Source organism: Pseudomonas pharyngis, from assembly GCF_021602345.1.
GTDB classification, from domain to species: Bacteria; Pseudomonadota; Gammaproteobacteria; order Pseudomonadales; family Pseudomonadaceae; genus Aquipseudomonas; species Aquipseudomonas pharyngis.
On sequence record NZ_BQID01000006.1, the window covers coordinates 110,476 to 168,146 of the forward strand.

Here is a 57,671-nt window from a genome sequence, read left to right on the forward strand (position 1 = left end):
ACCGACGGCGCCCGGGAGCGCTTCGAGCAAGCCCGCTGGCAGGACACGCAAACCGCGTCGGCGGCGCGGATCAACCTCTACGAAGAAAAGGTCGGTGAAACCGTCGCCCGCCTGCGCGAGTATTTCGAGCCGGACACCTTGATGGACGTCACCTGCTGGCCACTGGTGAAAAGCGCCTACATCAGCATCATCGACCTGCGCTTCGACGATGAACTGTCCGAGACCTGGTACAACTCGATTTTCTGCAGCCTGTTCAGCCACGACCTGATCAGTGACGGCTGCATGTTCATCCACACCACGCGCCCGAGCCTGCGCCGCGCCCGGGCCGCACAGACCCGCACCTACAAGCCGCAAGGGCAGATTTCGGCCATGCTCGCGAGCATCTTTGCCGATTACCGCTTCAGCGAGGCCTACGCCGATTTGCCCGGCGACTTGCTGCGTCTGGAGGCGCAACTGCGCGAGAACCTGCCGGACTGGGTGTGCAAGGACCCGGAGCTGAGCGTCGAGCTGTTTTCCTCGGTGCTGTACCGCAACAAGGGCGCGTACCTGGTGGGGCGCATCTACACCAACGACGATCAGTGGCCGTTGGTGATTCCGTTGCTGCACCGCGAAGGGCGCGGGATTCAGATCGACGCATTGATCACCGACGAAGCGGAGGTGTCGATCATCTTCTCCTTCACCCGTTCGTATTTCATGGTGGATGTGCCGGTGCCGGCGGAGTTCATCGGTTTCCTCAAACGCATCCTGCCGGGCAAGCACATCGCCGAGCTGTACACCTCGATCGGTTTCTACAAGCACGGTAAATCGGAGTTCTACCGCGCCCTGATCAATCACCTGGCCAACACCGATGACCAGTTCATCATGGCGCCGGGCGTGCGCGGCATGGTCATGAGCGTGTTCACGCTGCCGGGCTTCAACACCGTGTTCAAGATCATCAAGGATCGTTTCTCTCCATCGAAAAACGTCGACCGCGCCACGGTGATCGAGAAGTACCGACTGGTGAAAAGCGTCGACCGGGTCGGGCGCATGGCCGATACCCAGGAATTCGCCGACTTCCGTTTTCCCCTGAGCAAATTCGAGCCGGCGTGCCTGGCGGAGCTGCTGGAAGTCGCGCCGTCCACGGTGTCGCTGGAAGGCGAAACCGTGCTGATCCGCCACTGCTGGACCGAGCGCCGAATGACGCCGCTTAATCTCTATCTGGATAACGCCAACGAAGCCCAGGTGCGCGAAGCGCTGGAGGATTACGGCCTGGCGATCAAGCAACTGGCGGCGGCCAACATCTTTCCCGGCGACATGCTGCTGAAGAACTTCGGCGTCACCCGTCATGGCCGGGTGGTGTTCTACGACTACGACGAGATCTGTTTCCTCACTGAAGCGAATTTCCGCCACATCCCGGCACCGCGCACGCCAGAGGACGAAATGGCCTCCGAGCCTTGGTATTCGATCGGGCCTCTGGATGTGTTTCCCGAAGAGTTTCCGCCGTTCCTGTTTGCCGATTCGGCGCAGCGCAAACTGTTCGATCAGTTGCATGGCGAGTTGTACAACGCTGATTACTGGAAGGGATTGCAGGAGGCGATTCGGGCGGGGAAAGTCATCGATGTCTTTCCATATCGGCGCAAAGGCTTGGATAACGAGTAACGGCTTTCCCTCACCCCAGCCCTCCCGAAGCGTCGGACCGCCCGGAGGGAGAGGGAGCTGACCGAGGTGTCTCGGGTCAAACATCGACCTGAAAGATCGTGGCGATTATGGATTCGGTGAGGCTCCTTCAGGTCGGCGTAGCTCTAGAGCAACCCCCGATCAGTCCCCTCTCCCCCTGGGAGAGGGCTAGGGTGAGGGCAGCAATCCCCCAGACACGCCACAAATCCCGCAAATCTGCGACAATCGCGTCCTTGCGCCACTAGACGACCGAATTGCGTACCCGATGACCGACGAATCGCCCTCCATCGACAAACTGCTGAAAAACCTCGATCACGCCATGCTCGCCGACCGCCACCGGCTGCGGCGACAGTTGCTTGAGCTGCGCAAGAAACCCGACGAGGCCAAGCTGGCCCAGTGGGTGGCGCGCATGCAGGCGTCCTGCGATCAGGTGCTGGCACGCAAGGCCAGCCTGCCGGTGATCCGTTACGACGACAGCCTGCCGATTGCAGCCAAGCGTGACGAAATCAAGAAGGCCCTGGAAAAGCACCAGGTGCTGATCATCGCCGGTGAAACCGGCTCGGGCAAAACCACCCAGTTGCCGAAAATCTGTCTGGAGATCGGTCGCGGCCAGCACGGTTTGATCGGCCACACCCAGCCTCGGCGGATCGCGGCGCGCAGCGTGGCCAGCCGGGTTGCCGAAGAACTCGGTACACCGCTGGGCGCGCTGGTCGGTTATCAGGTGCGCTTCGAAGACCAAAGCGATTCGAACACCCTGATCAAACTGATGACCGACGGCATCCTGCTGGCGGAAACCCAGAACGACCGCTACCTCGAACGCTACGACACGATCATCGTCGACGAAGCCCACGAACGCAGCCTCAACATCGACTTCCTGCTCGGTTACCTGAAAACCCTGCTGCCGCGTCGCCCGGATCTGAAAGTCATCATCACTTCGGCGACCATCGATCTGGAGCGCTTCTCCAAGCATTTCGACGATGCGCCGATTGTCGAAGTGTCCGGCCGCACCTTCCCGGTTGAAACCTGGTATCGCCCGCTGACGCTGGAGCAAGACGAAGAAGGCAACCGCGTCGAGGATGACCTGACCGTGGATCAGGCGATTCTCGCCACCCTCGACGAAATCGCCGCCTATGAGCGCAGCGAGCGCCGCAGTCCCGGTGATGTGCTGGTGTTCCTGCCCGGCGAGCGCGAGATTCGCGACGCCGCCGACATGCTGCGCAAGGCCCAGCTCAAACACACCGAAATCCTGCCGTTGTACGCGCGCCTGTCGCCGGCCGAGCAGCAGCGGATCTTTCAGTCCCATCCGGGGCGTCGCGTGGTGCTGGCGACCAACGTTGCGGAAACTTCGCTGACCGTGCCGGGCATCCGTTACGTGATCGACAGCGGCACCGCGCGCATCAGCCGCTACAGCTACCGTGCCAAGGTCCAGCGGCTGCCGATCGAAGCGATTTCCCAGGCCAGTGCCAACCAGCGTAAAGGTCGCTGCGGCCGGGTCGAGCCGGGTATCTGCGTGCGCTTGTACAGCGAAGAGGATTTCCTCGGTCGTCCGGAATTCACCGATCCGGAAATCCTGCGCACCAACCTTGCGGCCGTGATCTTGCAGATGCTCCATCTGCGCCTCGGCGAGATCACTGATTTCCCGTTTATCGAGCCGCCGGACGGCAAGGCGATCAGCGACGGTTTCAACCTGCTGCAGGAATTGTCGGCGGTGGATCGCAACAGTCAGCTGACCCCGCTCGGTCGCCAACTGGCGCGCCTGCCGGTGGACCCGCGCATGGGCCGCATGCTGCTGGAAGCGGCGAAACTTGGCAGCTTGCAGGAGGTGCTGATCGTCGCCAGTGCCATGTCGATTCAGGATCCGCGCGAGCGTCCGCCGGAGCGTCAGCAGGCCGCTGACCAGGCCCACGCTCAGTGGAAGGACGCCGATTCGGACTTCGCCGGGCTGGTCAATCTGTGGCGCGGTTTTGAAGAGCAGCGCCAGGCGCTGACCGCCAGCCCGCTGCGCAACTGGTGCCGCAAGAATTTCCTCAACTACCTGCGCCTGCGCGAGTGGCGCGATTCCCACCGTCAGTTGAGCCTGATCTGCCGCGACTTGCAGCTGAGCCTGAACAAAGAACCGGCGGATTATCCGAAGCTGCACAAAGCGGTGCTGGTCGGCCTGCTCAGCCAGATTGGTCAGAAAACCGAGGACGGCGATTACCTTGGCGCCCGTCAGCGGCGGTTCTGGATTCACCCGTCATCGGGTATCGGCAAGAAACGCCCGCAGTGGGTGATGACCGCCGAACTGGTGGAAACCACCAAGCTCTACGCGCGGATGGTGGCGAAGATCGACGCCGACTGGATCGAACCGCTGGCCGGGCACCTGATCAAGAAGAACCACTTCGAACCGCACTGGGAGAAGAAGCGCGGCCAGGTCGTCGCGTTCGAACAGATCACCCTGTTCGGCCTGATCGTGGTCGGCCGTCGACCGGTGCACTACGGCCCGGTAGATCCGGTGGTCTCGCGTGAACTGTTCATCCGCGAAGGTCTGGTGCGCGGCGAGATTCAGTCCCGGGCCAAATGCCTGACTGCCAACAAGCAATTGCTCGAACAACTCGACGAACTGGAAGCCAAGGCTCGTCGTCGGGACATTCTGGCCGACGAGGAAACCCTCTACGCGTTCTACGACGCGCGTTTGCCGGCGGAGATTCACCAGACCGCGACGTTCGACAGCTGGTACCGCGTCAACAGCCAGAAAGATCCACAACTGCTGATCATGCGCGAGGAAGACGTGCTGGCCCGCGAAGCCAGCGAAGTCACCGCCCAGCATTACCCGGACACGCTGCACATCGGCGACCTGGAACTGGCGCTGAGTTACCACTTCGAACCGAATCACCCGCGTGACGGCGTGACCCTGCGTGTGCCGGCGCCGCTGTTGCCGATGCTGCCGCCGGAACGCCTGGAATGGCTGGTGCCGGGACTGATCGAGGCCAAGTGCATCGCGCTGGTGCGCAACCTGCCCAAGGCTTTGCGAAAAAACTTCGTGCCGGTGCCGGACTTCATCAAGGCCGCGCTGCAACGCATGACCTTCGCCGAAGGTTCGTTGCCGCAAGCGCTGGGTCGCGAACTGCTGCGCATGACCGGTGCGCGGGTCAGCGATGAAGCCTGGGCCGAAGCGGCGCAGCAGGTTGAAAGCCACCTGCGGATGAACCTGGAAATCGTCGACGGCCAAGGCAAGTTCCTTGGCGAAGGCCGGGATCTGGCCGAACTCACTGCACGTTTCGCCGAAGCCAGCCAGGCCGCACTGGCGGTGCCACAAAGTGCGAAAAGCCAGCAGCCGGTGGAAGCCAAGGTTTTTGCGCCAGTGGCGGAAAAGACCCAACAGAAGATCGCCGGGCTGTCGATGACGGTGTATCCGGCGCTGGTGGAAGAGGGCGGTACGGTCAAGGAAGGGCGATTTTCTACCCCGGCCGAAGCCGAATTCCAGCACCGCCGCGCCTTGCAACGTCTGCTGCTGCAGCAACTGGCCGAACCGGCGAAGTTCCTGCGCGGCAAGTTGCCGGGCCTGACCGAACTGGGCCTGCTGTACCGCGAACTGGGGCGGGTTGATGCGCTGGTCGAAGACATTCTGCTGGCCAGCCTCGACAGCTGCATTCTTGACGGTGAAGACCCGTTGCCGCGTGACGGCGCAGGGCTGGCGGCACTGGCCGAGCGCAAGCGCGGCAGCTGGACCGAGCACGCCGAACGGGTGGCACGCCTGACTCTGGAAATCCTCAAGCTCTGGCACGGTCTGCAAAAGCGCTTCAAGGGCAAGATCGACCTGGCTCAGGCGGTGGCGCTTAACGATATCAAGCAGCAGCTCAGTCATCTGGTGTATCCGGGCTTCGTCCGGGAAACGCCGATGCTCTGGCTCAAGGAGTTGCCGCGTTACCTGAAAGCGGTCGAGCAGCGTTTCGAGAAGCTGGGCGCGCAAGTGCAGAAGGATCGGGTCTGGAGCGGCGAACTCGCCGGGCTCTGGACGCAATACCAGACCCGCGCTGCCAAGCATGCCCAGGAAGGCAAGCGCGATCCGCAGCTTGAGCTGTATCGCTGGTGGCTGGAGGAGTACCGGGTTTCGCTGTTCGCCCAGCAGTTGGGGACGAAGGTGCCGATCTCCGACAAACGCCTCAACAAGCAGTGGACGCAGGTAGAACCCTAGCGAGTGCCTGATCGCTCCGTGGGAACGATCACAAATTCCCCTTGTGGGAGCAAGGTCGCTCCCACATTGGGAAGGTCGTGACGCTTGGGAAAGGCGCCAAAACCTCGGGTTTATGGCAAACTTCGCCACCATAAATGCCGTTTTCGCGTCCCAGAGCCTTTGCCGGGCCGCGTAACGGAATAAAGCGATGCCAGGTTTTTGCGTCCCTGATACGGGAATGGACCCTTTGCGTGTTGGCACGTCGGTGCCAGCACTTTCTGCCTGAACAGATTAGAGAAACGACCATGCATAACGTCGTCATCAGCGGCACCGGCCTGTACACCCCGGCCAACAGCATCTCCAACGAAGAGCTGGTGCAGTCTTTCAATACCTACGTCGCCCAGTTCAACGCGGACAACGCCGACGCCATCGCCAGCGGCGAAATCCAGGCCCTGACCGAGTCCAGCGCCGCGTTCATCGAAAAAGCTTCCGGCATCAAGAGCCGCTTTGTCATGGACAAGGACGGCATCCTCGACCCTGCGCGCATGGCGCCACGGCTGCCGGAGCGTTCCAACGACGAATGGTCGGTACTCTGCCAGATGGCCATCGGCGCTGCCGAACAAGCCTTGCAACGTGCCGGCAAGACCGCCGCCGACATCGACGGCGTGATTGTCGCCTGCTCCAACCTGCAGCGCGCCTACCCGGCCATCGCCATCGAAGTCCAGGAAGCGCTGGGCATCCAGGGTTTCGGTTTCGACATGAACGTGGCCTGCTCGTCGGCGACCTTCGGTATCCAGCAAGCGGCCAACACCGTGCAACTGGGTCAGGCCCGGGCGATCCTGATGGTCAACCCGGAAGTCTGCACCGGTCACCTGAACTTCCGTGACCGCGACAGCCACTTCATCTTCGGTGACGCCGCCACGGCGGTGATCATCGAGCGCGCCGATCTGGCGACGTCGAAACACCAGTTCGATGTGGTCAGCACCAAACTGCTGACCAAGTTTTCCAACAACATCCGCAACAACTTCGGCTTCCTCAACCGCGCGGCGGAAGAGGGCATCGGCGCCCGCGACAAACTGTTCGTGCAGGAAGGCCGCAAGGTGTTCAAGGATGTCTGCCCGATGGTGGCCGAGCTGATCGGCGAGCATCTGGAAGAGAACAAGCTCAACGTCGGTGACGTGAAGCGCTTCTGGCTGCACCAGGCCAACCTGAGCATGAACCACCTGATCGTGCGCAAGCTGCTGGGTCGCGAAGCCACCGAAGAAGAAGCCCCGGTGATTCTCGACACCTACGCCAACACCAGCTCCGCCGGTTCCGTGATCGCGTTCCACAAATATCAGGACGATCTGGCGGCCGGTTCGCTGGCGGTGCTTAGTTCGTTCGGTGCCGGTTACTCGATTGGTAGCGTGATTCTGCGTAAACGCTAAGAGCGAGTTCATTTCCTCTTAATCGTGCTGACGTTTCCTACATCCGAATCGGCGCGAGCGCTGTAATTTTCGAAACTGGCGGCAGGAGAGATCCTGCCGCTATCATTTTCGGAGTCAGGAAAAGGGGATTGATGGATGGCGGTTGACGACACACAACTGCTCGAGCGGTTGTTGGCAGGCGAACAGAAAGCCTTCAAGGAACTGGTCAGCACCTATCAAAGCCCCATGCGCGCGGTCGCCTACGCGATTGTCGGCCAGCGCCACGTCGAAGAAGTGGTGCAGGACGCGTGGCTGTCGGTGGTGCGTAATATCGGCCGTTTCGAGGGGCGCTCCAGTCTCAAGACCTGGCTGCTGACCATCACCGCCAACTCGGCCAAGAGCCGCTACAAACTCAATCGTCGCGAAGTGTTGCTGGATGATCTGCCGTCCCCCCACGGCACCATCGACGACAATCGCTTCTCTCCCGGCGACGGTCACTGGCTGGTCGCACCGTTCGCCTGGCACCAGGACACGCCCGAAGCGTTGCTGACGGAAGGCGAGCTGCGTGAATGCCTGGAGCATACGTTGCTCAGTCTCTCCGAACTTCAGAGCAGTGTGCTCACGCTGCGCGAGCGTCAGGGTCTGGAGCTGGAGGACATCTGTAATCTTCTGGAGATCTCGCTCTCCAATGTCCGCGTGTTGCTGCACAGGGCACGCTTGAAGGTCTTCGCGACCGTGGAGCATTTTGAGGAGACGGGAGAATGTTGACCTGCAAGGAGCAAGTGGCGCGATCCAGCGATTATCTCGATGGCCAGTTGAGCTTTCGCGAGAAGTTGATGGTGCGTCATCACCTGATGTTCTGCCGCAATTGCCGGCGGTTCATTCGCCAGATGCGTTTGATGCAGGCGACGTTGCGAGCGATGCCGCAAAAGCCTGAAGAGGGCGTGGACGCGTTGGCCGAGCAGCTGGCACAGCTGCGGCGCAAGGATCGATCCTGAAAACACAGACTGGCGCGGCCGCAGCGAACGGATGATGGGGATCGCTGCGGCCGCGCCAGTCTGTTGAAGCCTCTTCAAACGATGGAACCGGATGTAAACCCATCGTTTGAAGTCTGTTGCCGGGTTGCTTAGAACTTCGCTTCCGCGTCCAGCTGCAGGGTGTTGGTGTCTGCATCACGCTGGGTACGGCTGGAGAAGTCGGCCTTGGTCAGGAAGTAAGTCGCACCAATGGCGAAGTTTTTGTCGATGTCGTAGCCGACCTTGAACTTGTGGCCACGGGAACCGGTGGTGCCGTTGGCGAAGTCCGAATCGGTGAAGGCGCCGACCACCGCGTTGCGCTGCACGTCACGATAGTTGTAGTCGAGGTTCAGGCCGAAGACCTTCGACTTGGCACCTACCAGCCACGCGGTGTCCTGATCGGTCACTGCATCGTTGTTCTTCACGTACTGACCGTAGAACGACAGCGGCATTGGCAGGCCGCCGATGTCGACCTGGCTGAAGCCTTCGTACAGACGGAATTCGTTGTCGGCCGAGTTGCCGTTGACGGCCAGGGCGCACGGCGTGGAGGTGCCGGTGCAACGGCTGTCTTCGTCGTTCTGGTAGGCGTAGACGCTGCCGCCCAGGGTCAGTTTCAGGTTGTCGGTGATGGCGAAGCGGCTGCCCAACTGGCCGGCGGTCAGGCGCAGGTCGTGACGGAACTGCACGCCGTCGCCATCGACGTTGTCCTTGAGGTTGTAGTTACCCAGGCTGCCGAACAGTTCGATGCTGCTGCCCAACGGATACTTGTAGGTAACGGCCAGACCTTCCGGGTTGATGTCGCTGTCCCAGATCACGTCGCCCATGCTCACCCACGGTTGCAGCATCTTGCCGCCGATGATGTGCAGGTTCTTGATCTGGTCCGGGTGGTAGTCGATGTAGCCCAGGTCGAGCCAGATCTGCTTCTTGTCGAAGTAGTTGTCCTGGTCCTGGTTGGTCGAACGGGCGTCGTCGCCGCCGCCGGTGGCGATACGGATGCCGGTGTCGACTTGCGGGTTGATCTCGGTGTACGCACCCAGACGGGCACGGATGCGCTGGCGATCCTTGTCGCGGCCGCCGTTGTTCGGCTCGCCGTCGATCTTGATGGTTTCCTGACGGATACGCACGTCACCCTTGAACTGGGTCTTGGCGGCCCAGGCCAGTTTCTGGTCGAAACTGCTGAGTTCGTTGGTTTTCTTCGCGGTCGCCGCGATTTGCTCGTTGGTCTCTTGCTGCGCCTGCTGCGCGATTTGCTGGGCCTTCTGATCCTTGGCCAGTTCAGTTTGCAGTTCAACGTACTGCGCCTGGGAAATCGAACCGTTAGCCTTGAGCATGTCGAGCAGTTTGGCGTCGACTGCGGCACTGGCCGGAACACTCATGGCCAGCAACAAGCCACCGCACAGGGCCGCCGCAGTTTTCGTGGAAGCAAGACGCATAGCAATCTCCGAAGATGAAAAGGGGATGGCTGAACCATCCTGGGCACAACCGACGGTTTGACGGTCGGAAAACAGTGTCCGGGGTAGAACCCGGCGCTCTAAAAACAGGCGCCAGTATCGCGATGGTTTATGACAGAGCAGTGGCACGATGATGGCAGGTTGATGACGATACAAAGCTGCCGTGAACTATTGATTTAGAGCGCTGTCGCGTAATCGGACGTGGGCAACGCCCCGCCGATCAGCGATACTCGCCGGGCGTTCACGCCCGAAAGTGGAGAGGAAAATGCCGCTGCAACGTCTGCATAAACTGTCGGAAATTCCAGCGTCCGACTGGGATGTTCTGGTCCCGCAAAACCAGCCGTTTCTGCGCCACGCCTTCCTGGCTTCGCTGGAGGACAGCGGCAGCGTCGGCCCGCACACCGGCTGGCAAGCGGAGCATTTGCTGCACGTCAAAGCGGGGCGCGTGATCGCCGCGTTGCCCGGTTATCGCAAGTGGCACTCCTACGGAGAATACGTGTTCGATCACGGCTGGGCCGATGCCTGCGCCCGCGCCGGCATCGATTACTACCCCAAGTTCCTCAGCGCCGTGCCGTTCAGCCCGGTCAGCGGCCCACGGTTGTTGGCAGCGAATGTCGAGGACGGATTCGAGCTGCTCAAGAGCCTGCCGGGCTATCTGGAAATCGAAGAGCTCTCCAGCGCCCACATCAACTTCACCGATGCATTTACCGATGCCGCCATGGCCGAGCAGCCGGGCTGGCTGCAACGCATCGGCTGTCAGTACCACTGGCAGAATCGCGGCTATCGCGACTTTCAGGACTTTCTCGACGTGCTCGCCTCGCGCAAGCGCAAGCAGATGCGCAAGGAGCGCGAGCAAGTGGCGGGACAGGGTTTCGAGTTCGAATGGCTGGAAGGCCGCGAGCTGGACGAGGCGCAGTGGGATTTCGTCTACGCCTGTTATGCCAACACCTACGCGGTGCGTCGGCAGGCACCGTACCTGACCCGGGAGTTCTTCAGCCTGCTGGCCGAGCGCATGCCGGAAGCGATTCGCGTGGTGCTGGCCCGACAGGGCTCACGGCCGGTGGCGATGGCGTTCAGCCTGGTGGGCGGCGACAGCTTTTACGGGCGTTATTGGGGATGCCTGGCCGAGTTCGACCGGCTGCACTTCGAGACCTGTTTCTATCAGGGCATGGACTATGCGATTGCCCAGGGCTTTCAGCGTTTCGATGCCGGTGCCCAGGGCGAGCACAAACTGATTCGCGGCTTCGAACCGGTGATTACCCATTCCTGGCATTACCTGCGCCATCCCGGTTTGAAAGTCGCGGTAAAAGACTTCCTGCACCAGGAGCGCGCCGGTGTACTGGCTTATGCGGAAGAGGCGAGGAGCGCCTTGCCGTATCGGCAAGCCTGATCCTCGCCGACTCCCTCAGCTGTCTTCCTTGCCTAACCAGCGATAGATCACGCCACCAACCACCGCACCGAGCAGCGGCGCGACCCAGAACATCCACAACTGCGCGATGGCCCAGCCGCCGACCATCAGCGCCGGGCCGGTGCTGCGGGCAGGGTTGACCGAGGTGTTGGTCACCGGAATCGAGATCAGGTGGATCAGCGTCAGGGCCAGGCCAATGGCGATAGGTGCCAGTCCCGCCGGAGCGCGTTTGTCGGTGGCGCCGAGGATGATCACCACGAACATGGCGGTCATCACCAGCTCGGTGACGAAGCCGGCGGCCATCGAGTATTTGCCCGGAGAGTGTTCGCCATAACCGTTTGAGGCCAGGCCGGCGGCGACGTCGAAGCCTTCCTTGCCGCTGCCGATGTAGACGATCAGCGCCGCCGCGAGGATCGCCCCGATCACTTGGGCAATGATGTAGGCGGGCAGCTCTTTGGCCGGGAATCGACCGCCGACGGACAGACCGACCGACACCGCCGGGTTGAGGTGACAGCCGCTGATGTGGCCGATGGCAAACGCCATCGTCAGCACCGTCAGACCAAACGCCAGGGCGACTCCCAGCACGCCGATTCCCAAGGGTGAAGACGCGGCAATGACCGCACTGCCGCAACCGCCCAACACTAACCAGAACGTACCCAACAACTCAGTGACTGAACGTTTGAACAGAGACATGAGAGTGTCCTTGATAGACGTACTATCGAGACTGGATCGAGTGGTGCTTCCTTGCAGATTTACGACAGGTTCCGTTCCGGAGCCTTGGGTCAGTACAGCAGGGTTCATGCGAATTTCCAGCAGACGATAAAAAACCGCCAGAGCCCGTGGGTAGAGGGCTTTGGCGGTTTTTGTGTTTCGCGCAGGATCAATCGATGCCGACAAACCCTCCGGTCTGGTGCGCCCACAACCGCGCATACAACCCGCCATGGGCCAGCAGTTCGGCATGGTTGCCGCTTTCGGCGATCTTGCCGTTCTCCAGCACCACCAGCCGGTCCATGCGGGCAATGGTCGAGAGGCGGTGGGCGATGGCGATCACGGTCTTGCCCTGCATCAGGGTTTCCAGGCTTTCCTGAATCGCCGCTTCCACTTCCGAGTCCAGCGCCGAGGTCGCTTCGTCCATGATCAGGATCGGCGCGTCCTTGAGCAGCACCCGCGCAATGGCGATCCGCTGACGCTGACCACCGGACAGCTTTACCCCGCGCTCGCCGACATGGGCGTCGAATCCGGTGCGTCCTTCGGCGTCCGACAGCAGCGGGATGAACTCATCGGCGCGGGCCTTGCGCGCCGCTTCCCAGAGTTCGGCGTCGGTGGCGTCGGGCTTGCCGTACAGCAAGTTGTCGCGGATCGAGCGGTGCAGCAGCGAGGTGTCCTGGGTGATCATGCCGATCCGCGCGCGCAGGCTTTCCTGGCCGACTTCGGCGATGTTCTGGCCATCGATCAGAATCCGCCCACCCTCGACGTCGTACAGGCGCAGCAGCAGGTTGACCAGGGTTGATTTGCCGGCGCCGGACGGGCCGATCAGACCGATTTTCTCGCCGGGTTTGATGGTCAGGTTGAGGTCGCCGATGATGCCTTTCTTCTTGCCGTAGTGAAAATCCACGTGCTCGAAACGCACTTCGCCACGGGCCACGGCCAGCGGTTTGGCCTGCTCCCGGTCGGTGACGCTGACCGGTTGCGAGATGGTCTGCAGACCATCCTGGACCATGCCGATGTTTTCGAAGATGCCGGTGACCACCCACATGATCCAGCCGGACATGTTGACGATGCGGATCACCAGGCCGGTTGCCAGGGCGATCGCGCCGACGCTGATCAGCGATTGCGTCCACAGCCACAGGGCCAGCGCCGTGGTGCCGACGATCAGCAGGCCGTTCATGGTGGTGATGGCCACGTCCATGCTGGTGACCACGCGGCCGGCCAGCTGGGCTTTTTCGGTCTGCTCCTGGATCGCCTCGCGGGCGTAGTGCTGTTCGAAGTTGGTGTGGGCGAACAGCTTCAGGGTGGCGATGTTGGTGTAGCCGTCGACGATCCGGCCCATCAGTTTCGAGCGCGCGTCGGAGGCTTCCACCGAGCGGTCCTTGACCCGTGGCACGAAGTAATAAAGTGCGCCGATGTAGGCGGCGATCCACGTCAGCAGCGGGATCATCAGACGCCAGTCGGCCTCGGCGAACAGCACCAGCGAACTGATCGCGTAGATCAGCACGTGCCACAGCGCATCCACCGCTTGCACGGCGGAATCGCGCAGCGAGTTGCCGGTCTGCATGATGCGCTGGGCAATGCGCCCGGCGAAGTCGTTCTGGAAGAAATTCAGGCTCTGCTTGAGCACGTAACTGTGGTTCTGCCAGCGGATCAGGCTGGTCATGCTCGGGCTCAGGGTCTGGTGCACCAGCATGTCGTGCAGCGCCAGGAACAGCGGGCGCAGCAGTAACGCTACCACCGCCATCCACGCCAGTTCGACGCCATGCACTTTGAAGAAGTCGACGTTCGGCGTGCCCTGGGCGAGGTCGATGATGCGGCTCAGGTAGCTGAACAGGGCCACTTCGATCAACGCGCCGAACAGGCCGACGATCAGCAGGGCGACGAAACTCGGCCAGACCTGCTTCAGGTAATAGGTATAGAAGGGCAGAACGCGGTCCGGCGGAGACGCCGTCGGGGCGTCGCGGAATATGTCGATCAGTTGTTCGAAACGGCGATAGAGCATCAGATAACCGCCCGGAGCACGGGCTCTCCTTTTATCAGTGTGAGCGGCGTGACATCAGGTCAGCGCCGCTCGATATGCCCTGTAAAGCTTAGTCGATGCGCTTGGCCGACTTGATGATCACAGGGTCGACCGGCACGTTTTGCATGCCCTGTTTGGTGGTGGTCTGGGAGTTGACGATGATGTCGACCACGTCCATGCCCTTGACCACTTTGGCGAACACCGCGTAACCGGCGTCACGGCCCGGATCGAGGAAGGCGTTGTCGGCCACGTTGATGAAGAACTGGCTGGTGGCTGAATCCGGGTTGGAAGTACGCGCCATCGACAGGGTGCCACGAACGTTATGCAGACCGTTGCTGGCTTCGTTCTTGATCGGCGCCTTGGTGTCTTTTTGCTGCATCTGCTGGGTGAAGCCGCCGCCCTGGGCCATGAAGCCCGGGATCACGCGGTGAAAAATCGTGTTGTTGTAAAAGCCGCTGTCGACGTACTCGAGGAAATTCTTGGTACTGATCGGCGCCTTGACCGGGTCCAGCTCGATTTCGATCTGGCCGTTGGTGGTGTCCAGCAGCACGTGCGGTGCTTTTGCCGGCGTGGCAGCCATCAGGTTGGCAGCGAACAGCACGGTGCCGGCGGCGAGGGCGAGTTTTTTCAGCATGGGTCAGTGATCCTGAGGGTGATTATCGGCTGTGGCGAGGAACTCCAGCAGCGTTTGATTGAAGCGTTCGGGCTGATCGAGCGGGGTGGCGTGGCGCGAATCGGCGATCACCACCAGCCGCGCATCGGGCAGCAGTCTGACATAGGTTTCTTTCAGCGAAACGGGGGTGTAGTCCCGGTCGGCGCTGACGACGAGGGTTGGACAGGTGACCCGGGAAAGTCGTTCCTGGACCCCCCAGCCAACAATCGCATCGAAGCTGGCGAGATAAGCACGTTTGTCGTTTTTTGCCCAGCGCTCTGCCATCTTCTGACGCAAATCGGCTTGCTCCGGTTTGGGGAACAGCTTGGCGCCAAGGGCCTTGCCGATGGTGGCGAGGCTGAGCACACGCATCAGGCTCCAGCGCTTGAACCACTGCCAGTAATCGTCGCGGGTACGCACCTTGACCTCGGGAGCGCTGTTGACGATGGTCAGGCTCTTGAGCATCCGCGGCTGATCGACGGCGAGCTGAAAGCCGATCATGCCGCCCATGGACAGCCCGGCGTAGTGCACCGGGCCGAGTTTCAAATGCTCGATCAGGGCGACGATGTCGGCGCTGAAACCGGCGATGCTGTAGCGCTCGCGGGGCTTGTCGGAGCGGCCGTGACCGCGCACGTCCGGGACGATCACCCGGTAGTGCGCAGCCAGGGCGGGAATCTGCATTTCCCAGTCCAGGGTGCTGGAGCCCAGACCGTGAACCAGCAGCAACGGATCGCCGTGGCCATATTCCTCGTAGTGCAGGTTGCAACCTTCATGCTCGAAATACGCCATCGGTGAACTCCGTGTCAGGCTTGTTCGGGGGCGGCGAACGGTGCGTCCAGCGGCAGGGTGTCGAAGGTGCGCAGCAGTTCGATGAGGATTTGCGTGGCTGGGCCCAAGGGTTTGTCCTTGTTCGAATACAGATAGAAGCTGGAGTTGCGGTTGCCGCCTCTGTCCAACGGTAGCAGCTTGAGTGAGCCGTCTTTCAGTTCCCGCTCGATCATGTGGCGTGGCAGCCAGGCGAATCCCAGGCCACTGCTGACGAACGTCGCCGCGGTGGCGAGACTGCCGACGGTCCAGCGCTGCTCGGCGCCGAGCCAGCCGACGTCCCGGGGTTGCTGGCGGCCGGAGTCGCGGATGACCACTTGCATCTGGGTTTCCAGGTCCTGAAAGCTCAGCTCGCGGTTGAGCCGATGCAGCGCATGATCAGGATGGGCGACGGCGACAAATTCGACATCACTCAATTCCGCGCCAAGGTAACCGGGAATGCTCAGCCCGGTGATGGCCAGATCGGCCACGCCTTCGAGCAGCACTTCTTCGACGCCCGACAGCACTTCCTCACGCAGACGCACCCGGCAGCCACGGCTCTGCGGCATGAACGCGGTCAATGCGCGCACGATACGGGCGCTCGGGTAGGCGGCGTCGACCACCAGCCGTACTTCGGCTTCCCAGCCCTGCTCCATGTGATGGGCAAGGTCTTCCAGCTGGCTGGCCTGTTTCACCAATTGCCGCGAGCGGCGTAGCAGCACGCCGCCGGCTTCAGTCAGCACGGCCTTGCGGCCGTCGATGCGCAACAGCGGCACGCCGAGCTGATCCTGCATGCGGGCGACGGTGTAACTCACCGACGATTGCGAACGGTGCAGGGCCTCGGCGGCCTGGGCGAATCCGCCGTGGTCGACCACGGCCTGCAACGTTCGCCATTGATCAAGGGTCACGCGGGGCGCTTTCATCAATAGCTCCTCTTGTCCTAAGCTGGCGGTCCCTCATGGAGACTGCCGAATGAAAAAATTCTGTTGTGTGTTGCTGGCGCTGCTTCCGCTGACTGCGTTCGCGTACCCGATCGATGTGGAAAAGGACCTCAACGGCCTGAAGATCGACTACAACGCGTTCGACACCGATAACGACATCGGCTCCATCCAGGTCAACAACTACGGCGACGTCGACGCGACCTGCAAGGTGGTGTTCACCAACGGCCCGGAGGCGCCGCGCACGCGCAATATCGAGGTGGCGGCGGGCAAGCATAAAAACGCCACGGCCAAGTTCACCCGGACCATCATCAAGCTGCGCATCAAGCTGAGCTGCACCCCGAAATAGCGTCACGGGCCTGTGGGAGCGGGCTTCCACAGGCTACGGCTTGCATCTAAACGAATTTTTCGATGCTTTGCAGCAATTATTTGCGCTTTTTCATCGATACGGCACTGTTTAACCTTCACTCCATCGACTTACAACATTCTCGGATGGAGGCTACACAACATGTCCCGCGTTCTGATCATCGAAAGCAGCGCCCGCCAGCAAGACTCGGTTTCCCGTCAACTGACCCAGACCTTCATCAGTCAGTGGAAAGCGGCGCATCCGGCCGATCAGATCACCGTGCGTGACCTCGCCGTGAACCCGGTACCGCACCTGGACATCAACCTGCTGGGCGGCTGGATGAAATCCGCCGAGCAGCGCAACGACAGCGAGCAGGCCTCGCTGGACCGTTCCAACGAATTGACCGATGAATTGCTGGCCGCCGACGTGCTGGTGATGGCGGCGCCGATGTACAACTTCGCCATTCCGAGCACCCTGAAGGCCTGGCTCGACCACGTACTGCGTGCCGGCGTGACCTTCAAATACACCGAAACCGGCCCGCAAGGCCTGCTCAGCGGCAAGCGTGCCTACGTGCTGACCGCTCGCGGCGGGATCTACGCCGGCGGCCCGGCGGATCATCAGGAACCGTACCTGCGTCAGGTGATGGGCTTCATCGGCATTAACGACGTGACCTTCATCCACGCCGAAGGCATGAACCTGGGCGGCGACTTCCAGGAGAAAGGCCTCAACCAGGCCAACGCCAAACTGTCCCAGGTCGCTTGATATGTTAATCGCCAGATAATCGCCGATTGTTCTAGTGACCTGGCGCAACCCCTTCAAGGCTCTACGCGCATCGAACCTCCCTTTGCACTTGTTGCTCCTGAGTGCTGTAGCCCGATTGAACGCTTTAGCGAGATCGGGCTTTTTTTTGCCCGGGATTTAGCGATGGCTGGCAAAAAACGCTATCGTCGCCGCCATTCGAAATCGAGGCGAGCATGGGCTATCTACTTTTTGTCACGCTGATCCAGGCGTTTTCCTTCAGTCTGATCGGCGAATACCTGGCCGGTCATGTCGACAGCTACTTCGCGGTGCTGGTGCGTGTGGTACTGGCCGGGCTGGTGTTCATTCCGCTGACCCGCTGGCGCTCGGTAGAGCCGGCGTTCATGCGCGGCATGCTGCTGATCGGCGCTTTGCAGTTCGGCGTGACCTACGTCTGCCTGTATTTGAGCTTCCGCGTGCTGACGGTGCCGGAAGTGCTGCTGTTCACCATCCTCACGCCGCTGCACGTGACGCTGATCGAAGACGCGCTCAACCGACGCTTCAACCCGTGGGCGCTGATCGCCGCACTGGTGGCCGTGTGCGGTGCAGCAGTGATTCGCTACGACCGGATCAACCCGGACTTCTTCATGGGCTTTCTGCTGCTGCAACTGGCCAACTTCACCTACGCCGCCGGGCAGGTGTTGTACAAGCATCTGGTGGCAAAACACCCGAGCGATCTGCCGCACTACCGGCGCTTCGGTTTCTTCTACCTCGGCGCGCTGGCAGTGGCGTTGCCGGCGTTCCTGTTGTTCGGCAAATCCAACTTCCTGCCCGAAGCGCCGCTGCAATGGGGCGTGCTGGTCTTCCTTGGTCTGGTCTCGACCGCACTCGGTTTGTATTGGTGGAACAAGGGCGCGTGCCTGGTCAACGGCGGCACCCTGGCGGTGATGAACAACCTGCACGTGCCGGTGGGGCTGCTGCTGAATCTGCTGATCTGGAATCAGCATGAAGAGCTCGGGCGGTTGTTCCTCGGTGGCAGCGTGATTCTGGCCGCGGTGTGGATCAGCCGGTTGGGGATTCGCAAGCCGGCGCCAATTGCCCCACCAGAAACTCGATAAACGCCCGGGTCTTCTGCGGCACCCGTCGCGCCGACGAATACACGGCGTTGATGGTGATTGCCGGGGCTTGCCATTCACAGAGCACTGGCACCAGCCGCCCGGCCGCCAACGCCTCTTCGACGATGAAGTCCGGCAGCAGCGCAATGCCCATGCCGGCCTCGGCCGCTTGCGCCAGCAGGTCGCCGTTGTTGGCGTGCAGCGGCCCGGTCACGTTGACGCGCTGGGTCTCCTTGCCGTTGCACAGTTGCAGGCTGACCCCGCTCTGCAGATAGCCGTAGTTCAAGCATTGATGTGAGCGCAGATCCTGCGGGGATTGCGGCGTGCCCGCGCGTTCGAGGTAAGCGGGGGAGGCGACCATGATTCGCGGCGCCGGCGCCAGTTGTCTGGCGATCATGGTCGAGTCGGGCAGGCTGGCGATGCGGATGGTCACGTCGAAGCCGCCGCGCACCGGGTCGACTTGCTGGTCGCTGAGCACCAGTTGCAGCTCGATGTTCGGGTGCTGCTCGTGGAACAGCGGAATCAGCTTGCCCAGCCGTCGCAGGCCGAACGACATCGGTGCGTTGACCCGCAAAACCCCGCGCAATTCGCCAATCCCGTCCCGGGCTCGCTGTTCGGCCTCGTCCAGTGCCGCAATCACTTCCCGCGCCGCTTCGAAATACTCGGCCCCGGCCTCGGTCAGGTGCAGGCTGCGGGTGGTGCGTTGCAGCAGCTGCACACCGATGGCCTCTTCCAGTGCCTGAATCTGTTTGCTGACTTTCGAGCGGGGCACGTCCATGGCCCGGGCGGCGGCTGCAAAGCCGTTCTCGCCGACCGTCACCACGAAGGCGCGCATGCATTCGATGCGATCCATGATTGTCCCTATTTTAGAATCAATGATTCTCGATTTTATGGAATTGTCCCTTTATCGGCTAGCCCCTAAAGTGACATCCAAGCCGAGACAACAACGCCGCAGACGGCAAAACGCCTCGACTCACCAATACCCAATCGAAACTTTGAATCGACATCAAAAGGAACGCGCCATGTCTATCCGTGAACTGCTGAACCCAACCAACTCCGCCCTGATCCTGATCGACCACCAGCCGCAAATGGCTTTCGGCGTACAGTCGATTGACCGTCAGACCCTGAAGAACAACACCGTCGGCCTGGCCAAGGCTGCCAAGATCTTCAACGTGCCGACCATTTACACCTCGGTCGAAACCGAAAGCTTCAGCGGCTACATCTGGCCGGAATTGCTGGCAGTACACCCTGAGCAGAAACCGATCGAGCGCACCTCGATGAATTCCTGGGAAGACAAGGCGCTGGTTGACGCCGTGAAGGCCACCGGGCGCAAAAAGCTGATCATCGCCGCGCTGTGGACCGAGGTTTGCCTGACCTTCCCGGCTCTGGAAGCCCTGGCTGAAGGCTACGAGGTGTACATCGTCACCGACGCGTCCGGCGGCACTACCAAAGAAGCCCACGACATGTCGGTACAGCGGATGATTCAGGCCGGCGCAGTACCGGTGACCTGGCAGCAAGTGCTGCTCGAGTACCAGCGTGACTGGGCGCACAAAGACACTTATCAGGCAGTGATGGACCTGGTGCTGGAACACAGCGGCGCGTACGGCATGGGCGTCGACTACGCCTACACCATGGTGCACAAGGCGCCGCAGCGGCAGGCCTGATAAATCGGCGGGACAAAAAAGACGCAACCGGGATTGCGTCTTTTTTTGCGTTTGAAGAAAGCGCTACATCAGATGTTTTTCGGCTTCCGGAATATGGCTCGCGCCAAGGACTGCCGGCAATATCCCGGAACGCAAATCCCCACCACTCGGCTGCTGATACAGACTCAACCCAAACTCCGACAGCACCGCCAGCAGGTAATCGAAAATATCCCCCTGGATCCGCTCGTAATCGGCCCACACCGTGGTGGTGGTAAAGCAGTAGATTTCCAGCGGGATGCCCTGGGCGGTGGTCTGCATCTGGCGGACCATGCAGGTCATGTTCGGCTGGATCTCCGGATGACTCTTCAGATAGGCCAACGCATAGGCGCGGAAGGTGCCGATGTTGGTCATGCGCCGGCGGTTGGCCGACATCGCCGCGACGTTGCCCTGCGCCTCGTTCCAGGCCTTGAGCTCGGCTTTCTTGCGGCCCATGTAGGCGGTCAGCAGGTGCACCTGGGACAGTTTTTCTTCTTCGTCGTCGCGGATGAAGCGCACACCGCTGGCATCAATGAACAGGCTGCGCTTGATTCGTCGACCGCCGGACTGCTGCATGCCGCGCCAGTTTCTGAACGACTCGGACATCAGGCGCCAGGTCGGGATCGAGACGATGGTCTTGTCGAAATTCTGCACCTTGACCGTGTGCAGGGTGATGTCGACCACATCGCCATCGGCGCCGACCTGCGGCATTTCGATCCAGTCGCCGACCCGCAGCATGTCGTTGCTGGTCAGTTGCACGCTGGCGACGAACGACAGCAGGGTGTCCTTGTAGACCAACAGGATGACCGCCGACATCGCACCCAGACCCGACAGCAGCAACAGCGGCGAACGGTCGATCAGGGTGGCGACGATGATGATCGCGCCGAACACGTACAGGACCATTTTCGCCAGTTGCACATAACCCTTGATCGAGCGGGTGCGGGCGTGTTCGGTGCGGGCGTAGATGTCCAGCAGCGCATTGAGCAGGGCGCTGACCGACAGCAACAGGAACAGAATGGTGAACGCCAGGGCCACGTTGCCGAGGAACACCGTGGCGGTCTTGCTCAGTTCCGGCACCAGGTGCAGGCCGAACTGGATCACCAGCGATGGCGTCATCTGCGCCAGACGCTGAAACACCTTGTTATGGCGAAAGTCGTTGATCCAGTGCAACGCGGGCTGGCGACCGAGCATGCGGCTGGCATGCAGGATCAGGTAGCGCGCCACTCGTCCGAGGACCAGCGCGATCACCAACAACAGGAGCAGCGCCAGGCCGGCGTGCAGGAGCGGGTGCTGATCAAGGGCACCCCAGAGGTCTTGGGCGTTGAGCCAGAGCTGTTTGAAATCCATGAGCGAAACGATTCTTCTGTAAGACGCGACGGGCGATTAGAGCATTTAAGACGCTGTGTATTACCGTTGGAGACAAATCGAGCAACAAAAAAGCCACTGATTACCGTGGATTTCACAAAGAAACTCGGCCTGAGCGCTCGAAACCGGTAACCTATGCAGCTGATTTTTTGCATATCTTCGAGGTAGCACCCGTGTTTTCCCAATTCGCCCTGCACGAACGCCTGCTCAAAGCCGTGGCCGAGCTGAAATTTGTCGAGCCAACGCCTGTGCAAGCCGCGGCCATTCCGCTGGCGCTTCAGGGGCGTGACCTGCGGGTGACGGCGCAAACCGGTAGCGGCAAGACCGCCGCTTTTGTCCTGCCGATCCTCAACCGCCTGATCGGCCCGGCCAAGGTTCGCGTCAGCATCAAGACCCTGATCCTGCTGCCGACCCGCGAGCTGGCCCAGCAGACCCTGAAGGAAGTCGAGCGCTTTTCGCAGTTCACTTTCATCAAGTCCGGCCTGATCACCGGCGGTGAAGACTTCAAGGTCCAGGCCGCCATGCTGCGCAAGGTGCCGGACATCCTGATCGGCACCCCGGGCCGGATGATCGAGCAACTCAACGCCGGCAACCTCGACCTGAAAGAAGTCGAAGTGCTGGTGCTCGACGAAGCCGACCGTATGCTCGACATGGGTTTCGCCGAAGACGTGCAGCGTCTGGTCGACGAATGCCCGAACCGTCAGCAGACCATGCTGTTCTCTGCCACCACCGGCGGTTCCGGCCTGCGCGAGATGATCGCCAAGGTGCTGAACAACCCTGAGCACCTGCAGCTCAACGCGGTCAGCCAGTTGAACGACACCACCCGTCAGCAGATCATCACCGCCGACCACAATCAGCACAAAGAGCAGATCGTCAACTGGCTGCTGGCCAACGAGACTTATCAGAAGGCCATCGTCTTCACCAACACCCGGGCCATGGCCGACCGTATCTACGGTCGCCTCGTCGCTCAGGAATACAAGGCGTTCGTGCTGCACGGCGAGAAAGACCAGAAAGATCGCAAGCTGGCGATCGACCGTCTGAAGCAGGGCGGCGTGAAGATTCTGGTGGCCACCGACGTGGCGGCCCGTGGCCTGGACGTTGACGGCCTGGATCTGGTGATTAACTTCGACATGCCACGCAGCGGCGACGAATATGTGCACCGCATCGGTCGTACCGGCCGAGCCGGCAACGACGGTCTGGCGATCTCGCTGATCTGCCACGGCGACTGGAACCTGATGTCGAGCATCGAGCGTTATCTGAAGCAGAGCTTCGAGCGCCGCACCATCAAGGAAGTCAAAGGCACCTACGGCGGACCGAAAAAGGTCAAGGCCTCGGGCAAGGCCGTCGGCGTGAAGAAGAAAAAGACCGACGCCAAGGGCGACAAGAAGAAAACTGCCGCCAAAACCCCGACCAAGCGCAAGAGCGCCAACCGTCCGAAACCGGACGCTCTGGTGAGCAGCGACGGGATGGCCCCACTGAAACGCCGCAAACCGGCAGCGCCAGCGGCTGAGTAAGCCGTTTCAGGCAGACAAAGAAAAACCCGGACATGGTCCGGGTTTTTTATTACCAGCGTTTATTAGCTGCCCAGCAGGCCTGTGGTGTCGGCATCAAAGCGCCGCTTGGCTTGATCGGCTGCCGGTTTGAGCTGTGCGAGCAGGGCGGCCTCGCTGTACAGCCCGGTCAGTGCCAGTTCTTTTGGCGTTGGCTCAATCGGAATCAAAACGTCTTCGTCCGCCGCATGCAGCCAGATCGCCACAAGGTGCAGCGCCGACACAAACAGCATCCGCAGCTCAACGGTTTTGCCCTTCAGTTGCGGCGATTGCTCCGCCAGTTTCAGCGCATCGACCGTGGCGGCCGCCAGGTTGCCGTGGTTCAGCGAGGCGAACTCGACGTGACCGCGTACTTCGGCCAATTGCGCATCGGCAATCGACACCCCGCCGGAAAACACCAGGTAATGCCAGTCGCCCGCTCGGGCATTCTTCAGGCCTTTGCCCTGGCTCAAGTCGTCCAGACTGAGCGAGTAGCCGCGATAGGCCTCGCTGAGGCTGATCCCGGCGGGCGCGGCGCTGGCGAACTGGCGATTGACGCCAAAGCCCTGGGTCTGCAACGCGGCCTGTAGGGCCGGGCGCAAAGTCTGTACGCCGTTGGAAGGCGCCTTTGGATAAGTCAGTTTCATGATGCCGCCCCCTGGTTTTTCGCCGTGAAGTAAGTGTGGGTCCAGTTGCCGCCGCCGTTGTAGGAACCGGGGAAGGCACTCAGCGCGCGGGTCGAATAGCCGTAGATCGAATCCGCGACCAGCACGTAATTGCCGTTGGTGCCGTAGATCGCCAGAAAGTGCGCACCGCCGCCGTACCAGGCGCAACGAAGGCCGATCGGGCGGCCCATGTTGATCTGGTTCTGGATGGCCGACATTTGCAGCGAGCCCGAATTCATACCGTTGAAACTGCGGGTGATCTTCAGCGCAACATCGAGATAGCCGTAGACGTTGCACGGCCCCGGTTGATTGCAGCAGTTGCGGTCCAGTGCGGCGCTGGCAACGGCGCATTGGGTCCAGGACCCGGTGCCGTAATAATTGCCGACCGAGGCGGAAGCAGCGGCCCAGCACCAGTTGGTCTGGGTCTGTTGCTGCATCGTGAAGTTCAGGCTGGCGGCCGCGAGGGCGCGTTGTTGTACAGCCGCCTCGACCTCGACCAGTTGCGGGTCGAGCAGATGGCTGATCAGACATTCGGGCAGGGTGTTGCCGGTGAATGCCGTTGTTTCAGTGGTTAACATTTTTCAATCCTCCATGAATGAAAACAAACGTTCCGCGTTTGCGGGATAACGGTACTACCGAGCGATCGGTGGGTAAGGGTTGCCATCTCCGATGGCCGGTTCCGATCAGGCTCGGGGTAACCCTAGGTGTGAATATGCATTTGTGCAAATAGCAAAATGCACTAATGCAAATTTCCGGACGAAAGGAAGCAGGCTCTGGTATCGATCCAGCCTGATCGATGCCAAAGCCTGCCGTTGTCTGAGCGGGTGTTATCCCTCGGTTTTTTTCTCGGCCGAACCCAGTTCCTTCAAGCGCTGATCGATCAACTGGCATTTGTCCGGCAGATCGGCGGAGGCAGTGCCCAGGTCCATTTTCTGCAACTCGGCGTTGATCTCCTTGGCCTTGGCCGGGTTTTGCTCGGTGAGCTTCGCGACTTCCTTGGCCAGTTGCTCGCGTTTGGCGGTGGCTTCTTCCGGCGTACAGGCCCAGACGGGCAGGGTGCAGGCGAGCGTGGCGGCGAGGGTGAGCTTGAGCAGGGTTTTCATGGGGCAGGCCTCAGTTCCGGTTAAGGCGGGTTAACCGGTTGAGGGCTGTGGCCGGTGAAAAGTTCAGTGTGTTTGAGGCTCAGTCACCATGGCAGCAACTGGATTTTGCTGCCCCGTCGTACCGATCATGATGCCGCACCCATTCCATGATCTCGTCCTCGTTCCGGCCCTTGGGCGTAAGGTCGAGAAAGTTGTACGCACCGACCAGCATGTCCAGACCTCGGGCGTAGGTTGAGTAGGTGTGGAAAATCTCGCCGTTGTCAGCGCGATAGAACACGCTCAGCCCGGGCATTTCTTCCTCGGCGCTGTCGGTCTTTTCGTAGTTGTACGTAGCCTTGCCTGCTTCGACATCCTCAGCGCGGGCACACACGCCAAAGTCGTAGTTGAAATCGCAGCCGTCCGACGACACCCAGTCGAATGTCCAGCCCATCCGGCGCTTGAAGGCCTGGAATTCGGCGAACGGTGCGTGGGACACCGCCACCAGCGCAATGTCGTGATGGGCCAGGTGTTGGTTGGCGCCGTCGATGTGGTCGCTGAGGAATGAACAGCCCGGGCAGCCTTCCTCCCAGCCCTTGGCGAACATGAAGTGGTAAACGACGAGCTGGCTGTGTTTGCCGAACAGGTCGGCAAGTTTCAATCCGCCGTTCGGGCCCATGAAGCGGTAATCCTTGTCGACCTTCACCCAAGGCAGGGCGCGGCGTTTGGCGCTGAGGCGGTCGCGTTCCCTGGTGAAGGCCTTTTCATCGGCCAGATGCTGCTTGCGGGCGGCGAGCCATGCTTCGCGCGACACCACCGGATGATTCTCAACGTTCATGATGATTTCTCCTGCGGGGTTGAAACCGTCTGTCTCAGACTAGTCGTTCAACACCCCGGGAAATCGACAGACCGCCGGTCGGTCGGGGCGCGGAATAATCCTGAACGCTGACGCAGCGCTCCGGTCACAACCTGTGAACGCGCCAAAAAATCACGCGCACCGGAGGTTGTATCAGGATGACGACTTATAACTGGGATTTGATTGAGCGCCTGCTGCATGAAGTGCAGAACGGCGCGGGCCACAGCTTCGCGCCACGGTCATTCGCCGAAGACTATGCGGCAGAAAAAGCGGCAGCGGGCGAGCCGATCGAGAATCTGGATCACCTGAAAACACTCGCCTGTGACTACGAAAAGCTGCTGCTGGAGCGCGGCTACATCGAGCCCCGTGGCGAAGATGAAGGCAGTACCGGCAACAACTTCAGCCTGACCCCGCGTGGCTCCAGCCTGTTGAGCCTGATCGACAGCAGCATTCCCGGCAACGATCATCCGCGTCAGGTGCTCGATGAGCAGGAAGATGCGCTGGATGAGCTGACATTCGATGAGGTGGCTTCCAAAGCGCAGATTGCCTGAGGCTTTGCACAAAAATGTGGGAGCGATTTTGCTCGCTCCCACATGGGTTTTTCAGTGATCTCAGCTTTTTTGCGCAGCCTTCAGGCACTTCAAATCATTGAAGTCCTTGCGCACCCCCTCGATTTTTTTCAACAGGCGCTGTCTTTGCTGCGGCGTGCTCTCTGCCATCAGATCGACGAACAGCGAACGGGCCTGCGCCTCGGTATTGGCGTAGGCCTTTTGGTAATCCGGGGTCCATAAACGCTCGCGATTGACCAGAAGGGTCTCGATCCGTTGTGGGAATTCAGGACTTTTGCGTTGCGCTACCGCCGCGCTGAACTGCTTTTGCCAGTGGGCGCGGTTGGCGATCCACTGGGTGTTTTGATCGCCCAGGGCGGTCGACCAGGTCATCACCCGCTGTTCCTGTTTGGCGCTCAATGGGCCGAGCCAATCGTTGAGACGCTTGTCCATGCGCGCGCCTCGTTCGGCAATCTGCTGCGCCAGTGGTGGCTTGAGGTATTCCTGCTGGCGCTTTTGCAGATCCTTGGCAAACGCGTCGTTCATTTCAGCGACCTGCCGATCATCCAGCCCTTGCAGCAATTCAATCGCCGATGGGGTGATTTCCCGGGCGGTTTCGGCGATCGCCTGCTTGGCTTCTGCGGTGCGGGCCTGGAGCGCTGCGTCGGTGACCTGATTGGTCTCGACCATGGTTTGCAGGCGATCCAGCCAATCGAGATAACCCGGCAATTGCGTGGTGCAATGCCAGTTCAAGTGTTCCTTGAGTCGCTCGTTGAACCAGTCCTTCTGCTCGCCGTGCATGTCCAGGTAGTCGCTGAGCGTCCACGGAATGATCACGTCAAGGTTGCGATAAGCCAGGCCGACACGGCTGCAGGCGCCGAGGGCAAGGGTCAGGATCAGTAGAATCGCGATGCGTTTGAACCAGCTAGACATGGGCGAGTCCTTGCGAAAGCCAACCTTGAGGGTCTGATTCTCATGTGAACACAGGATGGCCCCGGCAGTTCAGCCCATCAAAAGAACGGGCGTTCGGCCTTGAGCGTGACCAGCCCGTCGCACTGACTGTTATGCCCGGAATAGGCCGAGCAATCGCTGCCGCTGAGGCTCGAATTGCTGTAGATAAGGTCGAGATCGATGCCCATGAACGGCCGGGAAAGTTTCACCGACCAATCGGTAAAACTGCTGACATAACCCCCGTCCACCGAGACCGGCGTGTTGAGTTGATGGGTGGTGTATTTCATGCTGATCCCGATGCCGAACGGCTGATTGCCGCCCAAGTCGGCAAACAAGGTGTTGTTCTGTTTATCCGGATCGTTGCTCAGGGCGATGCCGATCCGGCTGCCGAGCAGGGTCAGGCCACCGAACAGTTCCTGGCTGTCGAGGGTGTCGACCTTGGGATAGCTGTAATGGATCATCCCGACTTCGTAGCCGAGGGTCTGATCGAAAGGTTGTTTAAAGCCGACGTAGGAGTCGATTTCGAGATTTTTCCCCGGCGTGAGGCCCATGCTCGGGGCGTACTGGCCTACATACAGGCCGCTGTCATGGCTAAGATCCAGGCCGCCGTGGAACGAGCCGACTGCCGAAGGTTTGACCAGCCCCTGGGCCATGCTGCGGCTGGGCGTGGTGCCGAGCTTGAGGTCGAAGTCACCGAGTTCACGCTGGAAAATCTGCGCGTGCGCGGCTGTGCTCGCCAGCAGGCCTACAAGCAATAAACAGGATGATTTGAGCATGCGTCACTCCTTGAGCAGCGAGCGCAGGGCGATAAAGCCTGCTGAAACGCTTGATCCAGACGCGTGCAAGGATACCGGCGAATGATCGGCATCGAGGGCCGTTCGTCGATTTCTGCTGTTTTGTAGGTTTGATTAAACGCGAGAGAGGTCTTGCGAGGGATCCGGTCCAGACGCTTCGAAGCTCAAAGCGCCTTTGGACTGGTGTGCTGCGGGGGTGTTACTTCTTGCCCAGGCTGATCTGCTTGGACGGGCCGAACGTCTGGCCGCTGACGCCCTTGGCAATTTGCTGGATTTCGCCGCCGGACTTGAGGAATGCCGCGATCTGATCGTTGATCGATTCGCTGGTTTCAACGGCTGGAGCTGGCTTTGCTTTGCTGGAGGATGCTTTTACACGCATGGCGGCCATTAACCTGTAGAAAAGTAACTCGGCCAGGCATCGTACAGGAATAACTTGACAATTGCTTGGTAAATATCCCCCGGAATAACCCAGTGGGCGGGTGGATTATTCGTGATTAATTATTCGAAATATCCCGCTAACCTGCTGTTTTAAATAACAACCTTTAGGCGATTCCATGATGTTCGGCGCTGTCGGGAACGCGTGAAAGCCGTCACGCTGGCCTGACGAGCGGCGCCCATCCAACGCGAAATCCAGGAGAATCAAGGCTTCCCACAGATTTTCGCGCGGCCGGCCGATCGGACGGCCAACCAGCACGGCAAAACCGGGTAGAATGCCGCCCACGCAATGAGGGTATTGGAAATGGCTTTAGTCGGGCGTTACAACAGTTTGCAAGTGGTTAAACACACTAACTTCGGTTTATATCTGGACGGCGGTGCCGACGGCGAAATTCTTTTGCCCAACCGTTATATCCCCAAAGATATTCCCAGCGAAGATGAAGACTGGCTCAATGTTTTCATTTATCTGGACAGCGATGACAAACTTATTGCCACCACTGAAAAACCAAAAGTTCAGGTCGGTGAATTTGCCAGTTTGAAAGTTGTTGAAGTCAACAGCATCGGCGTGTTTCTCGATTGGGGCCTGCCGAAGGATCTGATGCTGCCTTACTCCGAAGAAAAACGCCAGATGACCGCCGGCGAGTACTGCGTGGTGCACGTCTACCTCGACAAGCACACCCGCCGCATCACCGCCACCGCGCGCCTGGATCGTTATCTGGACAAGACCCCGGCCAACTATAGCGCTGGGCAGGAAGTTGATCTGCTGGTCGCCGAAGCCACCGACATGGGCTTCAAGGCGATCATCAACAACAAGCACTGGGGTCTGATTCACAAGAATGAAATCTTCAAGTTCATGCGTTCCGGCATGCGCGAGAAAGGTTTCATCAAGGAAGTGCGCGCCGACGGCAAGATCAGCCTGAGTCTGCAACCGGTAGGGCAGGAAGCGGCCAGCAGCCTCAACTCGAAGATCCTCGCCAAGTTGCGCGAAAACGATGGCACCCTGGCCGTCAGCGACAAGAGCGATCCGGCACTGATCAGCAGCCTGTTCGGTGTCAGCAAGGGCAATTTCAAGAAGGCCATCGGTTCGTTGTACAAGAACGGTCAGATCGTCATTCATGCCGATCGCATTGAACTAACCTGAGTCTTGCGTGGCCCATGTTGCATGGGCTTACTTGAGATCGGCAGATGAAAAAAGCGTTGATTGCCTACGTTGCCACACTGCTGGCGTTTCTTCTGCTCGACGGGCTCTGGCTCGGCGTGTTGATGGCGCCGACCTATCGCGAACTGCTCGGTTCGCTGATGCTCGAAAAACCGTTGCTGGTGCCGGCAGCGGTTTTTTATTGCCTGTACGTTTTCGGCTGTGTGGTGTTTGTGGTGCTGCCATCGCTGACCTGGCAACGCGCCGCCCGCATGGGCGCGCTGCTGGGGCTGGTGGCTTATGGCACCTATGACCTGACCAACTGGGCGACGTTGCGCGGCTGGTCGGCGCAGGTGTCACTGATGGATTGGGCCTGGGGGACGTTTGCCACGGCGCTGGTCTGTACGGTCGGGTTTTGGGCCGCTCGCCGAGGCTGACGGCGGGCATGACGCAACAGGGCAATTGCATGTCTTTGCCGGGCGGCAATTTCTGTCCGACTGGTTGATAATCCCTGCCATCCTTTTTCGCCCCGGACAAAGAGCCGGGGCTTTGTTTGACCATTGGAAAAACTGCCATGTCGTGTGTGTTCGAGGTATCGAGGTGAGCGTCAGTCGGCGCAGTGCCGACAGATTTGCCCTGCAAGTGATGATCGGCCTGTGCCTGATCTGGGGCGTGCAGCAGGTGATGATCAAGTGGGCGGCGACCGACATTGCGCCGGTGATGCAGGCGGCGGGGCGGTCGGGAATTTCCGCGTTGCTGGTAGGACTGCTCATCTGCTGGAAGGGTGGCTGGGATCAGGTCGGTGCTACCTGGCGCGGCGGCTTGCTGGCCGGTGCCTTGTTCGGTCTGGAGTTCCTGTTCATCTCCGAAGGCTTGCAGTTGACCACGGCGGCGCACATGTCGGTGTTCCTCTACACCGCGCCGATCTTCACTGCGCTGGGCGTGCATTTTCTGTTGCCGAGCGAGCGTCTAAGACCGGTGCAATGGCTGGGGATCTTCATGGCGTTCGTCGGGATTGCCGTGGCGTTTGCCGGTGGCGTGTCGTGGGACAACCTCGACCGCCGCATGTTGATGGGCGATGCCCTCGGCGTGCTGGCCGGTGCCAGTTGGGGCGCGACCACCGTGGTGGTGCGCGCTTCGCGTCTGTCGGAGGCGCCGGTGACCCTGACCCTGTTCTATCAACTGATCGTCGGCTTCATCGGCCTGTTGCTGATCGCACTGCTCAGCGGCCAGATCACCCACGTCAGCCTGACCGCCGTGGCGGTGGGCAGCGTGCTGTTCCAGGGGCTGGTGGTGTCTTTCTTCAGTTACCTGACCTGGTTCTGGCTGCTGCGCCGTTATCTGGCGGCCAACCTTGCGGTGTTTTCCTTCATGACGCCGTTGTTTGGCGTGACCTTCGGCGTGGTGCTGCTCGGCGAAGAACTCAGCCTGAATTTCATCATCGGTGCCGTGCTGGTGTTGCTCGGCATCACCTTCGTCAGCGCGGAACAGTGGGTGCGTCGGCGTTTGCGCAAAGCCCTCGGTCAGCCGTAACGGATTTGCACGCCAGACCGCCGGCAATCAGCAGGCCGCTGCCGGCGATCACCAGCGCCGGTTGCAGGCCACCGCTGAAATGGCTGCTGACCGCCGCCAGCAACGGCCCGCTGAGCTGGCCGACGGCGAAGCACGCAGTGAGCAGGCCGGCGTTGCGCTGGGTGGCGTGAGGCGCCAGTTCCTGGGAGCGTTGCATCACCAGTTGCATGCAGGCCAGGAACGGCGTGCCGCACAGGATCACGCCCAGCGCCAGACCAAGGCCACTGCCCAGCAGACAAGCGAACACCCCGACAGCCTGCAGCCACAACGTCGCCATCAACCAGTGCCGGGTGGTTTCCGGATCGTGCCGACGCAAACTCACCAGCAGCACACCAATCGCAGCGCCAAGGCCGAAGCACGGCCAGAACAGATCCGCCTGCCATTGCCCGTGAAACTGCGTGTTGGCCATTTGCGACAGAAACGTGGCCGGAATGATGTAGCCCACGCCGTACAAGGCATACACCACCGCCAAACGTCCAATGCCACGATTTGACGAACCGACCGCAGTCGGCGCGGCCGGCACGCCGACACCCGGTTGCGGCAGGATCCGCACGATTCCCAGCAGCATCACCAGCGCCACGGCGGCGTAGATCAGCCACAGGGTGGCGGAAGTCTGCTGCGCCAGATGTGAGAACAGCGCCAACAGCCCAGTCAGAAAAATCCCCAACCCCGGCCCGGCAAATACCAGCGCCCCCAACCGTGGGCGACCCGCCGCCGCAGCCAGTGGCTGACTCAACGCAGTAATCATCACCAGCACCCAGGCGCTCGCCACACCAGTGCCGAAGCGCAGTAACAAATGCGACCAGAAACCGTTGGCCCAAAACGACGCCAGTGTCAGCAGCACACACAACCACAAGCCACCATGCAGGCGCCGCTGTACCTGATCCGATCGGCGGGAAAACATCGCGTCCACCGCACCGAGCAGATAGCCGAGGTAGTTGGCCGCCGCAATCAGACCGGCGGCGGTCAGGTCGATCTGGCCTTCGCTGAGCAGGTGCGGCAGTTGCGGGGTGAGGGCGAAACGCCCGATGCCCATGGCCATCATCAGGGCAATGAAACAGGCGAATAAGCGAATCAGGGGTGACATGGTCTGAATTCCGTTGGAGGTTCAATGACCGTCAGGCTAGGACTGATTGACTTTCTTTAAAATTGAATAATAGTGAGTAACTTGTTCTGTTCAGGAGAAAGGTTGTGGAGTTCAGCCAATTGCGGATCTTCCAGGCCGTGGCGGAGGAGGGCTCGATCACCCGCGCCGCCGAACGTTTGCATCGCGTGCCGTCGAACCTGTCGACCCGGCTCAAACAGCTCGAAGAGCAACTGGGTGTCGAACTGTTCGTCCGTGAGCGTCAGCGTTTGCAGTTGTCGCCTGCGGGAAAAGTCCTGCTGGACTACACCGGCAAACTGTTCGCCCTGCGCGATCAGGCCTGCGCGGCGGTGATGGGCGGGCAGCCGGCGGGGGATTTCGTGCTCGGCACGCTGTACAGCACCGCCGCGATCCATTTGCCGGCGCTGCTCGCGCGCTATCACAAGCAATATCCGGCGGTGAATCTTCAGGTGCAGTCCGGGCCCAGTGGCGAGTTGCTCGAAGGCCTGCTCACCGGGCGCCTCGACGCCGCGCTGGTGGACGGCCCGCCGCAACTGGCCGGGATCGACGGTGTGCCGTTGTGCAACGAGCGACTGGTGCTGATCAGCGAGGCCGATCACCCGCCGGTGCGCAGCGCCAAGGATGTCGAAGGGCGCGCAGTGTTCACCTTTCGTCATGGCTGCGCCTATCGCGCACGGCTGGAAGCGTGGTTCGCCCACTACCAGGCGGCGATGGGCCGGGCGATGGAAATCGAGTCCTATCAGGGCATGCTCGCCTGCGTGATTGCCGGCAGCGGCGTGGCGCTGATGTCGGAGTCGATGCTCGCCAGCCTGCCGGGGCGCGAAAGCGTGGCGGTGCATCCGCTGGCCGAGCCTTTTGCCAGTGCGACAACATGGCTCATGTGGCGTCGGGGCATGGTCGGTGCCAACCTCAACGCGTGGATTGAACAACAGCAGGCGCTCTATCCCGTGGCTGGCGAGGACGTGCGGGAAACGGCTTGAACGAACGATCAGGGATTTGGATCAATTCAGTAACAGATCATTGCGGATTTGGCCGAGCATTGCGTAGGACTTCGGACTATTATCAGTGCGAAGCGGCCTCAGAATTCCGGACGCTCAGCACCACCCTGAAGGGGGCATGACGATGAAAGAGAAAATTCAAAACTGGCTGCACGATTTGGGTGTTGCCCTCGGCTTGATCGAACCGCCTCTGCAACCGGTCCCGATTCGCACCGATGACGAACAGCGTCGGCGTCAGCCACGTCGGCGGTAATGCCCCGCTTTGAAGGATCAAAGGATTTAAACGCCAAAAGATCGCACCCGGCCGTCGCTCCATGGAGTGGCGGCCGGGTGCGATCTTTTGTTTTCAGTGACGCCCGATTTCCATCAGAAACCGGCTCAGGTCATTCACGGTTTTCGCAGTCTTGAGCATCCGGTCCTCTTCGGCGGTGAAGGCCGTCAGTCCGAATTCATCTTCCAGATGGAAGATCAGATCCTCGATATCCGCTTTTTCCAGCCCCAGTTGCGCAAGGCTGGTGTGGTCGTCGAATTCACGATTTTCCAGCAGGCGCAGGATGAAGCGGTGCACGGCAGCACGCACGGCAGCTCTTCTCATGGCAGATATTTATTGTGGTTGATCTGACTGAAGTACAGCAGGCCTCAGGCGTGCCGGCGCAACCATTCGTCAATCATCCCGCGCAAATGCGCCCCGGAAAAACTGCCGAAGTGCCCGCCATGCACCGTGCGGATCTTCAGCCCCTGCAAGCGCCGCAGGCTGGCGGCGTAGTCGTCGAGGTTGGAATGGTAGGCGTCTTCGATCAACGGCCCGTCGTAAATGATGTCGCCGCTGAACAGGGTTTCGCTGGCCGCTTCATAGAGGCTGATCCCGCCCGGTGAGTGTCCCGGCGTGTGCAGCACCTGCAGCGTGCGATTGCCCAGGTCCAGCACATCGCCGTCCTCTACATACCCGGTGGCCGGCGCCGCCTTGACCCGATATTCGGCGTAGCACAACGGGCAATCCGGGTGCGCTTCGAACATGTCGTCGCCGACGAAGGCCCGGCTCAGATCGTTCTCGCCATCCGGCGCTGCCAGAATGTTCGCCTCGGCCGGGTGCACCAGTCGTTCGGCAAATTCGTGATGCCCGGCGATGTGGTCGAAATGGCAATGACTGGCCACCGCCACCAGTGGCCGTTCGGTCAGCCACGGCAGTTGCTCGCGCAGGCTGACCAGCCCGGAACCGCTGTCGAGCAACAGATCCTTGTCCCGCCCCTGAACGTGCCACAGGTTGCAGCGGTAGAAGGGGCGGATGAACGGCTCGTGAATCAGCCGAATGCCGTCGCTCAGGCTTTGCACTTCGAACCACTGATCGCGAGAAACAATCTTCATCAAGCATTTTCTCCAGACGAAAAAAACGGGTGTGGCAACCGACGCCACACCCGCCGAAGAAAGCATCAAGTCGTTGTGTTCAGCTTAGATTGCGTTCGCCACTACGTTTGGGCGACGGGACATCAGGCTGACCACCACAAAACTCACCAGACCCACAGCCAGGCTGTAGTAGATCGGCGTGTTGGCATCCAGACCGTCCTTGAACATGAACAGCAAGGCAGTGGCGAAACCCAGGCCCATGCTGGCGATGGCGCCGGCAGTGGTCGCGCGTTTCCAGAAGATCGCACCGATAAGCGGGATCAGCATGCCGCCCACCAACAGGTTGTACGCGAGGGTCAGGGCGCTGATCACGTCGTTGACCACCAGCGCGATGCCCAGCACCACGACACCGGTCAGCAGGGTGAACAGACGGTTCACACCCAGGCTCGACTGTTTGCCGCCACGCAGTTTCGGCAGCAGGTCTTCGGTCAGGGTGGTGGCAGCGGCGAGCAGGCCGGCGCTGGCGGTGGACATCATCGCGGCCAGGGCTGCTGCGATCACCAGGCCACGGATACCGTCCGGCAGCGACAGTTTGACGATCGCGGCGAAGGCGTTGTTGACGTTGTCCAGATCCGGGATCAGCACATGTGCAGCCATGCCGATCAGGGCACAGGCCAGACCGTAGAGGATGCAGTAGATGCCCGCGAAGCTACCGGCGTACTGAGCCACTTTTTCGTTCTTCACGGTGAACACCCGTTGCCAGATGTCCTGACCGATCAGGATGCCGAAGAAGTAGATCATGAAGTAGGTGATGATCGTGTCCCAGCCGATGGTGGTGAAGCTGAAGGCGGTGGCCGGCAGTTTCAGCACCAGTTCGTCCCAGCCGCCGACGCGGTACAGGCAGATTGGCAGGAGGATGAACATCAGGCCGACGGTCTTGATGATGAACTGGACGATGTCGGTCAGGGTCAGCGACCACATGCCGCCGATGGCCGAGTAGATCACCACCACGCCACCGCCGAGCAGTACCGAGATCCAGAACGGCAGGCCGAACAGCACTTGCAGCACGGTGCCGATGGCGAGGATCGAGGTCACGCCGATCATCAGCGCGTAGGCCAGCATGATCGCCGCGCTCGCCGAGCGGGCCATCGGGTTATAGCGTTTTTCCAGGACCTGGGTAACGGTGTAGATCTTCAGTTTCAGCAGCGGCTTGGCCAGGAACAGGTTCAGCGCCACGATGCCGCAACCCAGTGCCGCGCACAGCCAGAAACCGGAAATGCCGTGCACGTAGCCCAGACGCACGGTGCCGACGGTGGACGCGCCGCCGAGAACGGTCGCCGCCATGGTGCCCATGTACAGGCTCGGGCCGAGGTTACGCCCGGCCACCAGGAAGTCCTCGTTGGTCTTGGCCTTGCGCATGCCGAAGTAGCCGAGCAAGAGCATGCCGGCGGCGTAGATGAGGACGACGAATAAATCCAAAGCCATGATGGCGTGTCTCCGATTGTCTTTTTTATGGTGAAACAAATTGGTTCTATGAGGCTGCCCTTGTGGGAGCAAGCCCGCTCCCGCAGGGTTGATCAGGCAGCCTGCCGCAGCGCCGCTTCAGCCGGCGCATGGGCGCCTTTGCTGCGGGGATCCTTCGGGCCGTAGACCAGCGCCGGTTCCGGGAACAGGCTCAGCAGCATCAGGTACATCACCGAGGCCAGACCGAGGGTCACCAGCAGGCTGATGTCGATGCCGCCGGCCAGTTCACCGAGCGGGCCGACAAACTGCCCCGGCAGATTGACGAAGCACAGGCCGACCGCCGCGCTCGGGATCCACGCGCCCAGGCCGCGCCAGTTCCAGCCGTGGCTGAACCAGTAGCGTCCGCCTTGCTCGCCGCGAGTGAACACTTGCAGGTCGTCCGGGCAGTAGAAGCCGCGACGCACCACCAGGCCGATGATCATGATCACCATCCATGGGGTGGTGCAGGTGATGATCAGGACCGCGAAGGTCGACACGCTCTGCACCAGGTTCGCCGCAAAGCGCCCGATGAAGATGAAGGCAATCGACAGCACGCCGATCAGCAACGTCGCCTTGACCCGTGAAAGCAGACGCGGGAACACGCTGGACATGTCCAGCCCGGTGCCATACAGCGATGTGGTGCCGGTGGACATGCCGCCGATCACCGCAATCAGGCACACCGGCAGGAAGAACCAGCTCGGCGACACCGCCAGCAGACCGCCGACGTAGTTGTTGGCCGCGATGTAGTCCGGTGCCTGGATCGCCACGATGGTCGCGGTGGTCAGGCCGAACAGGAACGGGATGAAGGTGGCGATCTGCGACAGAACCACCGCCGCCATGATCCGCTGACGCGAGGTTTCACGCGGGATGTAGCGGGCCCAGTCGCCGAGGAACGCGCCGAAGGAAATCGGGTTGCTCATCGCTACCAGTGCGGCGCCGATGAACGCGGCCCAAAAGCCTGGCTGGCCGAGGCTTACGGTGCCGGCGTAGTGCGCATCGAACGGGCCGGCGAAAGCGAAGATGCCCAGCAGGAACAGCAGGCTCGCGCTCCACACCGCGACCTTGTTCACCCACAGCAGGAAGCGGAAGCCGTAGATGCACACGGTCAGCACCAGAATCGCGAACAGACCGTAGGCCAGGCCCAGGGTCAGGTCGGTTTCCGGCAGGCCGATCAGGCGTTTCGCACCACCGATCAACGCATCTCCCGAACTCCACACCGAGAGCGAGAAGAAGGCGATGGCGGTCAACAGCGACAGGAACGAACCGACGATCCGCCCGTGCACGCCGAAGTGCGCACCGGACGACACGGCATTGTTGGTGCCGTTGAGCGGGCCGAACAGGCCCATCGGTGCGAGGATCAGCGAGCCGAGCAGCACGCCCGAGACAATCGCCCAGACGCCCGCCTGAAAGGACAGGCCGAACAGCACCGGGAAACTGCCGAGCACGGCGGTGGCAAAGGTATTCGCGCCGCCAAAGATCATGCGGAACAAGTCCACGGGACCGGCGGTGCGTTCGTTGTCCGGGATCTGTTCGACCCCGTGGGTTTCAATCTGCGTAAGGCTTTGGTCGTTGTTGTTGTTATTCATGATCTGCTCCGATCATAAAGGCGCGCCTCATCGTGTGTGAGGCGTCACCTGTTTGGCTAAGGGGATGGCAGCCCTTCCGGCATTGCGGACAAATGTTCGTGGCAGGCCAGCCAAAGGCCTTGTTGTTCTAGGCTCGACGCTTGTTTTCTGAAAACAATCGTCTCGCGCTCCTGGCTGAAGTGTTGCTCCCCTTGCATGCGCAGCTCGGTGGCCACGTCATGGATGAAAATCGCCACGTCACCCTGCAGGCTGACGAAGGCGTTGCTCGAGGTGCAGGACAGCACCTCGAAGCCATCCTCGGCGCGCCAGCTGTCCCACAACGCCTGGTAGGCATCGCGCGACAGCAGGGGCTGTTCGAGGGTGTAGAACACGAAGCTGGCGTCGGCGCTGAACGCGCCGAAGTAGGCTTCGCGATCGTTGCGGGCGAAGGCGGACACCAGATCGGCGGCCGCTTTCAGAACCTGATCACGTTCGTTCATGACCCGACCCTCAGCGGTGGACCACGCCCGGCAGTACGCAGAGCATTTCGTACAGCAGGTTGGCGGCCAGCAGCGAGGTGTTGCCGGTGGTGTCATAAGCGGGCGAGACTTCTACCAGATCGCAGCCGATCAGGTCGAGGCCCTGGCACCCGCGGACGATTTCAATCGCCTGAATGGTCGTCAGACCACCGATTTCCGGGGTGCCGGTGCCTGGCGCCCAGGCCGGGTCGATGCCGTCGATGTCAAAGCTCAGGTACACCGGGCCGCCACCGACTTTCTCGCGCACTTCGGCCATCAGCGGCGCCAGCGACTTGTGCCAGCACTCTTCGGCCTGAACGACGCGGAAGCCCTGATCGCGACTCCAGTTGAAGTCGTCGGCGGTGTAACCCTGCGCCCGCAGACCGATCTGCACCACGCGGTCGCAGTCCAGAAGACCTTCTTCGACCGCACGACGGAAAGTCGTACCGTGGGCGATCTTCTCGCCGAACATGTGATCGTTGACATCAGCGTGAGCGTCGATGTGCACCAGACCGACCTTGCCGTGCTTTTTGTGGATGGCACGCAGGATTGGCAGGGTGATGGTGTGGTCGCCACCCAGGGTCATCGGGATCACGTTGTGCTCGAGGATGTTGTCGTAGGCTTCTTCGATGATGCGCACGGCGTCGAGCAGGTTGAAAGTGTTGATCGCCACGTCACCGATGTCGGCAACCGACAGCGAGTCGAACGGCGCAGCGCCGGTGGCCATGTTGTACGGGCGGATCATCACCGATTCGGTGCGGATGTCACGCGGCCCGAAGCGGGTGCCGGGGCGCAGCGAAGTACCGATGTCCAGCGGCACGCCAACGAAGGCGGCGTCCAGACCAGCGGCGGTCGGTACATGGGGGAGTCGGAGCATGGTGGCGATGCCGCCGAAGCGCGGCATTTCGTTGCCGCCCAGTGGTTGGTGAAGAATCTTGTCCACGGGTAGGGCCTCATCGTCTTTGTTTTATTTATGTCGGCGCACCGCATTCGCAAGGTCACGGGCACCGCTGTGGGCCGATTCTGCGAAATGTAGTGAGGCGGAAGAATCGCTACGGGCAAATACTTAGTTCAGAAATTTCTAAACTAATGATGTGGGTAGAGATAGACTTTGTGCGCCTTGGGGTTTGTGATCGGCTGAACATCGCCGCCCTCACCCCAGCCCTCTCCCGGAGGGAGAGGGAGCCGATAGAGTTGTTCTCAGGAGCTTCATCGACCTGAAATATCGAGTCGAACTTAATAGAATCTGGGACAGACGCAGAATTTGAAGGCCATGGAGATCGGCTCCCTTTCCCCCTCTCCCCCTTGGGGAGAGGGCTGGGGTGAGGGGTGGTTCCAACAGACGACACAGTTCCCAGCCCCGGAGTAGACATGGCCAACGCTTTACCCGACCTGAAACTGTTGCGCATCTTCGTCAGCGTCGTGCGTCATCAGGGGTTTGCCAACGCGCAGCAGGAACTCAACCTGTCGACCTCGGCGATCAGCACCTACATGAGTCAGCTCGAAGCCGCGCTGGGTCTGGTGCTGTGCCATCGCGGGCGCGGCGGTTTCAGCTTGACCAGCAAGGGCGAGCTGTTCCATCAGGAAACCCTGCGCCTGCTCGCGGAGCTTGAAGGTTTCGAGCAATACGCCGCCGCGCTCAAGGGCGAGTTGCGCGGCACCCTCAACCTCGGGGTGATCGACTCCACGGTCAGCGACAAGGCCTTGCCGTTCGCCGAAGCCATCGGCGCCTACAGCCAGGAACACCCGGCGGTGCATTTGCATCTGTCGGTGATGAGCCCGTATGAACTGCAACTCGGCGTGCAGGACAACCGCCTCGACCTGGCCATCGGCGCGTTCTCCACGCGCATGAGCGGTCTGGTGTACATGCCGCTGTACCGCGAGCAGCACTGGCTGTATTGCAGCAACCGGCACCCGCTGTTCAACGAACGGCGGATTCCCGAACAGGTCATCACCCAGCAACGCATGGTCGGACGCGGTTACTGGAGCCAGGCCGAACTGGCGCGCCACGGTTTCAAACACAGCGCCGCGACGGTGGAAAGTATGGAAGCGCAGCTGATTCTGGTGCTGTCCGGCGCCTACATCGGTTATCTGCCGGAGCACTACGCCCAGGCCTGGGCCGACAAGGGCGACCTGCGGGTGCTGCTGCCGGCGACCTTCGGTTATCAGGCGCCGTTTTCCATGATCATGCGCCGTGGCCGCAGCCGCGAGCCGCTGATCCAGACCTTCCGCGATCTGCTCAAAGCGCAGCTCAATCAGGCATAAAGAACATGTCCAGACCCCAATGCCCGCGCTGCCTGCGCCCACAAACCCATTGCCTGTGCCCGCTGATCCCCAGCCTCCACAGCTGTACCCGAGTATTGCTGTTGCAGCACCCGAGCGAGGTCAATCACGCGCTCAACACCGCACGGCTGGCAGCGCTCGGATTGAACAATGCCGAGCTGATCGTCGGTGAGGTATTCGAGGATTTGCCCGCGCTGCTGAACCGGCCGGGGTATCGGGCACGGTTGTTGTTCCCGGCGGATGATGCGCAGCCGATGCAGGCTTACGCCGCGTCCGATGAACCGCTGTTGCTGGTGGTGCCGGATGGCACATGGCGCAAGGCGCGCAAGATGCTGCACCTCAATCCGCTGCTGGCGGCGTTGCCACGGGTGACTTTGGCGGAGGGCGGGGTTTCGCGGTATCGGCTGCGCAAGGCTCCGGGGCCGGGGGCGTTGTCGACGATTGAGGCGATTGTGCAGGCGTTGCAGACCTTGGAAGCGCCGGCCTCTTTCGAGCCGTTGCTCAAGCCGTTCGAGGCGTTGATCGAGGGGCAGATTGCGGCGATGGGGGAGGAGACCTTTCAGCGCAATCATGGCGAAAGATAGGAGCTGTCCGTACTGGCCATATCGCTAGCAGGCTAGCTCCCACAGTGGATTGGTTGTGAATGCAAAATTGAGTTCACAGCAAATCTCCTGTGGAAGCTAGCCTGCTAGCGATTGCAATGGTCACATCACCGACAATGTTGAGCAGAATTAGCGCTCGCGCATCGCCTCGGTCCGGGCCTTGAGTACCGGTTTTAGCAGGTAATCCAGCACACTTTTCTCCCCGGTAATGATGTCCACCGTCGCCACCATCCCCGGAATGATCAGCAGCGGTTTCACATCCCCGCCCAGATGGTTTTTGTCGGTGCGCACCTGGATCAGGTAGAAGCTGTTGCCCTTGTCGTCGGTAATCGTATCGGCGCCGATCAGTTCAAGCTTCGCGCTCAGCCCGCCGTAGATCGTGTAGTCGTAGGCGCTGAACTTGACCATGGCTTTCTGGCCCGGATGCAGGAACGCCACGTCCTGAGGGCGGACCTTGGCTTCGATAAGCAGGTTGTCTTCCAGCGGCACGATTTCCACCATGTCACTGCCCGGCTGCACCACGCCGCCGATGGTGTTGACCTTCATTTGCTTGATCACCCCGTGCACCGGCGAAGTCACGGTGGTGCGGCTGACGCGGTCGTCGATGGCGATGCTCGAGGCGGTGATTTTCGAAAGGTCGGTACGTTTCTCGTTGAGCTCCTTGGCCGCTTCGGAGCGGAAGGTCTGTTCCGATTCGTCGATCTTGCTGCGGATCTCGGCGATGGCCGATTCGGCGCGGGGAATGGCCAGGGTCGTGGCGTTCAGGGAACCGCGGATTTCCACGGCACTGCGCTTGAGCCGCAGGATCTCCACCGGTGACACGGCACCGGTCTTGACCAGCGGTTCGGACATGTTCATTTCCTGATTGACCAGCGCCAGGCTCGAACTGTATTGCCCCTGTTTCGAGCGAAACTCCGCCAGCTCCTGAGTCTTCTGCCGCAGCTGTTCGCTGAGGGTTCTCTGTTCGCTGGCCAGCCGCCGCTGCCGTTGTTCGTACAACGAACGCTCGTCCTCGGCCACTTGCGGCGCCTTGGCGATCACTTCGTCCGACAGCTTGAACGGCCGGCCCTCTGCTTCGGCGGACAAGCGTTCGACCTGCGCGGTCAAGGCATAACGATCGGCCTCGCTCTCACCCTTGTTCGACAGAAACCGCGTGTCGTCCAGGCGCAGCAGTTTGTCGCCCTTATCGACCATTTGTCCTTCGCGCACGAAGATCTCGGTGACGATACCGCCCTCGAGGTTCTGAATCACCTGGACCTTGCTCGACGGAATCGCCTTGCCTTCGCCCATGGTCACTTCCTGCAACACCGCGAACTTGGCCCAGACCAGCGCACTGATCAGCAGCGCCGCCGCCAGCCACACGGTGATGCGCGACCAGCGTGGCGAATCCTGCAGCGAAGCACCGGCGGTTTCCGGCATGAATTCGGCTTCGGCGCTTTTACCGAAGCTGTCGAAGTAACCGCGGGGTTTTGAAGGTGATGAAGCAGACATGGGGTAACTCCTAGACCGCTGCCGAGCCGACCCGGCCCTTGCGCAGCGCATCGATGACCGCTTCTTTCGGACCGTCGGCGACGATCCGGCCGTTGTCCAGCACCAGCAACCGGTCCACGAGGCTCAGCATTGAAGTGCGGTGGGTGACCAGCAACAAGGTTTTGCCCTGCACCCAGCCGTGCAGCTTCTGGCGCAAGACGTCTTCGCTGCTGTTGTCCATGGCGCTGGTCGGTTCGTCGAGCAGCATGATCGGTGGGTCGAGCAACAGCGCCCGCGCCAGCAGTACGGCTTGGCGCTGGCCACCGGAGAGCAGTTGCCCGCGCTCGCCCACCGGCCGGTCGAAGCCTTGCGGATGTTGCCGGGCCAGCTCGGTGACGCCGGTCAGTTCGGCCACTTCGAGCATCCGTGAATCGCTGATGTAGCGGGCACCGAGGGTCAGGTTGTCGCGCAGGCTGCCGGCCAGCAGCGGCAGATCATGGGCGACGTAGCCGATCTGCTGGCGCAGGTCGGCGACATCCAGTTGCCGCAGGTCGAGGCCGTCGAGCAGCAACTGGCCTTCGTCCGGTTCGTAGAAGCCCATCACCAGTCGCGCCAGGGTGCTTTTGCCCGAGCCGCTGCGGCCGATGATGCCGATCCGTTCGCCGGGTCTGACGCTGAAACTGACGTTGCTCAGGGCCGGGGCGTTCTGACCGTTGTAGTGGAAGGTCACCGCGTTGGCGTCCAGCGCACCTTGCAGTTGCGTGCGCTCCAGCGGCCGCTGTTTGCCGTCGCGTTCCTGAGGCAGGGACATCAGCGCATCGGTGCTTTTCATGGTCAGTTGCGCTTGCTGGTAGCGGGTGATCAGCCCGGCGATCTGGCCCAGCGGCGCGAGCACGCGGCTGCCGAGCATGTAAGTCGCCACCAGCGCGCCTACGCTGAGGTTGCCGGCGATGATGCTGTAGACCCCGGCCACAATTGTCGCCATCCCCGAAAACTGCTGGATGAACAGCGTGCCGTTGGTGGCCAGCGCCGAGAGATTACGCGCGTGGCTGTCGAGGCGGGTGAGGGCGCCGTGGGTGCTTTCCCATTTGTGCTGGCGCTCGCTTTCGGCGCTGCAGGCCTTGAGGGTTTCCAGGCCACCGAGGGTTTCGATCAGCAACGCCTGACGCTCGGCGCCGAGGCTCAGGCTTTTCTGCACGGTGTCGCGCAGGCGGACCTGAATGATCATCGCGAACACGATCGTGATCGGAAACGCCAGCAGTGGAATCACCACCAGCCAGCCACCGAGCAGGCCGATCACCACCAGCATCAACACCACGAAGGGCAGGTCGATCAGGCTGGTCAGGGTCACGGCGGTAAGGAATTCCCGCAGGCCCTGAAAGTCATGAATGCTCTGGGCGAAACCGCCGATGGTCGCCGGCCGGGCTTTCATTGCCATACCGGTGATGCGCTCGAATAAAGTCGCAGAAAGGATCACATCGGTTTTCTTACCGGCGGTGTCCAGCAGGTGCGCGCGCACCACCCGCAGCACCAGTTCGAAACCGGTGCCGATCAGCAGCCCGATGGCCAGCACCCACAGGGTCGACGTGGCCTGGTTTGGCACCACGCGATCGTAGGTCTGCATGACGAACAGCGGCACCATCAGGCCCAGCAGGTTGATCAGGAAACTGGCGAGGATCGCGTCGCTGTACAGCCATTTCGACAGTTTCAACGTGTCGCGAAACCACGCCTGCACCCGTGGCACCAGCGGTGAACGCAGGTCTTCCAGTTCATGCCGTGGCCGGGCGAACAAGGCCTGGCCGCTGTAGTGTTCGGTGAGCTCTTCACGGCTGACCCATTGCTCGCCGCCGTCGGCTTCGCTGGGCAGGATCAGCGCCTTGCCGTCTTCGCTAAAACGCCGCAGCACTGCCGTGCGCCCGTTGCCCAGCAACAACAGCACCGGCAGGTTCAGCGGTGAAATGTCCTTGAGTTCCCGGCGCAGCAAACGCGCCTGCAACCCGGCCCGGGCTGCGGCGCGGGGCAGCAGGTCCAGGCTCAGGCGTTGTTTGTCCAGGGGCAGCCCGGCGCTCAGGCTGGCGCGACTGACCGTCGCGCCATGCAGTTTGCAGAGGATCAACAGACCGTCGAGCAACGGGTCATCGAAGCTCAGCCGCGGATCGATCCCGGTGTTACCGGGTTGCATGCTGGTCATATTGATCGCTCCCCTGGCACTACATCATCGGGACTACTTCAGTTCAGGCAAGCGCGCTTCGTTTTTCACCTCGGTCGCGGCAATCGCATCGGCCGGCAGCACCACCCGTTGCTTGCTCAACAACTGGCCCATGTTCGCCAGCACGCGGTACATCGAGTATTCCTCGGTGTAGCGGATTTCGGTGTAGCGACGGTTGGCGTTGTACAGCTCGTTTTCACTGTCGAGCACGTCCAGCAGGGTGCGCTGGCCGAGGCCGAACTGATCCTGATACGCGGCGCGCACACGCTTGGTGGTCTCGGCGTATTCGCGGGCGGTGGGGGTCTGTTTCTTGGCGTTGAGCATGGCGTTCCAGGCCAGGTGAATGTTCTCGTTGAGCTGGCGCAGGGCGTTGTTGCGGATGTCCATCGCCTGGTTGATCTGGTGCGCGTCGGAGGCCAGTCGCGCCTTGTCGCTGCCGCCACGGAACAGGTTGTAGTTCATCACCACGCCGACCCGCCATTCGTTGTCGTGGCCCTCGTCACCCTGCACGTTGTTGTTGGCGCCGACGGCGGCTTCCGCGTCGAAGCGCGGGTAGAACGGCGACTTGGCGACTTCGTACTGACTCTCGGCCGATTGCACGTCGGCCTGGGCAGATTTCAGGTACGGGTTGTTCTCGACCATGCTCTGCTGGGCTTCAGGCAAGGTGGCGGGCAATTCGCCGCGGGTCGAGGCCGGGGTTTCCAGCTCATCCGGCATGCGCCCGACCACGCTGTAGAAGTTCGACTCGGCATCCGCCAGATCGACTTCGGCGGTGTCGAGGTTGTTCTGCGCCAGCGCCTTACGGGCCACCGATTGATCGGAGTCGGCGGTGCTTCCCACGCCGCGCTCGGTGCGCAGGCCGATCTGGTCGTTGACCCGCAAGTGCGCCTGCAGGTTGTTCTTGGCCAGGGTCACCAGTTCGCGACGCTTGAGCACTTCGAGGTAGACCTCGATGGTGCGCAGGGCCAGGTCCTGGGCGGTGCCTTGCGCGTAATAGGCACGCGAGTTGGAAACACCTTTGGTGCGCTCGACTTCGTTGGCGGTGTTGAAACCGTCGAACAGCATCTGCCGCAGCCGCAGCTCGGACTGGGTGTAATTGAGGATTTCGGTGTGGTGGTTACCGAAGGCCCGGGTGTTGGTGTTGTCGCTGTAGCCGCGCCCGTAAGCAGCGTTCAGATCCACCGACGGATAGAAGCCGCCCTTGGCGACCTTCACCTGTTCATCAGCCGACAGGCGCGCATCCACGCGCGAGGCCAGTTCGGGGTGGGTAGCGATGGTGCTCTGGATCGCTTCGGTGAGGTTCATGGCCTGGGCTTGGGAAGTGCAAGCCATGGCCAGCAAAACCGCGCTGCAGAGGGGGGTTAGTACGCGCATGGGTGCATCTCCCTGAGTCCTGATGGTGTTTCGCTGTCGCCAATTTATTGACGATATTTTTAGTAGAAAGCGTTTCATGCCTGTAACAACAGAGCTAAGAACATCCTGAAGCGTAGCTAAGAAAAAATTTTCATAAGGGTTATGCCAAAAAAAACTTATGCGCTTCGCCAAATCCAGCACATTGTTCCACTCGAAAGCCTTTGTTTTATGCGCTTTAGGGAGCACAGAAAGGCTTGAGGAAAGTTCCACTCACTTTGCGACATACGGCGAAGTACTGCTAAAGGGGAGGGACGCGTAGCGGCTGATGAGCGACAGATTTTTGTCACTCGGGTGATTCACCACCGTTACGTAGCGCTAGTGGGCCTGCTGCAGCGAACAGAGATTCCAAGTGCTTAATTGCGCTGGAGTTTCTGAACCTGCACAACCTGCGAAACGAACTGTCGAGGTGCGAGCGTCGCCCCGACAACCCGCTTGAGCCATGGGCTGCTTCGCTAACCAGCGCCGACGGTGGTCGGCAGCGGAGGAATGCACATGGCAACGCTCATCGGGATCGTCACTAAAGTCATTGGTCAGGTTTTCGCTCAATCAGCAGACGGCAGTCGGCGCCAATTGGTCGAAGGCGATCGGCTGTTTGCAGGGGATCAATTGATCACCGGGGCGGAGGGCGCGGTTGCCGTCCATCTGCAAAACGGCCAGGAACTGACCCTCGGCCGCGACAGCAGCCTGACCATGACCGGCCAGTTGCTCGCCGATCAGGCCGCCCACGTCAATGCACCGGAAGCGGTGACCCCGAGCGAGTCGCAACTGACCGACGTCGAACAGATCCAGAAAGCCATTGCCGCCGGCGATGACCCGACTCAATCGGCCGAAGCGACGGCGGCCGGCCCTGGAGCCACCGGTGGTGCGCCGGGCGCATTGGGTGGCGGCCACAGTTTCGTGTTATTGACCGAAGTGGCCGGCCGGGTCGATCCGGTCATCGGTTTCCCCACCGCCGGTTTCAATGGCATTCCCGAGTTTCCCGAAGAACGCCACAACGCGGTGATCGACAACGGTGACGACACCGCGCCGATCGCTCCACCACCCCCGCCAGTCAACAACCCGGTAACACTCACCGGGCTGTCTGTTGCCGGTGGCGAATTGAATCTTAACGAAGCCAATCTGCCCGACGGTTCCGCTGCCAACCCGGGCGCGCTGACCCAGACCGGCAGCTTCACGGTGTCGGCGCCGGACGGCCTGAGCAGCCTGAGCATCGGCGGCATTAACGTGATCGTCGGTGGCGTGCCGATCGGTTTCCCGCAATCGATCACCACGCAACTGGGCAACACCCTGACCATCACCGGCTACAACCCGGCCACCGGCACGGTCAGTTACAGCTACACCCTCAACGGCAACGAAACCCACGCAGCGGGCGACGGGACGAACAACCTCAGCGAACAGTTCACTGTGATTGCCGGCGACAGCAATGGCGACACCGCGACTGGCACGCTCGACGTCAACATCACCGACGACGTGCCGAAAGCGTTCGATGACAACAACGGTACGGCGACAGAGACTCAACTGACGCTGACCGGCAACGTCCTGACCAACGACGTGCAAGGCGCCGACCGTGTACCTGTCGGCGACAACGCCGGCCCGATCACCCCCGGCACCTTCATCGGCACTTACGGCACGTTGGTGCTCAACGCTAACGGCACTTACACCTACACGCTCAATACCAGTGATGCGGACTTCAAGAATCTGCATGGCGGTGGCAATGGCACCGAGACGTTCACTTACACCCTGACCGATGCCGACGGCGACACCAGCACCGCGAACCTCGTGCTGCAGATTCACAACAACGACGATCCGGTGATCATCAACGGCCTCGACGTGAATGGCGGCGAACTCACCGTCTACGAGAAAAACCTCGGCGACGGCAGCAGCCCCGATGCGCCAGCCCTGACCCAAAGCGGCACCTTCACCATCACCGCGCTGGACGGCGTCACCACGCTGACCATCGGCGGCATCGCCGTGGTCACCAACGGTGTGGCAGCAGGCTTCCCACAATCGGTGACTACGCCACTGGGCAGCACGCTGACCATCACTGGTTTCAACGCTGAAACCGGCGTCGTCAGCTACAGCTACACCCTGGTTGACAACGAAGCGCACCCGAATGCCAACGGCGCTAACGTGCTGAACGAGCAGTTCGCCGTGACCGTGGTCGATGACAACGGCACCACCGCCAACGGCACGCTGGATGTGAACATCGTCGACGACCTGCCAAAAGGTGTGGATGACAGCAACGCCGGCACTGCTTCGGAAACCAACCTCACCTTGAGCGGCAACGTCCTGACCAACGACGTGCAAGGCGCCGACCGCGTGCCTGTCGGTGAAAACGCAGGCCCGATCACCGCCGGCACTTTCACCGGGACTTACGGAACCTTGGTGCTGAATGCCAACGGCACTTACACCTACACCCTGAACACCAGCGACGCCGACTTCAAAGCGCTGCACGGCGGCGGCAACGGCACCGAGACCTTCACCTACACCATCACCGATGCCGACGGCGATACCAGCACCGCGAACCTCGTCCTGCAGATCCACAACAACGACGACCCGGTGATCATCAACGGCCTCGACGTGAATGGCGGCGAACTCACCGTCTACGAAAAAAACCTCAGCGACGGCAGCAGCCCCGACACTCCAGCGCTGACCCAAAGTGGCACCTTCACCATTACCGCGCTGGACGGCGTCACCACGCTGACCATCGGCGGCATTGCCGTGGTTACCAACGGTGTGGCGGCAGGCTTCCCACAATCGGTGACTACGCCACTGGGCAGCACCCTGACCATCACCGGTTTCAACGCCGCCACCGGCGTCGTCAGCTACAGCTACACCCTGGTCGACAACGAAGCTCACCCGACGGCCAACGGCGCCAACGTGCTCAACGAGCAATTCGCCGTGACCGTGGTCGATGACAACGGCACCACCGCCAACGGCACGCTGGATGTGAACATCGTCGACGACCTGCCAAGAGGGGTGGACGACAGCAACGCTGGCACCGCTTCGGAAACCAACCTCACCTTGAGCGGCAACGTCCTGACCAACGACGTGCAAGGCGCCGACCGCGTGCCTGTCGGCGACAACGCCGGCCCGATCACGGCGGGCTCTTTCACCGGTACTTACGGAACCTTGGTGCTGAACGCCAACGGCACTTACACCTACACGCTGAACACCAGCGACGCCGACTTCAAAGCGCTGCACGGCGGCGGCAACGGCACCGAGACCTTCACCTACACCATCACCGATGCCGACGGCGATACCAGCACCGCGAACCTCGTCCTGCAGATCCACAACAACGACGACCCGGTGATCATCAACGGCCTCGACGTGAATGGCGGCGAACTCACCGTCTACGAAAAAAACCTCAGCGACGGCAGCAGCCCCGATGCGCCAGCCCTGACCCAAAGCGGCACCTTCACCATCACCGCGCTGGATGGCGTCACCACGCTGACCATCGGCGGCATTGCCGTGGTCACTAACGGAGTGGCGGCAGGCTTCCCGCAATCCATCGTCACTCCGTTGGGCAGCACCCTGACCATCACCGGTTTCAACGCCGCCACCGGCGTTGTCAGCTACAGCTACACCCTCGTCGACAACGAAGCGCATCCAACCGCCAATAGCGCCAACGTGCTGAACGAGCAGTTCGCCGTGACCGTGGTCGATGACAACGGCACCACCGCCAACGCCACGCTGGACGTGAACATCGTCGACGACTTGCCAAAAGGCGTGGACGACAGCAACGCCGGCATCGCTTCGGAAACCAACCTCACCTTGAGCGGCAACGTCCTGACCAACGACGTGCAAGGCGCCGACCGCGTACCGACCGGCCCGAATGCTGGCCCGATCACCGCAGGCACTTTCACCGGGACTTACGGGACTTTGGTGCTGAACGCCAACGGCACGTACACCTACACGCTGAACACCAACGATGCAGACTTCAAAAACCTGCACGGCGGCGGCAACGGCACCGAGACCTTCACCTACACCATCACCGATGCCGACGGCGACACCAGCACTGCGAATCTGGTGCTGAACATCCACAACAACGACGATCAGGTGTACCTCAACGGCCTCGACGTCAACGGCGGCGAACTCACCGTCTACGAGAAAAACCTCAGCGACGGCACCAGCCCCAACACCCCGGCACTGACCCAGAGCGGCACCTTCACTGTGACTGCCCTCGACGGTCTGCAAACCCTGACCGTGGGTGGCATTGCCGTGATCACCAACGGTGTCGCGGCCGGCTTCCCGCAATCGACCGTCACCCCGCTGGGCAGCACGCTGACCATCACTGGATACGACCCGGCCACGGGCGTGGTCAGCTACAGCTACACCCTGGTGGATAACGAATCCCATCCGACCGCCAACGGCGCCAACAGCATCACCGAGAACTTCAACGTGGTGGCGACGGACACCGACGGCAGCACCGCCACCGGACAGATCAACGTCAACATCATCGACGACCTGCCGACCGCCAAACCCGACGCGACGTCGGTGCAGGAGGGCGGCACCGTCAGCGGCAACGTGCTGGACAACGACATCGGCGGCGCCGACGGCCCGGCAGCCAGTGGCGCGGTAGTGGGCGTGCGCGCCGGCTCCGACACCTCGACCTCGGCCATCGGCGGCCTCAACAGCAACATCAACGGCACTTACGGTTACCTGACTCTCGACGCCAACGGCAACGCGGTCTATCACAGCAACCCGAATGCCGTGAGCGGCCCGGGTGCGGTGGACGTGTTCACCTACACCGTGCGCGATTCCGACGGTGACGAAAGCACCACCACCATCACCATCGACGTCTACAACAGCCAACTGTGCGCGGTCAGCGACACCGACGTCACCGTCTACGAAAAAGCCCTCGACCTGACCAAGGACGGGCAAGACCTGGCCCCTGGTACGGTCACCGGCAGCGATCCGACCAGCACCGGGGAAACCGCGTCGGGCACACTGGTCGGCTCGGTCACCGGCGCGGTCGGTGCAATCAGCTATGCGCTGGTCGGCAGCGCCACCGGCAACTACGGGCAGATCGTGCTCAACCCCGACGGCACATACACCTACACCCTGACCTCACCGGCCAGCACCACCCCGCACGCCGACGACGGCGCCAACACCCTGACCGAAACCTTCACCTACCAGGCCACCGATTCGCTGGGCAACGTCGTCACCAGCACCCTCGTGGTCAGCATCGTCGATGACGTGCCGAAGGCGATCAACGACAGCAACGCCAGCACCGCGTCGGAAACCCAGTTGACCCTCAACGGCAACGTGCTGACCAACGACGTGCAGGGCGCCGACGTGGTGGCAACCGGTCCGAATGCCGGCCCGATCACCCCCGGCACCTTCACCGGCACTTACGGCACCCTGGTGCTCAATGCCAACGGCACCTACACCTACACGCTGAACACCAACGATGCAGACTTCAAGAATCTGCACGGCGGTGGCAACGGCACCGAGACCTTCACCTACACCCTGACCGATGCCGATGGCGACACCAGCACCGCCAACCTGGTGCTGAACATTCACAATAACGACGATCCGGTGGTCCTCAACGGTCTCGACGTGTATGGCGGCGAACTCACCGTCTACGAAAAAAACCTCAGCGACGGCACCAGTCCCGACACCCCGGCGCTGACCCAGAGCGGCACCTTCACCGTCACCGCGCTCGACGGTCTGCAAACCCTGACCGTGGGTGGCATCGCCGTGATGACCAACGGCGTGGCCGCCGGCTTCCCGCAATCGACCGTCACCCCGCTGGGCAGCACGCTGACCATCACCGGTTACAACCCGACTACCGGCGTGGTGAGTTACAGCTACACCCTGGTGGATAACGAAACTCACCCGAACGCCAACGGCGCCAACAGCCTCACCGAGAACTTCAACGTGGTGGCGACGGACACCGATGGCAGCACTGCGACCGGGCAAATCAACGTCAACATCATCGATGACCTGCCGACTGCCAAACCCGACACCGGCTCGGTGGCGGAGGGCGGCACGCTCAATATCAGCGTGTTGGGCAACGACATCAGCGGCGCAGATGGCGCGGCGATCGTGGTCGGCGTGCGCGCCGGCGGCAACACCGCGACTTCGGCCATCGGCGGCCTCAACAGCAACATCAACGGCAACTACGGTTACCTGACCCTCGATGCGGCGGGCAACGCGGTCTATCACAGCAACCCGAACTCGGTGAGCCCACCGGGCGCTACCGATACTTTCACCTACACCATCCGCGACAGTGACGGTGACGAAAGCACCACCACCATTACCGTCAACGTCGCCGACAGCAAGCTTGTGGCCTCGACCGATCAGGACGTGACCGTCTACGAGAAAGCCCTCGACCTGACCCAGGACGGACAAGACCTGGCCCCCGGCACGGTCACCGGCAGCGAGCCGGGCAACACCGGCGAAACCGCGACCGGCACGCTGGTCGGTTCGGTCAGCGGCGGCAGCGGGGCGATCACCTACACCCTGGTCGGCAGCGCCACCGGCACTTACGGGCAGATCCAGCTCAACGCCGACGGCACCTACACTTACACCCTGACCTCGGCGCCGAAAACCGTGCCGAACGCCAACGACGGGCCGAACACCCTGAGCGAAAGCTTCACCTACAAAGCCACCGATGCGCTGGGCAACAGCACCACCAGCACCATCGTGGTCAACATCGTCGACGACGTGCCAAAAGCGGTGGCGTCGGATCGTTCGGTGGCGGCGGTGGAGATCGACTCCAACATCCTCATCGTCCTCGACATCTCCGGCAGCATGGCCGATGCCTCCGGCGTGCCGGGCCTGTCGCGGCTGGAACTGGCCAAGCAGGCGATCAGCGCCTTGCTCGACAAGTACGACGATCTGGGCGATGTGAAAGTGCAGCTCGTCACCTTCAGCAGCAACGCCACCGACCGCACTTCGGTGTGGGTCGATGTCGCGACGGCCAAGACCCTTCTGGCCAGCCTCAGCGCGGGCGGCGGCACCAACTACGACGCCGCTGTGGCGACCATGTACAACGCGTTCAACACCTCGGGCAAACTCACCGGGGCGCAGAACGTCGGCTACTTCTTCTCCGACGGCAAACCCAACGAGGGTGACATCGGCACCGCCGACGAAGCGACGCTCAAGGCGTTCCTCGATGCCAACAACATCAAGAACTACGCGATCGGCCTGGGCAGCGGCGTGAGCAACGCCAACCTCGATCCGCTGGCGTACGACGGCATCACCCACACCAACACCAACGCGGTGGTGGTCACCGACCTTAATCAACTCAATTCGGTGCTGTCCGGCACGGTGCAGGGCGCGCCGGTCACCGGTTCGCTGCTGGGCGAGGGCGGTACGTTCGGCGCCGATGGCGGGTTCATCAAATCCATCGTGGTCGACGGCACCACCTACACCTATGACCCGAAAGCCAACGGCGGTCAGGGTTCACTGGTCGCCAGCGGCGGCGCCAACCACGGCACGTTCAACACGGTGAACAACACCCTGAGCATCGCCACCAACAACAGCGGCACCCTGGTGGTCAACCTCGACACCGGTGACTACAGCTACACCTCGCAGAAAACCACCGCTGTGGTGATCACCGAAAACATCGGCTTCACCCTCAGCGACAACGATGGCGACCTCGCCAGCTCGACGCTGACCGTGAAAGTGATCCCCAACGCGCCTCCGGTGGCGGCGGACGACCACATCATCACCAACGTGCTGTCGGGCAACATCGTGGTGCCGGGCGAGCTGTTGCTGGCCAACGACACCGACCCGAACGGCGATACCCTCAACGCCACGCCAACCTCGTTCAACACCGGCTGGGTCTCCAAAGCGGCAGACTTTACCGGCAGCGGCGCGATCAGCTTCACCGGCACCAACGCCAACACCGCCGCCAACCAGAACCTGGCCAACGTGCGTAATTCCTTCAGCGTCAACGCCGCCACCATGACCGCCGTGCTGGTGGTCAGCGGCTACCTCGGCGCGGTGACCAACACCAACGCCAACGATGAAGACCGCATCACCGTCAACCTGCGCCAGGGCGAAACCCTCAACCTGGACCACAACCTGGCGGCCGGTCACATCACCATGGAGTACTCGATCAACGGCGGCGCCTGGATCGCCCTCGCGGACGGCCAAACCCTGACCGCGACGTCCGATGGCGTCTACCAGATCCACATCACCAACATCAGCAACACCACGGGCAGCAACGCCAACGCGGCGGAGAACTACCAGCTGACCATGACCCTTAACTACGCCGGGGCCCACGACATCACCCCGGACTACCACGGCACCTACACCGCCAACGACAACCACGGCGGCAGCGACACGGCGAACGTGACCATCAGCTATCAGGACGGCCACACCCTCACCGGCACCTCGGGCGATGACGTACTGGTGGCCGGCACCGGCGACAACATCATCAACGCCGGCGACGGCAACGACGTGCTGACCGCAGGCTCCGGCAACAACGAACTGCACGGCGGCGCCGGCAACGACTTGCTCTACAGCGGCCCGGGCAACGACCTGCTCGACGGTGGCACCGGCATCGACACCGCCAGCTACGCCCATGCGACCGCCGGGGTGACGGTCAACCTCGGCCTGCTCGGTGCGCAAAACACCATTGGTGCCGGGACAGACACCCTGACCGGTATCGAAAACCTCGTCGGCTCGAACTTCAACGACACCCTCACCGGCGACAACAATAACAACGTGATCAACGGCGGTCTGGGCAACGACATCCTCAATGGCGGCGGCGGTGACGACCTGCTGATCGGCGGGATGGGCAACAACACCCTGACCGGCGGGTCTGGTGCCGACACCTTCCAGTGGCTCAAGGGCAACAGCGGTCACGATCTCGTCACCGACTTCACCCCCGGCACCGACAAGCTCGACCTGTCGCAACTGCTGCAAGGTGAAAACGGCACCGCGGCGTCACTGGATGACTACCTGCACTTCACCGTCACCGGCAGCGGCGCCTCGGTCATGACCAGCATCGACGTCAGCGCCATGGCCGGCGCCACGCCGAGCCAGACCATCGACCTGGCGGGCGTCAACCTCGCCAGCCACTACGGTGTGACGCCGGGGGCGGGTGGGTTGATCGCCAGCGGGCACGACACGGCAACGATCATCAACGGCATGCTGAATGATCATTCGTTGAAGGTGGACACGGTGTAACTGAGGGCTGAAACGACAAAACCCGCCGCCCCGATCAAACGGGACGGCGGGCTTTTCTTTGCGCGTAGATCGTTCCCACGCTCCGCGTGGGAATGCAGCCCGGGACGCTCCGCGTCCCAAACAGCGGACGCAGAGCGTCCATTGAGGCATTCCCACGCAGAGCGTGGGAACGATCAGGCGGCGATCAGGCTACAGCGGGCGCCTCAGCCTTCAGTTCCAGATTATCCAGCGCCCGATTCACGGCCAGTTCCCCCAGCATGATCAACTGCGCAATCCCCAACAGCACATGCCGCTGCGAGCCGTCCACCAGCCCGGCGAAGTCATTGGCCATGACCTTGGCCGAGGTCAGGGTTTCGCAGGCATCGGCCAGCAGTTCTTCGCTATCGATGCCGGGGGCGATGAGGTAGCGGGTGTTGGGTTTGAGCAGCGGTTTGCGGGGGAGCAGCGGATTGAGGTAGTGATCGAGGGCGCGTTCGGCGGCTTCGTGGAATTTCTTCGAATCGAGGGTTTCGTAGGGGGATGTCGAATCGACTTCCGGCGGGCTTGGCGTAGGTTTGATCATTGTGAAGCTCCTTGAGAAATGGAGCCGTCATCCATCGCTGCTAAACGAAGAGGGTGGCGGCTGAACGCGGGTTAGCAGACCAGGCTCAAGGATCCCGGCGCACCGAAGTGCCCCACGTCAGCCGCCATAAAAAACATTGGCGACACCAACGTGCCTTGAAGTTAACCGGGCTGCTAAACCCGATCGCTGTTTTTCAGCGACCGCCAAACAATAGAACCCGCCCCCAAGGCGCACAAGCCGGCGGATTCTGGCGGATGCGTAGGCAAAGGCGCAAGGTTGCGTGGCTTTGCGGACATGTTCTTAAACATGATTCAACTGGGTGTCAGGTTGAAAGGACTGAGTTGCGCCATCGCCCCTTGTCAGGATTTGCGCAACGTCTTCTGCCGCAAGATATAAACCGTCACCAGCACCGCACTGGTCAGCATGAACCCCCGCGCCCACACCAGCGGCACCAGGTAGCACGAGAACAGAATGCTCGCCCACATCAGCCCGATCGCATAGACCTTGCCCTTGAGCGGAATGCCGTTGCCATCCAGGTAATCGCGGATCCATGGCCCGAGCCGGGGATGCTCGACCAGCCATTGATAGAAACGCGGAGAGCTGCGGGCGAAGCAGGCGGCTGCCAGCAGGAGGAAGGGGGTGGTGGGGAGAACAGGCAGGAAAATCCCGATCACCCCCAATGCCACGCTCAGCCAGCCGATGGCCAGCAGGATGTAGCGCAACATCAGGGGGCGGTTGCCTATGGGATTGTCCATAGGCCGGATCTTAGTGGTGACGTGGCTTGAGGATCGCCGGTTTTTCGTCGGGCGCCTGGCACAGCAGGTACAGCGCGGTCAGGGCTTCCGGGATCTGCACGATCATGTCGTCCATCAGGTTGGCATCCTTGGCGATGTCTTCGAACTCAGGCTGTTCGTCGAACAGGCCCGAACCGACCATGATCGGCAGGAGCATTTCGCTGACTTCTTCTTCGGCGGTTTCGAACCAGGCCGCTTCGCGCAGGAACACGCCTTCCATGAAGCCGATGCACCAGCCGCGCAGTTCGGAATCGTCCGGGTCGTCGCCCAGGTCCAGCTCGCATGGCAGCTCGAACTCTTCGTCCGACGCCAGTTGGCGGGCGATGTGGGCCTTGAGGCCGATCAGCGTGGCTTCGATCTCTTCACGCTGCGCTTCGCTGCTGTAATGCGGCTCTTCGGCGAACAGGGCGTCGATCCATTCACGCTCCGGCACCACGTCGGCGCAGATCGACAGCGCAGTCAGGTAACCGTGAGCGGCCACGTAGTCCAGCGCCTCTTCATGCAGCTCGTCGGCGTCGAGGAAGACTTGCAGGCGGGTTAGTTGCTCGGCGAAGGACATTAAAGGGCTACCTTGGGGGAATAAACAATGCGGGAATTCTAGGCCTTCTTGAGCCCTCAAGCCAGCCGCACGGCAGATTTGCCCGCACAAGCTTCTTATCGGCGGTGCCCTCTGCCGGGGAGGGCTCGGGTATACTGCCGCGCTTTGCGATCCCTGCCGGTGTCGCGGCTGATTGTGTACGGCGCGATGCAATGCGCGCTTACGTTTTGTTTAAAGCAGCCTCGGCTGTCTTGAACCAGCCTGTGCAGGGATGTTTCGGTGGATTTTTGGAGTTTTTATGCTCGAACAGGCTCAACGCGTCCTCAAGGACATCTTCGGCTACGACAGTTTCCGTGGCCGTCAGGGTGCAATCATTGAGCGCGTGGCCAGTGGCGGTGATGCCCTTGTCCTGATGCCGACCGGCGGCGGTAAATCCCTGTGCTTCCAGGTGCCGGCGCTGCTGCGCGACGGCCTGGCGGTGGTGGTTTCGCCGCTGATCGCTTTGATGGACGATCAGGTCGCCACCCTCGAAGAGCTGGGCGTGGCCGCCGCCGCGTTGAACTCCACATTAAGCGCTGAACAACAGCGCGAC

At 61.4% G+C, this 57,671-nt stretch carries 49 protein-coding genes (2 of these 49 only partly in view); 21 read left to right on the forward strand and 28 right to left on the reverse strand.

What is annotated here, in order from left to right; translation table 11 throughout:
- The 5 genes from aceK to L6D74_RS14330 all read left to right on the forward strand — a co-directional run.
- A protein-coding gene (gene aceK / locus L6D74_RS14310; RefSeq protein WP_064594191.1) for a bifunctional isocitrate dehydrogenase kinase/phosphatase crosses the window boundary here: on the forward strand, window positions 1-1,638 show its 3' portion. It extends 84 nt beyond the left edge of the window; 1,638 of the gene's 1,722 nt are visible here — the last part of the coding sequence; the start codon falls outside the window, past its left edge; the stop codon is at window positions 1,636-1,638.
- A 283-nt stretch (window positions 1,639-1,921) separates the two neighbouring features.
- Window positions 1,922-5,833, forward strand: coding sequence for an ATP-dependent RNA helicase HrpA (hrpA, locus tag L6D74_RS14315; protein ID WP_236189599.1), 3,912 nt, complete (start codon window positions 1,922-1,924; stop codon window positions 5,831-5,833).
- Window positions 5,834-6,117: 284 nt separating this feature from the next.
- Complete coding sequence (locus L6D74_RS14320) at window positions 6,118-7,239, forward strand: beta-ketoacyl-ACP synthase III (protein WP_236189601.1); 1,122 nt, start codon at window positions 6,118-6,120, stop codon at window positions 7,237-7,239.
- A 135-nt stretch (window positions 7,240-7,374) separates the two neighbouring features.
- Window positions 7,375-7,986: an RNA polymerase sigma factor gene (locus L6D74_RS14325; protein WP_085611586.1), complete on the forward strand. Its 612-nt coding sequence runs from the start codon at window positions 7,375-7,377 to the stop codon at window positions 7,984-7,986.
- A complete protein-coding gene (locus L6D74_RS14330; RefSeq protein WP_007956536.1) occupies window positions 7,980-8,216 on the forward strand; it encodes an anti-sigma factor family protein in 237 nt (78 codons plus the stop codon). Before L6D74_RS14325 ends, L6D74_RS14330 begins: the two co-directional genes overlap by 7 nt.
- A 128-nt stretch (window positions 8,217-8,344) precedes the next feature.
- On the opposite strand, the gene L6D74_RS14335 is transcribed toward L6D74_RS14330, so the two are convergent.
- The gene (locus L6D74_RS14335; RefSeq protein WP_236189603.1) at window positions 8,345-9,667 is read right to left on the reverse strand and encodes a putative porin; all 1,323 of its coding nucleotides are present in this window, start codon (window positions 9,665-9,667) and stop codon (window positions 8,345-8,347) included.
- Window positions 9,668-9,950: 283 nt separating this feature from the next.
- Here L6D74_RS14335 and L6D74_RS14340 point away from each other — a divergent pair, with 283 nt between their 5' ends.
- Window positions 9,951-11,075 (forward strand): GNAT family N-acetyltransferase, encoded by a 1,125-nt coding sequence (locus tag L6D74_RS14340; protein ID WP_236189605.1) that lies wholly within the window; start codon window positions 9,951-9,953, stop codon window positions 11,073-11,075.
- Between the two features lie 15 nt (window positions 11,076-11,090).
- On the opposite strand, the gene aqpZ is transcribed toward L6D74_RS14340, so the two are convergent.
- From aqpZ to L6D74_RS14365, 5 genes are all read right to left on the reverse strand, one after another.
- A complete protein-coding gene (aqpZ, locus tag L6D74_RS14345) occupies window positions 11,091-11,786 on the reverse strand; it encodes an aquaporin Z (RefSeq protein WP_236189606.1) in 696 nt (231 codons plus the stop codon).
- A gap of 187 nt (window positions 11,787-11,973) precedes the next feature.
- On the reverse strand, window positions 11,974-13,806 hold the full coding sequence (locus L6D74_RS14350) for an ABC transporter ATP-binding protein (protein WP_236189607.1): 1,833 nt from the start codon (window positions 13,804-13,806) through the stop codon (window positions 11,974-11,976).
- Between the two features lie 88 nt (window positions 13,807-13,894).
- Window positions 13,895-14,458 carry a peptidylprolyl isomerase A gene (locus L6D74_RS14355; RefSeq protein WP_011332958.1) on the reverse strand — a complete coding sequence of 188 codons (564 nt, stop codon included), beginning with the start codon at window positions 14,456-14,458 and terminating at the stop codon, window positions 13,895-13,897.
- A gap of 3 nt (window positions 14,459-14,461) precedes the next feature.
- On the reverse strand, window positions 14,462-15,265 hold the full coding sequence (locus L6D74_RS14360; protein ID WP_074691123.1) for an alpha/beta fold hydrolase: 804 nt from the start codon (window positions 15,263-15,265) through the stop codon (window positions 14,462-14,464).
- A 14-nt stretch (window positions 15,266-15,279) separates the two neighbouring features.
- The gene (locus tag L6D74_RS14365) at window positions 15,280-16,203 is read right to left on the reverse strand and encodes a PA3225 family LysR-type transcriptional regulator (protein ID WP_011332960.1); all 924 of its coding nucleotides are present in this window, start codon (window positions 16,201-16,203) and stop codon (window positions 15,280-15,282) included.
- A gap of 49 nt (window positions 16,204-16,252) precedes the next feature.
- Between L6D74_RS14365 and L6D74_RS14370 the strand changes: the two genes are divergently transcribed.
- From L6D74_RS14370 to L6D74_RS14380, 3 genes are all read left to right on the forward strand, one after another.
- Complete coding sequence (locus L6D74_RS14370; protein ID WP_011332961.1) at window positions 16,253-16,567, forward strand: hypothetical protein; 315 nt, start codon at window positions 16,253-16,255, stop codon at window positions 16,565-16,567.
- A gap of 159 nt (window positions 16,568-16,726) precedes the next feature.
- Window positions 16,727-17,326 carry an FMN-dependent NADH-azoreductase gene (locus L6D74_RS14375; protein WP_011332962.1) on the forward strand — a complete coding sequence of 200 codons (600 nt, stop codon included), beginning with the start codon at window positions 16,727-16,729 and terminating at the stop codon, window positions 17,324-17,326.
- A gap of 212 nt (window positions 17,327-17,538) precedes the next feature.
- Window positions 17,539-18,420: a carboxylate/amino acid/amine transporter gene (locus L6D74_RS14380; RefSeq protein WP_236189608.1), complete on the forward strand. Its 882-nt coding sequence runs from the start codon at window positions 17,539-17,541 to the stop codon at window positions 18,418-18,420.
- Here the strand turns inward: L6D74_RS14380 and L6D74_RS14385 are convergent.
- Window positions 18,365-19,270, reverse strand: a complete 906-nt coding sequence (locus tag L6D74_RS14385) for a LysR family transcriptional regulator (RefSeq protein ID WP_236189609.1) — start codon at window positions 19,268-19,270, stop codon at window positions 18,365-18,367. The two genes, L6D74_RS14380 and L6D74_RS14385, sit on opposite strands and share 56 nt — an antisense overlap.
- A gap of 169 nt (window positions 19,271-19,439) precedes the next feature.
- Between L6D74_RS14385 and L6D74_RS14390 the strand changes: the two genes are divergently transcribed.
- Window positions 19,440-20,081: a hydrolase gene (locus L6D74_RS14390; RefSeq protein WP_007956548.1), complete on the forward strand. Its 642-nt coding sequence runs from the start codon at window positions 19,440-19,442 to the stop codon at window positions 20,079-20,081.
- A gap of 63 nt (window positions 20,082-20,144) precedes the next feature.
- Here L6D74_RS14390 and L6D74_RS14395 read toward each other — a convergent pair whose 3' ends face one another.
- On the reverse strand, window positions 20,145-21,443 hold the full coding sequence (locus L6D74_RS14395) for a mechanosensitive ion channel family protein (protein WP_236189610.1): 1,299 nt from the start codon (window positions 21,441-21,443) through the stop codon (window positions 20,145-20,147).
- Between the two features lie 191 nt (window positions 21,444-21,634).
- Here L6D74_RS14395 and L6D74_RS14400 point away from each other — a divergent pair, with 191 nt between their 5' ends.
- A complete protein-coding gene (locus L6D74_RS14400; RefSeq protein ID WP_011332966.1) occupies window positions 21,635-22,975 on the forward strand; it encodes a DEAD/DEAH box helicase in 1,341 nt (446 codons plus the stop codon).
- 62 nt (window positions 22,976-23,037) lie between these two features.
- Here the strand turns inward: L6D74_RS14400 and L6D74_RS14405 are convergent, their stop codons facing one another.
- The 4 genes from L6D74_RS14405 to L6D74_RS14420 all read right to left on the reverse strand — a co-directional run bounded on the left by L6D74_RS14405 (window position 23,038) and on the right by L6D74_RS14420 (window position 25,572).
- Entirely contained in the window at window positions 23,038-23,637 is a 600-nt protein-coding gene (locus L6D74_RS14405) for a hypothetical protein (protein ID WP_085648568.1), read from the reverse strand.
- Window positions 23,634-24,233 carry a papain-like cysteine protease family protein gene (locus L6D74_RS14410; RefSeq protein ID WP_085648567.1) on the reverse strand — a complete coding sequence of 200 codons (600 nt, stop codon included), beginning with the start codon at window positions 24,231-24,233 and terminating at the stop codon, window positions 23,634-23,636. Before L6D74_RS14410 ends, L6D74_RS14405 begins: the two co-directional genes overlap by 4 nt.
- A 249-nt stretch (window positions 24,234-24,482) precedes the next feature.
- Window positions 24,483-24,758 (reverse strand): hypothetical protein, encoded by a 276-nt coding sequence (locus L6D74_RS14415; protein ID WP_064594218.1) that lies wholly within the window; start codon window positions 24,756-24,758, stop codon window positions 24,483-24,485.
- 79 nt (window positions 24,759-24,837) lie between these two features.
- Window positions 24,838-25,572: a DUF899 domain-containing protein gene (locus L6D74_RS14420; RefSeq protein WP_085648566.1), complete on the reverse strand. Its 735-nt coding sequence runs from the start codon at window positions 25,570-25,572 to the stop codon at window positions 24,838-24,840.
- 176 nt (window positions 25,573-25,748) lie between these two features.
- On the opposite strand from L6D74_RS14420, the gene L6D74_RS14425 reads away from it, so the two are divergent.
- The gene (locus L6D74_RS14425; protein WP_039772548.1) at window positions 25,749-26,141 is read left to right on the forward strand and encodes a hypothetical protein; all 393 of its coding nucleotides are present in this window, start codon (window positions 25,749-25,751) and stop codon (window positions 26,139-26,141) included.
- Window positions 26,142-26,201: 60 nt separating this feature from the next.
- On the opposite strand, the gene L6D74_RS14430 is transcribed toward L6D74_RS14425, so the two are convergent.
- The 3 genes from L6D74_RS14430 to L6D74_RS14440 form a co-directional block, all read right to left on the reverse strand.
- Entirely contained in the window at window positions 26,202-27,071 is an 870-nt protein-coding gene (locus L6D74_RS14430; RefSeq protein WP_236189611.1) for a DUF6279 family lipoprotein, read from the reverse strand.
- Window positions 27,072-27,148: 77 nt separating this feature from the next.
- Window positions 27,149-27,865, reverse strand: coding sequence for a TorF family putative porin (locus L6D74_RS14435; protein ID WP_039772546.1), 717 nt, complete (start codon window positions 27,863-27,865; stop codon window positions 27,149-27,151).
- A gap of 217 nt (window positions 27,866-28,082) precedes the next feature.
- The gene (locus tag L6D74_RS14440; RefSeq protein ID WP_170844885.1) at window positions 28,083-28,271 is read right to left on the reverse strand and encodes a hypothetical protein; all 189 of its coding nucleotides are present in this window, start codon (window positions 28,269-28,271) and stop codon (window positions 28,083-28,085) included.
- A 351-nt stretch (window positions 28,272-28,622) separates the two neighbouring features.
- On the opposite strand from L6D74_RS14440, the gene L6D74_RS14445 reads away from it, so the two are divergent.
- The 3 genes from L6D74_RS14445 (at window position 28,623) to L6D74_RS14455 (ending at window position 30,989) form a co-directional block, all read left to right on the forward strand.
- Window positions 28,623-29,459: a CvfB family protein gene (locus L6D74_RS14445; protein ID WP_236189612.1), complete on the forward strand. Its 837-nt coding sequence runs from the start codon at window positions 28,623-28,625 to the stop codon at window positions 29,457-29,459.
- A gap of 44 nt (window positions 29,460-29,503) precedes the next feature.
- Window positions 29,504-29,893 (forward strand): DUF2177 family protein, encoded by a 390-nt coding sequence (locus tag L6D74_RS14450; protein WP_236189613.1) that lies wholly within the window; start codon window positions 29,504-29,506, stop codon window positions 29,891-29,893.
- Between the two features lie 163 nt (window positions 29,894-30,056).
- A complete protein-coding gene (locus L6D74_RS14455) occupies window positions 30,057-30,989 on the forward strand; it encodes a DMT family transporter (protein ID WP_236189614.1) in 933 nt (310 codons plus the stop codon).
- On the opposite strand, the gene L6D74_RS14460 is transcribed toward L6D74_RS14455, so the two are convergent.
- Window positions 30,934-32,115, reverse strand: a complete 1,182-nt coding sequence (locus L6D74_RS14460; protein WP_236189615.1) for an MFS transporter — start codon at window positions 32,113-32,115, stop codon at window positions 30,934-30,936. The two genes, L6D74_RS14455 and L6D74_RS14460, sit on opposite strands and share 56 nt — an antisense overlap.
- 104 nt (window positions 32,116-32,219) lie before the next feature.
- On the opposite strand from L6D74_RS14460, the gene ptrR reads away from it, so the two are divergent.
- Window positions 32,220-33,113 (forward strand): putrescine utilization regulator PtrR, encoded by an 894-nt coding sequence (gene ptrR / locus L6D74_RS14465; protein ID WP_074691146.1) that lies wholly within the window; start codon window positions 32,220-32,222, stop codon window positions 33,111-33,113.
- 142 nt (window positions 33,114-33,255) lie between these two features.
- Window positions 33,256-33,384 carry a PA1414 family protein gene (locus L6D74_RS29985; RefSeq protein WP_003184145.1) on the forward strand — a complete coding sequence of 43 codons (129 nt, stop codon included), beginning with the start codon at window positions 33,256-33,258 and terminating at the stop codon, window positions 33,382-33,384.
- A gap of 93 nt (window positions 33,385-33,477) precedes the next feature.
- On the opposite strand, the gene L6D74_RS14470 is transcribed toward L6D74_RS29985, so the two are convergent.
- From L6D74_RS14470 to speB, 6 genes are all read right to left on the reverse strand, one after another.
- Window positions 33,478-33,726, reverse strand: coding sequence for a phosphopantetheine-containing protein (locus L6D74_RS14470; protein WP_039772540.1), 249 nt, complete (start codon window positions 33,724-33,726; stop codon window positions 33,478-33,480).
- Between the two features lie 44 nt (window positions 33,727-33,770).
- Window positions 33,771-34,496 (reverse strand): MBL fold metallo-hydrolase, encoded by a 726-nt coding sequence (locus L6D74_RS14475; protein WP_236189616.1) that lies wholly within the window; start codon window positions 34,494-34,496, stop codon window positions 33,771-33,773.
- A gap of 84 nt (window positions 34,497-34,580) precedes the next feature.
- Window positions 34,581-35,960 (reverse strand): sodium:solute symporter family protein, encoded by a 1,380-nt coding sequence (locus L6D74_RS14480; protein ID WP_236189617.1) that lies wholly within the window; start codon window positions 35,958-35,960, stop codon window positions 34,581-34,583.
- A 92-nt stretch (window positions 35,961-36,052) separates the two neighbouring features.
- Window positions 36,053-37,564 (reverse strand): purine-cytosine permease family protein, encoded by a 1,512-nt coding sequence (locus L6D74_RS14485; RefSeq protein WP_236189618.1) that lies wholly within the window; start codon window positions 37,562-37,564, stop codon window positions 36,053-36,055.
- Window positions 37,565-37,620: 56 nt separating this feature from the next.
- On the reverse strand, window positions 37,621-38,043 hold the full coding sequence (locus L6D74_RS14490; protein ID WP_210711178.1) for a YybH family protein: 423 nt from the start codon (window positions 38,041-38,043) through the stop codon (window positions 37,621-37,623).
- Between the two features lie 10 nt (window positions 38,044-38,053).
- Window positions 38,054-39,004: an agmatinase gene (speB, locus tag L6D74_RS14495; RefSeq protein ID WP_003222717.1), complete on the reverse strand. Its 951-nt coding sequence runs from the start codon at window positions 39,002-39,004 to the stop codon at window positions 38,054-38,056.
- 428 nt (window positions 39,005-39,432) lie between these two features.
- Between speB and L6D74_RS14500 the strand changes: the two genes are divergently transcribed.
- Both L6D74_RS14500 and L6D74_RS14505 read left to right on the forward strand, forming a co-directional pair.
- Entirely contained in the window at window positions 39,433-40,326 is an 894-nt protein-coding gene (locus tag L6D74_RS14500) for a LysR family transcriptional regulator (RefSeq protein ID WP_039772530.1), read from the forward strand.
- A 5-nt stretch (window positions 40,327-40,331) separates the two neighbouring features.
- Window positions 40,332-40,928 carry a tRNA-uridine aminocarboxypropyltransferase gene (locus tag L6D74_RS14505; protein ID WP_236189619.1) on the forward strand — a complete coding sequence of 199 codons (597 nt, stop codon included), beginning with the start codon at window positions 40,332-40,334 and terminating at the stop codon, window positions 40,926-40,928.
- 147 nt (window positions 40,929-41,075) lie between these two features.
- Here the strand turns inward: L6D74_RS14505 and L6D74_RS14510 are convergent, their stop codons facing one another.
- The 3 genes from L6D74_RS14510 to L6D74_RS14520 are packed head-to-tail and all read right to left on the reverse strand — an operon-like array spanning window position 41,076 to window position 45,999.
- Window positions 41,076-42,437 carry an HlyD family type I secretion periplasmic adaptor subunit gene (locus L6D74_RS14510; protein WP_039772526.1) on the reverse strand — a complete coding sequence of 454 codons (1,362 nt, stop codon included), beginning with the start codon at window positions 42,435-42,437 and terminating at the stop codon, window positions 41,076-41,078.
- 10 nt (window positions 42,438-42,447) lie between these two features.
- Window positions 42,448-44,607 carry a type I secretion system permease/ATPase gene (locus L6D74_RS14515; RefSeq protein ID WP_074691152.1) on the reverse strand — a complete coding sequence of 720 codons (2,160 nt, stop codon included), beginning with the start codon at window positions 44,605-44,607 and terminating at the stop codon, window positions 42,448-42,450.
- Between the two features lie 33 nt (window positions 44,608-44,640).
- The gene (locus L6D74_RS14520; RefSeq protein ID WP_064383226.1) at window positions 44,641-45,999 is read right to left on the reverse strand and encodes a TolC family outer membrane protein; all 1,359 of its coding nucleotides are present in this window, start codon (window positions 45,997-45,999) and stop codon (window positions 44,641-44,643) included.
- A gap of 531 nt (window positions 46,000-46,530) precedes the next feature.
- Between L6D74_RS14520 and L6D74_RS14525 the strand changes: the two genes are divergently transcribed.
- Window positions 46,531-55,185, forward strand: coding sequence for a retention module-containing protein (locus L6D74_RS14525; RefSeq protein ID WP_236189620.1), 8,655 nt, complete (start codon window positions 46,531-46,533; stop codon window positions 55,183-55,185).
- Window positions 55,186-55,369: 184 nt separating this feature from the next.
- Here the strand turns inward: L6D74_RS14525 and L6D74_RS14530 are convergent, their stop codons facing one another.
- The 3 genes from L6D74_RS14530 to L6D74_RS14540 form a co-directional block, all read right to left on the reverse strand.
- A complete protein-coding gene (locus L6D74_RS14530; protein ID WP_236189622.1) occupies window positions 55,370-55,747 on the reverse strand; it encodes a DUF6124 family protein in 378 nt (125 codons plus the stop codon).
- Window positions 55,748-56,106: 359 nt separating this feature from the next.
- Window positions 56,107-56,502: a YbaN family protein gene (locus tag L6D74_RS14535; RefSeq protein WP_064594260.1), complete on the reverse strand. Its 396-nt coding sequence runs from the start codon at window positions 56,500-56,502 to the stop codon at window positions 56,107-56,109.
- Window positions 56,503-56,512: 10 nt separating this feature from the next.
- A complete protein-coding gene (locus L6D74_RS14540) occupies window positions 56,513-57,100 on the reverse strand; it encodes a UPF0149 family protein (RefSeq protein ID WP_064594261.1) in 588 nt (195 codons plus the stop codon).
- 277 nt (window positions 57,101-57,377) lie between these two features.
- On the opposite strand from L6D74_RS14540, the gene recQ reads away from it, so the two are divergent.
- Window positions 57,378-57,671: the start of a DNA helicase RecQ gene (gene recQ, locus L6D74_RS14545; RefSeq protein WP_007958398.1), read on the forward strand. Its footprint extends 1,836 nt past the window's final position; the window shows 294 of its 2,130 coding nt (coding positions 1-294); the start codon lies at window positions 57,378-57,380; the stop codon falls past the right edge of the window.

Excerpts from the sequence above, each read along its gene's own strand:
- L6D74_RS14515 (WP_074691152.1), bottom strand. The coding sequence starts at position 44,607 with ATGACCAGCATGCAACCCGGTAACACCGGGATCGATCCGCGGCTGAGC.
- L6D74_RS14525 (WP_236189620.1), top strand. The coding sequence starts at position 46,531 with ATGGCAACGCTCATCGGGATCGTCACTAAAGTCATTGGTCAGGTTTTC.
- L6D74_RS14390 (WP_007956548.1), top strand. The coding sequence starts at position 19,440 with ATGTCTATCCGTGAACTGCTGAACCCAACCAACTCCGCCCTGATCCTG.
- L6D74_RS14330 (WP_007956536.1), top strand. The coding sequence starts at position 7,980 with ATGTTGACCTGCAAGGAGCAAGTGGCGCGATCCAGCGATTATCTCGAT.
- L6D74_RS14405 (WP_085648568.1), bottom strand. The coding sequence starts at position 23,637 with ATGAAACTGACTTATCCAAAGGCGCCTTCCAACGGCGTACAGACTTTG.
- L6D74_RS14325 (WP_085611586.1), top strand. The coding sequence starts at position 7,375 with ATGGCGGTTGACGACACACAACTGCTCGAGCGGTTGTTGGCAGGCGAA.
- L6D74_RS14475 (WP_236189616.1), bottom strand. The coding sequence starts at position 34,496 with ATGAAGATTGTTTCTCGCGATCAGTGGTTCGAAGTGCAAAGCCTGAGC.
- L6D74_RS14410 (WP_085648567.1), bottom strand. The coding sequence starts at position 24,233 with ATGTTAACCACTGAAACAACGGCATTCACCGGCAACACCCTGCCCGAA.
- L6D74_RS14425 (WP_039772548.1), top strand. The coding sequence starts at position 25,749 with ATGACGACTTATAACTGGGATTTGATTGAGCGCCTGCTGCATGAAGTG.
- L6D74_RS14435 (WP_039772546.1), bottom strand. The coding sequence starts at position 27,865 with ATGCTCAAATCATCCTGTTTATTGCTTGTAGGCCTGCTGGCGAGCACA.
- L6D74_RS14480 (WP_236189617.1), bottom strand. The coding sequence starts at position 35,960 with ATGGCTTTGGATTTATTCGTCGTCCTCATCTACGCCGCCGGCATGCTC.
- L6D74_RS14395 (WP_236189610.1), bottom strand. The coding sequence starts at position 21,443 with ATGGATTTCAAACAGCTCTGGCTCAACGCCCAAGACCTCTGGGGTGCC.
- L6D74_RS14340 (WP_236189605.1), top strand. The coding sequence starts at position 9,951 with ATGCCGCTGCAACGTCTGCATAAACTGTCGGAAATTCCAGCGTCCGAC.
- L6D74_RS14460 (WP_236189615.1), bottom strand. The coding sequence starts at position 32,115 with ATGTCACCCCTGATTCGCTTATTCGCCTGTTTCATTGCCCTGATGATG.
- L6D74_RS14485 (WP_236189618.1), bottom strand. The coding sequence starts at position 37,564 with ATGAATAACAACAACAACGACCAAAGCCTTACGCAGATTGAAACCCAC.
- aqpZ (WP_236189606.1), bottom strand. The coding sequence starts at position 11,786 with ATGTCTCTGTTCAAACGTTCAGTCACTGAGTTGTTGGGTACGTTCTGG.
- L6D74_RS14355 (WP_011332958.1), bottom strand. The coding sequence starts at position 14,458 with ATGCTGAAAAAACTCGCCCTCGCCGCCGGCACCGTGCTGTTCGCTGCC.
- L6D74_RS14430 (WP_236189611.1), bottom strand. The coding sequence starts at position 27,071 with ATGTCTAGCTGGTTCAAACGCATCGCGATTCTACTGATCCTGACCCTT.
- L6D74_RS14360 (WP_074691123.1), bottom strand. The coding sequence starts at position 15,265 with ATGGCGTATTTCGAGCATGAAGGTTGCAACCTGCACTACGAGGAATAT.
- L6D74_RS14350 (WP_236189607.1), bottom strand. The coding sequence starts at position 13,806 with ATGCTCTATCGCCGTTTCGAACAACTGATCGACATATTCCGCGACGCC.
- hrpA (WP_236189599.1), top strand. The coding sequence starts at position 1,922 with ATGACCGACGAATCGCCCTCCATCGACAAACTGCTGAAAAACCTCGAT.
- L6D74_RS14335 (WP_236189603.1), bottom strand. The coding sequence starts at position 9,667 with ATGCGTCTTGCTTCCACGAAAACTGCGGCGGCCCTGTGCGGTGGCTTG.
- L6D74_RS14520 (WP_064383226.1), bottom strand. The coding sequence starts at position 45,999 with ATGCGCGTACTAACCCCCCTCTGCAGCGCGGTTTTGCTGGCCATGGCT.
- L6D74_RS14500 (WP_039772530.1), top strand. The coding sequence starts at position 39,433 with ATGGCCAACGCTTTACCCGACCTGAAACTGTTGCGCATCTTCGTCAGC.
- L6D74_RS14445 (WP_236189612.1), top strand. The coding sequence starts at position 28,623 with ATGGCTTTAGTCGGGCGTTACAACAGTTTGCAAGTGGTTAAACACACT.
- L6D74_RS14415 (WP_064594218.1), bottom strand. The coding sequence starts at position 24,758 with ATGAAAACCCTGCTCAAGCTCACCCTCGCCGCCACGCTCGCCTGCACC.
- L6D74_RS14375 (WP_011332962.1), top strand. The coding sequence starts at position 16,727 with ATGTCCCGCGTTCTGATCATCGAAAGCAGCGCCCGCCAGCAAGACTCG.
- L6D74_RS14365 (WP_011332960.1), bottom strand. The coding sequence starts at position 16,203 with ATGAAAGCGCCCCGCGTGACCCTTGATCAATGGCGAACGTTGCAGGCC.
- L6D74_RS14470 (WP_039772540.1), bottom strand. The coding sequence starts at position 33,726 with ATGAGAAGAGCTGCCGTGCGTGCTGCCGTGCACCGCTTCATCCTGCGC.
- L6D74_RS14385 (WP_236189609.1), bottom strand. The coding sequence starts at position 19,270 with ATGGATCGCATCGAATGCATGCGCGCCTTCGTGGTGACGGTCGGCGAG.
- L6D74_RS14530 (WP_236189622.1), bottom strand. The coding sequence starts at position 55,747 with ATGATCAAACCTACGCCAAGCCCGCCGGAAGTCGATTCGACATCCCCC.
- L6D74_RS14510 (WP_039772526.1), bottom strand. The coding sequence starts at position 42,437 with ATGTCTGCTTCATCACCTTCAAAACCCCGCGGTTACTTCGACAGCTTC.
- L6D74_RS14535 (WP_064594260.1), bottom strand. The coding sequence starts at position 56,502 with ATGGACAATCCCATAGGCAACCGCCCCCTGATGTTGCGCTACATCCTG.
- L6D74_RS14380 (WP_236189608.1), top strand. The coding sequence starts at position 17,539 with ATGGGCTATCTACTTTTTGTCACGCTGATCCAGGCGTTTTCCTTCAGT.
- L6D74_RS14490 (WP_210711178.1), bottom strand. The coding sequence starts at position 38,043 with ATGAACGAACGTGATCAGGTTCTGAAAGCGGCCGCCGATCTGGTGTCC.
- L6D74_RS29985 (WP_003184145.1), top strand. The coding sequence starts at position 33,256 with ATGAAAGAGAAAATTCAAAACTGGCTGCACGATTTGGGTGTTGCCCTC.
- L6D74_RS14440 (WP_170844885.1), bottom strand. The coding sequence starts at position 28,271 with ATGGCCGCCATGCGTGTAAAAGCATCCTCCAGCAAAGCAAAGCCAGCT.
- L6D74_RS14505 (WP_236189619.1), top strand. The coding sequence starts at position 40,332 with ATGTCCAGACCCCAATGCCCGCGCTGCCTGCGCCCACAAACCCATTGC.
- L6D74_RS14450 (WP_236189613.1), top strand. The coding sequence starts at position 29,504 with ATGAAAAAAGCGTTGATTGCCTACGTTGCCACACTGCTGGCGTTTCTT.
- L6D74_RS14320 (WP_236189601.1), top strand. The coding sequence starts at position 6,118 with ATGCATAACGTCGTCATCAGCGGCACCGGCCTGTACACCCCGGCCAAC.
- L6D74_RS14370 (WP_011332961.1), top strand. The coding sequence starts at position 16,253 with ATGAAAAAATTCTGTTGTGTGTTGCTGGCGCTGCTTCCGCTGACTGCG.
- L6D74_RS14540 (WP_064594261.1), bottom strand. The coding sequence starts at position 57,100 with ATGTCCTTCGCCGAGCAACTAACCCGCCTGCAAGTCTTCCTCGACGCC.
- L6D74_RS14420 (WP_085648566.1), bottom strand. The coding sequence starts at position 25,572 with ATGAACGTTGAGAATCATCCGGTGGTGTCGCGCGAAGCATGGCTCGCC.